Here is a 57,671-nt window from a genome sequence, read left to right on the forward strand (position 1 = left end):
TGCTGTTCCATTCGCAGGTGCTGGCGCGCTTCAACTACCAGGTGATCGGCCCGAGCGGCTGGGCGCCCCAGGTGCTGGGCCGCGAGTGGCCCGAGCTGGCCTACCTGCCGTGGGTGCTGGCACCGCCGACCTCGTCGCATTCGCGGCTGCTGGCGCCGGTGCTGCAGGCCCACAAGCTCGTGCTCAAGAAGGCCGCGCAGGCCGACCAGGAGATGTCGATGCTGGCGCTGGTGCGCGCTGGCGTGGGCATTTCACTGGCGCGCGATGCGCTGGCGCTGCAGGCCAGCCAGCGCGACGGCCTGGTCATTGCCGACCGCGTGAGCATCGGCTGCGACCTGCGCTTTGTCTGCCTGGCCGGCGCGCTCAAGCGGCCGGAGGTGGACTGCGCGTGGCAGGCCTTGTCGCGCGTCTGGCGACAGGCCTTCTGAAACCGACTAGGCGCGCGCCCGGCCGTCGCGCACGGCCGCCGGTGCCGCCGCCGCCCCGCTCTTCTTCGCCACACGCCAGCCCTTCGGCATGAGCGCCAGCATCAGTGCAGCCAGCAACGCCGCACTGCCCAGCGTGTACAGCCCCGCGGCCGAACCGCCGTGGTTCTGCTCCACGTAGGTCCGCAAGTTGGGCGCCACGAAGCCGCCCAGGTTGCCGATGGAGTTGACCAGCGCGATGCCGGTGGCAATGCCCAGCCCCGACAGCCGCTCCGACAGGAAGGCATAGAAGATCGGCGTGCCCGACAGGTAGGTCGACGCACCGATCGACAGCGCCGCGATCGCGAAGACCGGCGAGCCGTGCGCCGACAGGCACACGCACACACCGAAGATCGTGTACAGCGTGGCCACGGTGACGCGGCGACGGTCATGGTGACGGTCGGACCAGCGCGTGACGAAGTACACGACGAACAGCGCCAGCAGCCACGGAATGCTGGTGACGAAGCCGACCAGGAGGCCGATCTTCTGGCCCAGGATCTGCGCGACCTGGGTCGGGAGATAGAAGATGAGGCCGTAGGCGGCGATCTGCACGATGAAGAAGTTCAGCGCGAAGAACATGACCCGCGGATTGCACAGGGTCTGCCACACGGTCTGCGGGCTGTCGGCTGACTTTTCCGCCGCTTCCTGGTCGAGCACGGCCTGCAGCGCGTTCTGCTGCGCGGTCGTGAGCCAGGGCGCGTTGTGCGGCCGGTCGACGATGACGAAGAAGGCCACGATGCCCACCACCACGGCCATCAGGCCCTCGATGAGGAACATCCACTCCCAGCCCTTGAGGCCGCCGATGCCGTTCATGTCGAGCAGCGCGCCGGAGATCGGCCCGCCGATGACAAGCGCGCCCGCAAAGCCGAACAGCAAAATGCCGTTGGCCTGCGCGCGCACCTTCGCCGGGAACCAGTAGGTCAGCGTGAGCAGCACGCCGGGGTAGAAGCCTGCCTCCGCAATGCCGAGCAGGAAGCGCAGCACGTAGAACGAGGTCTCGCTGGTCGCGAACATCATGGCCGACGCCACGAGCCCCCAGGTGACCATGATCCGGCACAGCCAGATGCGCGGGCCGACGCGCGACAAAATCACGTTGCTCGGCACTTCGAAGATCGCGTAGCTCACGAAGAAGATGCCGGCGCCGAGCGCGAAGGCGCTGTTGCTCAGGCCGGTGTCGATCTGCAGCGCCTGCTTGGCGAAGCCGACGTTCACGCGGTCAAGAATCGACATGATGTACATGACGATCAGCATGGGCAGCAGGCGCCAGCGCGCCTTGTGAATGGCGCCTGTGACCAGCTCGCCGTAGGGACTCGTGGTTGTCATTGTTGTTGTCTCCTGAATAGGTATGTCTGTCTGGAAGCTACCGAGACTAGCCGCGTGCGACCGCGCCGTGGACCGGATTGGTCACCGCGCCGAGCCCGTCGATCTCGACCGAGACCACGTCGCCGCGCTTCAGGAAGCGTGGCGGCTTGAGGCCCAGGCCGACGCCGGCGGGCGTTCCGGTGAGGATCAGGTCGCCGGGTTCGAGCGTGATGGCGCGCGAGAGGTACGCGACGAGGAACGCGACCGAGAAGATCATTTCGCTCGTGTTGGACGACTGCACGGCCTCGCCGTTGACGAGGCAGCGAATGCCCAGCGATTGCACGTCGGCCACTTCGTCGCGCGTGACGACGGTGGGCGCGAGCGGGCAGAAGCCGTCGAGCGACTTGCCGCGCACCCATTGGGCCTCGCCCAGTTGCACGTCGCGCGCGCTCACGTCGTTGGCGGCGACGTAGCCGAACACATGCGAGAGCGCATCCGCTTCGCTCACGCCCTGCGCGCGTTTGCCGATGACAACGCCGAGTTCGGCTTCCCAGTCGACCTTCTCGGTGAAGCCTTCGGGCCAGGTGATCGCGTCGCCATCGGCCGCCAGCGTGTTGGTGAACTTGGCGAAGACGACGGGCTTCTCGGGGATGGCCAGGCCGGTTTCGATGCAATGGTCGCGGTAGTTGGCGCCGATGCAGATGATGTTTCTCGGTGCGAACGGCAGCGTGGGTTTGATGTCGGCGAGGGGGATCGGATTGCCTGCATCGTTCCAGGCTTTCCCTTCGACGATGTCCTGCATGTGGGCCGCATCGACGGGCTGCAATGCGCCGTCCTTGATGTAGCCCACGCGGGGGCCCTGCGGCGTTTGAACGCTCATCCACTTCATGTCTGACTCCTTCTTTTGATTTGAAAAAATTCTTTTGGCCGTGGTCGTTCAGGGCGTGTGCTCAGGCCACCGGGTACTTCCCTCCGCGAATGTCCCCCGGGCTTCGCCCTCCTCCTTGATTTCGCTGCGGGAAGCACCCAGTGCCCTGAGCACACTGGGCGCTGTCGTTGTGCTGGCCCGATCAACGACCGCGCTGATGACGCTCACGTCGATGGGGTGCCTTGCGCAGCGAAATCAAGGAGGAGGGGCGCAGCCCCGGGGGACATTCGCGGAGCAAGGCTCCCCGTCGGCGGGAGCGTCGCCATGAACAACAGCAGTCCTCAGTGATTCCGACGCGGAATCCCGGCGGTCTGCGCCACCCGCTGGTACTTGGTCGCCGGCTTCAGCACCATGCCTTCGGACAGCGTGTCCACCATCGCGCGCTGGATTTCCTGCCACGGCGTCTGGCTCGCGGGAATCGGGTAGCCGCCCTTCGCCTCGAGGTCGCGGGCGCGGGTCTGCAGCACCTCGTCGTCGACGAGCATGTTGACGGTGCGTTCCTTCAGATCCACGCGCACCTTGTCGCCGGTCTGCAGCAATGCCAGGCCCGTGCCTGCGGCGGCTTCGGGCGAGGCGTTGAGGATCGACGGCGAGCCCGAGGTGCCCGACTGGCGGCCGTCGCCGATGCAGGGCAAGGCCGACACGCCGCTCTTGAGCAGGTGCGACGGCGCGCGCATGTTGACCACCTCCGACGAGCCCGGGTGCCCGATGGGGCCGACGCCGCGCATGAACAGGATGCAGCTCGCGTCGATGTCCAGCGACGGGTCTTCGATGCGGGCTTCGAAATCTTCCGGGCCGTCGAACACGATGGCGCGGCCCACGAAGGCGTCGAGGTCGCCGGCCTTGCTCAGGTAGCGCGCGCGGAACTCGTCGGAGATGACGCTGGTCTTCATGATCGCGCTGTCGAACAGGTTGCCCGACATCACGAGGAAGCCGGCGTTCTCGCGCAACGGCTGTTCGAAGGGACGGATGACGTCGGCGTCTTTCACGGGCACGTCGGCGCAGTTGACGGCCAGCGTGTGGCCGTTGACGGTGCGCGCGTCGGTGCGAATCAGGCCGTGGCGATGCAGTTCGGCCACCACCGCGGGCACGCCGCCCGCGCGGTAGAACTCTTCGCCGAGGTACTTGCCGGCGGGCTGCATGTCGAGCAGCAGCGGCACCTCGAGGCCGACCGTTTCCCAGTCCTGGATGTTCAGCTCGACACCCGCATGCTTGGCGATGGCGATGAGGTGGATCGGTGCGTTGGTCGAACCGCCGATGGCCGAGTTGACGACGATCGCGTTCTCGAAGGCCGAGCGCGTGAGGATGTCCGAGGGCTTGAGGTCTTCGCGCACCATGTCGACGATGCGGCGGCCCGTTTCGTAGGCCATCTGGCCGCGCTCGCGGTACGGCGCGGGAATGGCCGCGCAGCCGGGCAGGCTCATGCCCAGCGCTTCGGCCAGCGCGTTCATCGTCGAGGCGGTGCCCATCACGTTGCAGTGGCCGGCCGAGGGCACGGTGGAGCCCACGAGGTCGATGTAGCCGGGGAAGTCGATGCTGCCCTTGGCGAACAGCTCGCGCGCCTTGAACAGCGTGGTGCCGGTGCCGGTGCGCTGGCCTTCGTGCCAGCCGTTGAGCATCGGGCCGCCCGACAGCACGATGGCGGGGATGTTGGCGGTGGCCGCGGCCATCAGCGCGGCGGGCGTGGTCTTGTCGCAGCCGGTGGTCAGCACCACGCCGTCGATCGGGTAGCCGGTGAGGATCTCGACGAGCCCCAGGTAGGCCAGGTTGCGGTCGAGCGCAGCGGTCGGGCGGCGGCCGTTCTCCTGGATCGGGTGCATCGGAAATTCCATCGCGATGCCGCCCATCTCGCGGATGCCTTCGCGCACCCGCAGCGACAGCTCGCGGTGGTGGCGGTTGCAGGGCGTGAGGTCGGAGCCGCTTTGCGCGATGCCGATGATCGGCTTGCCCGATTGCAGCTCTTCGCGGGTGAGGCCGTAGTTCAGGAACCAGGCCAGGTGCAGGACCGAGAGTTCGCTGTGTTCCGGGTTGTTGAACCAGGCGGCGGAGCGCAGGGGGCGGGGTGTCGTCATGGCGTCGGCTTTCAGGGGGTCGGCGAACGCGCGCGGCGGCCCCCTGCGCGGCATGGCGGCGTGCCATGGCGGTGTCCTGGGTGTCTCCGGTGCGTTCTTGTTTGTGGTGCGAATACGTTGGCGAGAGGGAGCTTAGGTTTTCGCCTTCGCCAAAGCCAATGAGATCGGTTGAGGATCGGTATAAGCGCGCCAAATACACCGCCCGGACACCCCGATACCCTGGGAATCGCCCGGTCTGCGCCCCGCTTTTAGAATGTTTCCGGTGAGTGCCCTCCCCTCCTCCCTCCCCCCCGCCGAACGCCGCCCGATCCGTGAACTCCCCGACGAGCTGATCAGCCAGATCGCCGCCGGTGAAATGGTCGAGCGCCCCGCCTCGGTGGTGCGCGAACTGCTCGACAACGCGCTGGACGCCGGCGCGCGCCAGATCACCGTGCGGCTGGCCTCGGGCGGCGTGCGGCTGATCTCGGTCGAAGACGACGGCGGGGGCATTCCGCGCGAAGAACTCACGGTGGCGCTGCGCCGCCACGCCACCAGCAAGATCGCGAGCCTGAGCGACCTCGAAACAGTCGGCACCATGGGCTTTCGCGGCGAGGCGCTCGCGGCCATCAACGCGATTGCCGAGCTCAGCATCCTCTCGCGCTTCACCGGCGCCGACAGCGCCTTCGTGCTCGACGGCGGCACCGGCGAACTGCGGCCTGTTGCCCGTTCCGTGGGCACCACGGTCGAGGTGCGCGAGCTGTTCTTTGCCACGCCCGCGCGGCGCAAATTCTTGAAGACCGACGCCACCGAGCTGGCCCACTGCATAGAGGCCGTGCGCCGCCATGCGCTGGCGCGGCCCGAGGTGGGCTTTTCGGTCTGGCACGACGGCAAGCTGATCGAACAGTGGCGCGCCGCCGCCACGCCCGAGCAGCGGCTGGCCGATGCGCTGAGCGACGACTTCGTGTCGCAGAGCGTCTCTGTGCTGCGCGAAGGCGGCCCGGTGCGCGTGGTCGGCCGTGCCGGCATTCCCGATGCGGCGCGCTCGCGCAACGACCAGCAGTTCTTCTACGTCAACGGCCGCTTCGTGCGCGACAAGGTGCTGTCGCACGCCGTGCGCAGCGCCTACGAAGACGTGCTGCACGGCCAGCGCCAGCCGGTGTATGTGCTGTACCTGGAGATCGATCCCGCGCGCGTCGACGTCAACGTGCACCCGACCAAGATCGAGGTGCGCTTCCGCGACGGGCGCGAGGTGCACCAGGCGGTGCGCCATGCCATCGAGGACGCACTGGCCGCGCCGCGCGCCGGCGACGCCCTGGCACCGGCCGACGCACCGCCGCAGCCTTTCTTCAAGCAGACGCCGCTGCCGCCGAGCGCAAGCTGGTCGCAGCCCGCGATCCCGTTCCAGGCACGCGAGCGCGGCACCGGCGACTTCGAGGCCATGTGGCCGCGACGCACCGAGGAACAGGGACACGCGCTGGTCACGGGCGCGTCGCAGTGGCAGACCGAAGCCCCGGCGATGTCGTTCCGCGCACCGGTCGGGCTGCCGGACAGCGAAGCGCCCGCGCCTGCCCCCGTCATGAACCAGGACGCCTGGCCGCTCGGCCGCGCCCTGGCCCAGCTGCAGGGCATCTACATCCTGGCCGAGAACAGCCAGGGCCTCGTGATCGTCGACATGCACGCGGCGCACGAGCGCATCGTCTACGAACGGCTCAAGACCCAGCTCGACGGCGCGGCCATCACGAGCCAGCCGCTGCTGATTCCGGCCACTTTCGCCGCCACGCCGCAGGAAGTGGCCACGGCCGAAGCCTGCGCCGAGGTGCTGCCCACGCTGGGGCTGGAGATCACGCCCTTCTCGGCCCGCACGCTGGCGGTGCGCGCCGTGCCCGGCACGCTGGCCGACGGCGACCCGGTGGAGCTGGCGCGCAGCGTGCTCGCCGAGCTGGGCCAGCACGACGCGAGCACCGTGGTGCAGCGCGCGCAGAACGAGCTGCTGTCGACCATGGCCTGCCATGGCGCGGTGCGCGCCAACCGCAAACTGACCATCGACGAGATGAACGGCCTGCTGCGCCAGATGGAAGCCACCGAGCGCTCCGACCAGTGCAACCACGGCCGGCCGACCTGGCGCCAGCTGTCGATCCGCGAGCTCGATTCGCTGTTCATGCGCGGGCGGTAGGCCTCAGCTTTTCGTTTCGTCGGCGGCTGCGCCGACATGCCGCAGCGTGACGGCGGCCAGCACCGCCAGGACCGCAATGCTGACGGCGCTGGTGGCTGCGGCTGCATTCAGTCCCGCGAGGAAGGCGGCTTGCGCCTGTTCCAGCACGCCGGCAGGCAGTTCGTGCGCCACCGACGTGGCGCCGGCCAGGCTGTCCGATGCCGCGCGTTGAAGGGCCACGCTCATGCCGTCGATCGGCTCGCCCATCCGCGAGCGATACACCGCCGTCGTCAGGCTGCCCAGCGTGGCGATGCCCACGGCGAGGCCCAGCTCCTGCACCGTTTCGGACAGGGCCGAGGCCGACCCGGCCTTCTCGGGCGGCGCGGCGCCCACCACCAGGTCGGTCCCCAGCGCGGCGATGGTGCCCAGGCCGAGGTACACGAGCGAGAACGAGGCCGTCACCAGCGCAATGCCATGCGGCGTGCGATCGAGCTGACTCAGCATCAGATACCCCACGACCGACAGCCCCAGCGCGCCCGCCATCACATGGCCCGGCCGGATGCGTCGCGCCAGCAGCGGCGCCGTGATGCCGGCCGCCACCATGGCAAGCGCCGGCGGCCCCATCCACAGCCCGGCCGCGAGCGGTGACAGCCCTGCCACCAATTGCAGGTACTGGGTCACCAGCAGCATCGTGCCGCCGACACCGACCAGCCCGACCAGGAGCACCACCAGCGCAACGCTGAAAGCCCGGCTGGCGAACAGGTCGAGGTCGATCAGCGGATGGCGCAGCCGACGTTGTCGCCGCACGAACAGCAGCGCGAAAACCAGCCCACCGACGAGCGCCAGCACGGCCCCCACGCCGAGCCCGTCCTTGGCGACCTGCTTGATGCCGTAGACCACCGGCAGCAAGGCGAGCAGCGACAGCGCGACGCTGGGCAGATCGAGCCGCCCCTGTTGCGGCGCGCGGTACTCCGGCAGCAGGAACGGCGCAGCCACCAGCAGCAGCCCGATGACCGGCAGCGCGACGAGAAAGGCCGCGCCCCAGCCGTGGTGCGCCAGCAGCACGCCGCCCACCACGGGCCCGGCCGCCATGCCGAGCGCGAACATGGTCGCCCACAGCCCGATGGCCAGCGCGCGCTGGTGCGGGTGCAGGAACATGTTGCTGATCAGCGCCAGCGTCGACGGCATCAGCGTCGCGCCCGCCACGCCGAGCACGGCACGTGCGGCGATCAGCTGGTTGGCGCTGGTCGAAGAGGCCGCGATCACCGACGCCACGCCGAACGCCGCCGCGCCGACCATGAGCAGCTTGCGCCGCCCGATGCGGTCGCCCAGCGTGCCCATCGTGACGAGGAAGCCGGCAATCATGAAACCGTAGGCGTCGACGATCCACAGCGCCTGCGCGCTCGTGGGGCGCAGGTCCAGGGCCAGCGCGGGCAATGCGAGGTGCAGCAGCGTGAGGTCGAGGCCGAGCAGGAAGGTCGGCAGCGCCAGCAGCGCCAGCCCGGTCCATTCGCGGGCGCCAGCTCGGCCTTCGCGCCTCGTGGTCGGAAGGCCTTCAGAAAGGGAAAGTGAATCGCAAGGTGCTGTCAAAAGGGGCCTCCGGGCGCGCGTTCGGGTTGCGGAAGCCCCATCTTCAGGACAAGATCATCACATTACAATTTAAGCATTTATCCTATTACTGGAAGCAACACCCTTGATCGAGCGCAGCCTCAGCCGCACCAAAAACGAGCTGTCGGAGTTCCTGACCCGGCACCGCCGGAAGCTGTCGCCCGCCGACGTCGGCCTGCCCTCCCAGGGGCGGCGCCGCACGCCCGGCCTGCGGCGCGAAGAAGTCGCGGTGATGGCCGGCGTGGGGCTCACCTGGTACACGTGGTTCGAGCAGGGGCGCGAGATCCAGGTGTCGCAGAAATTCCTGCTCGGCGTGGCGCATGCCTTGAAGCTCGACGACGCCGAATGCAGCCACCTGTTCCTGCTGGCCCACAAGCGCCCGCCGCCGCCGGAGGCCTATCAGCCGGTGTCGGTCACGCCCCAGATCCAGCAGCTGATGGACGACCTGCCGACCCGCCCTGCCTACGTGTGCAACCTGCGCTGGGACGTCGTGGCCTGGAACGCCGCGGCCGAGGCGCTCTTCGGCTTCAGCGCGCGCGAACCCGAAGTGCGCAACCTGCTTCGCATGGTGTTCGCCGACCCTGAATTGCGGCGGCGCCTGCCCGCCTGGCGCGACGATGCGCCCCGGCTGCTGGCGCAATTCCGATACGACTTCGCCATTGCACCGGACGATCCGGCCATGCTGGGCCTGGTTGCGGACCTGAAAGAACTCTCGCCCGACTTCCGCCGCTGGTGGGACACGCCCGACAGCGCGACCGCCCGGCGCGGCCTCGGATGCGTACGGATGGCCGACAGGACCGACACCGGACCGTTGGAGTTTCACCACGAAACGCTGGTGGTCGACACACACCGCCACCTGCGGATGGTGGTGTATTTCGTGCAGCCGGCACCCGGCTGAACCACGCTGCCTGCGGGGCAGATCACCGCTGTCAGCGTCGTTTTTGAGGGTTTTCGAGCGTTTTGCGGCGTCATCCACGGTGCGGGCACGCACGTTGCATGGTCTCGTGCCAGGCGCCGGCGAGCGCTGCACAGGGGGGATATGACTCGCGATGCCGACGCGTTTCAGAAAGCAAGCAGATGAACTTTCGGCCGACTTTCGCTGTCCCTCCACGCAATGATCAAACGCTGGCCCCTCCTCGCGTCCATCTTTTCGCTCTGTGCCCTCCTGGCCGCCGGCTGTTCGACCCTCGACGAACGCCAGCGTGAATGGATCTTTCAGCCCAGCGACCGCAGCTGGGGCAACTCGGCCCAGATGACCGAAGGCATGCAGGACGTGTGGATCGACTTTCAATCGTCCATCACCGGTGAGCCCGCACGCCTGCACGGCCTGTGGCTCGGCGGCGCCCCCGAAACCACCGAGACCCCCGTGCTGCTGTACCTGCATGGTGCGCGCTACAACGTGGCCGGCTCGGCGCCGCGCATCCAGCGCATGCACGAGCTGGGCTTCTCGGTGCTGGCCATCGACTACCGCGGCTTCGGCAAGAGCTCCAAGGGCCTGCCCTCGGAAGCCTCGGCCCGCGAAGACGCCCGCGCCGCCTGGACCTGGCTCGCCGCGCGCCATCCGCGCCAGCACCGTTACATCTTCGGCCACTCGCTGGGCGGCGCCATCGGCATCGACCTGGCGGCCACGGTGAACGACGAGAGCGGCACCATCGTCGAGAGCACCTTCACCTCCATCGCCGACGTGGCCAGCAGCTTCAAGTGGGGCTGGCTGCCCTTCGGCCCCTTCATCACGCAGCGCTTCGAGGCGATCAACACCGTCAAGGACATCGGCGCGCCGCTGCTGGTGGTGCACGGCACCGCCGACAGCCTGATCAACCCGACGCTCGGGCGCAAGCTGTACGACGCGGCCACGGTGCCCAAGATGTTCGTGCTGGTCGAAGGCGGCTCACACCACAACACCAACTCGGTGGGCGCGACGCAGTACCGCGCGGCACTGTCGCAGCTGTTCCGCATGAAGCCCGAGGGCAGCAGCACCGTGGCGGACAACCGGCCGCAGCCGCGGCTGGTGTCGCCGCAGCCTTCGCTGCCTTCTTCACTGCCCTCCGCCGCGCTGTCGCCGCAAGAGGTGCGGGGCGAGGCGCACACGCCGCCCGCCCCCGCCGCCATCTAGGTTTCTTCAGCCACTCACGCCAGGTCGAACGGCAGCTGGCGCAAGGGCTTGCCCGTCAACCGCGCGACGGCGTTGGCGAACGCAGGCGCCAGCGGCGGCAGGCCCGGTTCTCCCATGCCCTTGGGCGCATCGGCACTCGGCACGATGTGCACATCGAACTCCGGCATCTGCGTGATGCGCGCCACCGTGAAGTCGCCGAAGTTGCCCTGCTGCACGACGCCGTCCTTCAACGTGATGGCACTCCCCTGCAGGCAGGTCGACAGCCCCATCACCGCCGCGCCCTGCACCTGCGCTTCCACGCTGCGCGGGTTCACCGCCAGGTTGCAGTGCACGCCCGAAGTCACGCGGTGCAGCACGGGCTGGCCGTCCTTCACCGACGCTTCGACCACATAGGCCACCACCGACTCGAAGGACTCGTGCACCGCCACGCCCCAGGCGCGGCCATCCGCGAGCTTCTTCTTGCCGTAGCCGCTCTTGTCGACCGCCAGCTGCAGCGCGGCACGGTGGCGCGGGTGCTTGTCGCCGAAGAGGTTCATGCGGTAGGCCACCGGGTCTTGCTTGGTGCTGCGGGCGATCTCGTCGATGAGCGTTTCCATCACGAAGGCCGTGTGCGTGGAACCCACGCTGCGCCACCACAGCACCGGCACGTTGACCTGCGGGTGATGCACCGTGAGGCGCATCGGCACGGGGTACGGATCGCGCATGCCTTCGACGGCCGTGGCGTCGATGCCGTCCTTCACCATGGAGCCGGCGAACACCGTGCCACCGGTGATCGACTGGCCCACGATCACGTGGTCCCACGCGAGGATCTTGCCGCGCTCGTCGAAACCGACGCGTGCGCGATGCAGGTGCATGGGACGGTAGTAGCCGCCCTTGATGTCGTCCTCGCGGCTCCACAGCAGGCGCACGGGGGCGTCTTTCAGGCCCGCGGTGCGCACGGCCTTGGCGATCTCGCAGGCCTCGACCACGAAGTCGCTCGAGCCCACGAAGCGCCGGCCGAAACCGCCGCCCGCCATCTGCACGTTCACCTTCACCTGCGCCGGATCGAGCTTCAGCGTGCGCGCCGCGGCCTGGCCGTCGAGGTCGGCCGACTGCGTGCCGACCCACAACTCGGCGCGACCGTCCGTCAGCTTCACGGTGCAGTTCAGCGGCTCCATGGGCGCGTGGGCCAGGTAGGGAAACACGAACTCGGCATCGAGCTTGTGCGGTGCATTGGCCAGCGGCGCCATGTCGGCGTCGAACTTGCGGTTGCCAGGGCGGCCGGCCAGTTGACGGTATTGCGCCAGTTGCTTCTCGCTGTCGACCTTCTCGACGGCGGCGGTGTCCCACTGCAGCTTGAGCGCGTCGCGGCCGAGCTTGGCCGGCCAGTAGCCGTCGGCCACCACGGCCACACCCTCGGCACCGCGGTCCAAGGGAATGCGCAGCACGGCCTTCACGCCCTTGACGGCGCGCGCGGCGCTGTCGTCCACCGAGGCCAGGCGGGCGCCGAACACCGGCGGATGCGCCACCACGGCCGTGAGCAGGCCGGGCTGCTTCACGTCGATGCCGAAGTCTTGCCGTCCGCTGCTCTTGGCGCGCGCGTCCAGGCGCGTGGTCGGGCGGCCGATGATGCGGAAGTCCTTCGGGTTCTTCAGCGTGACCTTCTCGGGCACCGGCAGCGCCATGGCCGCTTCGGCCAGCTCGCCGTAGCCCGCCTTGCGGCCGCCCGGGCCGATGACCGTGCCGGCCTGCGTGCGCAGCGTGGCCACGTCGACCTTCCAGCGCTGCGCCGCTGCCGACAGCAGCATGGCCCGCGCACGCGCGCCCAGTTCGCGGTACTGCGTGTAGCTGTTCTTGATCGAGTTGGAACCGCCGGTCAGGTGCATGCCGAACAGCGGGTCGGCGTAGGCCGCATCGTTGGTGCCGCTGCGGCTGCGCACCAGGGCCCAGTCGGCATCGAGCTCTTCGGCCAGGATCATCGGCAGGCCGGTCTGCACGCCCTGGCCGAACTCGAGGCGGTTGATGGTCACCGTGACCTCGCCGTTGGGCGCGATCTGCACGAAGGCCGAGGGCTGTTGCGTCGGCTTGAGCGCGCCGCCGGCCTTGGCCGGGCCGTCGGCCTGCGCCATGGCCATGTGGGGGAAGGCGCCGAGTACGAGCCCCCCGGCGCCGGCCATCTTCAGGAAGCTGCGACGCGGCAGCGTGGCGACCTCGTCGGCTTCATCGGTCGCAGGCTGGGCCATCAGGCGCTGCAGCGCGCGCGGCAGTTCGTTGTAGTCGATGTTTGGCAGCATGTCGGCTCCTTCAGGCGAGGGTCTTGGCCGCATCGGCCACGGCGGCGCGGATGCGGGCGTAGGTGCCGCAGCGGCAGATGTTGCCGGCCATGGCCGAGTCGATCTCGTCCGTGCTGGGCTGCTTGCCCTTGGGCAGCGACTGCAGGAAGGCGGTCGCACTCATGATCTGGCCGCTCTGACAGTAGCCGCACTGCGCGACGTCATGCTTGACCCACGCGGCATGCACCGCCGCACCGACGCGGTCGCTGCCGCCGGTCACGGCTTCGATGGTGGTGATCTTCTTGCCCTCGGCCGCCGCGATGGGCGTGATGCACGAGCGGATGGCCTGGCCGTCCATGTGCACGGTGCAGGCGCCGCACAGCGCCGCGCCGCACCCGAACTTGGTGCCGGTCATGCCCAGCGTGTCGCGCAGGGCCCAGAGGATGGGGGTGCCGGGGTCGGCGTCGACCATGTGGTCACGGCCGTTGACGTGGAGCGCGCTCATGTTGTTGTTCTCCGTGGGTTGAGTTGAAGGATTCGATTCACTTGGCGCCGTCGAGCACCCATTGCGCGAGCGCCTGCAGGTCGGCCTCGGGCACCTGGGGTTGCGCGGGCATGGGCATCGCGCCCCACTTGCCCGAGCTGCCGCCCTTGATGCTGGCCACCAGCTGCGCGGCCGTGCCCTTGCCGTCGCCGTAGCGCGCGCCGATCTCTTTCCAGGAAGGGCCCACCACCTTCACGGCGGGCTGATGGCAGGCCACGCACGCGTACTTCTGCGCCAGCGCGGTGCTGGCGACGGCGGGTGCGGGCCAGGCGATGCTCACGCCGACAGCCAGTGCGGCCACGAGCGAGGCGGTGATGCGGCGGTCGATGCCGCGAAGCGGGTTTCGTTCGTCGTGGGTCATTTCTTTTTTCATCATCGTGGAGGGGAAGCACGGTCCTCGCGCCGCGCGCGGCAGGACTTCACGGCGGCCAGTGTCCGACGAAGCGTCCACGGCCACTTGCCCAATCCGCGCGCGTTCTTGCCTGAAACAACGAGACTGCGCCGGAAACGCCAGTCGCATGAGATGCGCCCGCTAGACTTTGCGCAAGCGCCCGAAAGGATTCAGATGGAAGTGCTACAGCCGACGCAGCCAGACGATTCGGCCGTCCTCGGTGCCCTGGCCACGGCCGTCGGGCGCATTGCCCGAAACGACGGCGACCACGCCACCGCCATTCCCGAACTCTCGCTGCACCGCCGCAGCGCCGCGACCGAACCCGTGCATTGCATCTACGGCTTCGGCCTGGGCATCACCGTCGGCGGACAGAAGCGCGCGGCGCTCGGCGACGAGATCTATGAATACGCCGCGGGGCAGTCGCTGCTCATCACGGCCGACCTTCCCGTGGTCGCGCACGTCACCCGCGCCAGTGCGGCACAGCCCTTTCTGGGCCTCATGATCAGGCTCGATCCGCGCGCCATCGTGCAGGTGGCGACCGAGATGGCGTTGCCGCCACCGTCGAAAGAGCCCCACAACCACCGCGCCCTGTCGCTGGGCGCGCTCGACCCGACGCTGCTGGGCACGGTGACGCGGCTCGTCGAGCTGCTGGCCGAGCCCCAACTCGTGCCCCAGCTTGCGCCGTTGCTGCAGAAGGAGATCGTCGTGCGCCTGCTCGCCGGGCGCCACGGCCCGCAGCTGCAGCGCCTCGTGACCGTCGGCTCGCCGAGCCAGCAGGTGGCACAGAGCCTGGCGTGGCTCAAGATGAACTTCACCAAGCCAGTGCTGGCCGACGAGCTGGCCGCGTCCGCGCACATGAGCCCGTCGACCTTCCGCCAGCACTTCCGCGCCGTGACCGGCATGAGCCCGATGCAGTACCTGAAGCAGCTGCGCCTGCAGGAAGCGCGGCAGCTGATGCTGAACCAGAACATCGATGCGGGCACGGCCGGCGTGCGCGTGGGCTACGAAAGCGCCTCGCAGTTCAGCCGCGAGTACGCGCGCCTGTTCGGTGCGCCACCGCTGCGCGACATCCGCCGGATGCGGGACGCGACCGCCGTCGCCTGACGTACTGCGTCGCAGGCAAGCAAGCCCCGCGCTGCCGCCCGGCACGCGCCATTTGCTACCCTCGACGCATGCCCCCCGCTTCCCCTGTTCCCCCGCGCTACATCGCGCTCGCCGGCCCCACCGCGTCCGGCAAGACCGCCGTGGCCCTGGCCGTCGCGCAACTGCAGCCGGTCGAGATCGTCAGCGTCGATTCGGCGCTGGTCTACCGCGGCATGGACATCGGCACCGCCAAGCCCACCGCCGCCGAGCAGGCGGCTGTGCCGCACCACCTGATCGACATCCTCGATGCGCGCGACAGCTACAGCGCCGCCGCCTTCGTGGCCGACGCCACGCGGCTCATCGACGCCATCCGCGCGCGAGGCGCGCTGCCGCTGCTCGTGGGCGGCACCATGCTGTACTTCAAGGCGCTGTTCGACGGCATCGACGCCATGCCCGCGGCCGACCCCGCCGTGCGCGCGCGCCTCGACGCCGAAGCCGCCGCGCTCGGCTGGCCCGCGATGCATGCGCGGCTCGCGCAGGTCGATCCCATCACGGCCGCACGGCTCGCGCCGCAAGACAGCCAGCGTATCCAGCGCGCGCTCGAGGTGTGGGAAAGCAGCGGCCAGCCGCTGTCGAGCTTCCATGCCAGCGACACCAAGGCCGCCAAGGCCGTCGACGGCGGCGTGCTCGTGTCGCTCGAACCCGAAGACCGCGCCTGGCTGCACGGCCGCATCGCCGAACGCTTCGACGCCATGCTCGCAGAGGGCTTTCTCGACGAGGTGAAGGCGCTGCGCGCGCGCGGCGACCTGTCGCCCGACCTGCCCTCGATGCGCTGCGTGGGCTACCGCCAGGCCTGGGACATGTTCGACGCCTGCGGCGACGCACCGCCCGATGCCAAGGCCCTGAACGCGTTGCGCGAGCGCGGTATCGCCGCCACGCGCCAGCTCGCCAAGCGGCAGATCACCTGGCTGCGCAGCATGCCGCAGCGCACCGTGATCGCGTGCGATGCGCCCGACGCGGTGCAGACCGCCGTGCAGCACATCGCACAGATCGCCCACATCGCACGCGGGGCGACGCCCGCATGACCCTGCACCTCTCCAACCTCGGCAAGCACTACGGCGACGCGCCTGTCTTCGAACACGTGAGCCTGCAGGTCGCGCCCGGCGAGTTCGTCGCCATCGTGGGCGAATCGGGCGTGGGCAAGTCGACCCTGCTCAACTGCATGGCCGGCCTCGACAGCTGGGACGAAGGCAGCGTGTCGCACGACGGCACCGACATCGGCGCGCTCGACGGCGAAGCCCGCGCGCTCTGGCGGCGCCAGCATGTGGGCTTCGTGTTCCAGGCCTTCCACGTGCTGCCGCACCTCGACGTGGCGCAGAACGTGTCGCTGCCACTGATGCTGCTGGGCCGCCCGCGCGAAGACGCGCGCGTCGCCCACATGCTCGAAGCCGTCGGCCTGCCCGGCATGGGCGCGCGGCTGCCGCAGACGCTGTCGGGTGGTCAGCTGCAGCGCGTGGCGATCGCGCGTGCGCTCGTGCACCGGCCCGCGCTGCTGCTGGCCGACGAGCCCACCGGCAACCTCGACCCCTCCACCGCTGCGAAGGTGATGGACCTGCTGATCGGCCAGACGCGCGAGCATGGCGCCTCGCTGGTGCTGGTGACGCACTCGGAGAGCGCGGCGGCGCGGGCGGACCGGTTGCTGCACCTGACGGTGAGCGGCATCCGGGCCTGACGGGTGAAGCGCCCATCGACACCCGTTCCGGGCGCGTTGGTGATGATCGCCGTGCTCTACCTGGCCACCGAGCTGTGGCAACTCGCCACACGCCCCACGCTCATGGTCGGCGTGCGCATCGTGGTCTATGCGTTCGTGTTCCGTGCGGCGCTGCGTGGCAGCCCGTGGGCGGCCGGGCTGTGGGGCGTTGCGAGCGCGGTGGCCACGGCCGCGTGCGGCTACGCCCTGTGGGTCATTGCCCGGCACGGTGCCGTAGGTGTCTCGGCATCCAGGCTCGCCTACCTTTCCCTCATGACGGCCTTCTTCGCCGCAGGCACGCTCTACATCGTCCGCAGCCAGAACCTGAAGGCCTTCCAGCGATCGCGCCGCGTCGGCGGACCACCCGATGGCGCACGCGTGACGCTGCGCCACGGCCACCTCACGCTGATTCGCTACAGACGCCCTGAGGTGCGCGTCGCGCTGGACGCCATCGATCGGATCGCGGTGCGCTCGCACACGAAGGTCGACAACCTGCCGCACGTGTGGATCGAGCTGTGGACCGACAGCGACCGCGACGACCTCTCCGCCGAAGTGGGCACGCTTGCCGACAACTTCAGGCAATTCGAGGACTGGCTGCTGGCGCTGCCGGACTTCGATGCAGCCGACTACCGTCAGCTGCTCGACTGCGGCGAAAACGCGCGCCGCGTCGTGTGGCAGCGCGTGACCTGAGGCTCAGGCCGTGCCGCTCAACAACGCGGCGTAGCGCGACAAGTCAACGTTCCCGCCGCTGATCACGATGCCCACGCGCTGGCCCTCGATGGCCTTCGCAGCCGCGATGGCACCCGCGAACGCGAGGCAGCCCGTCGGCTCCACCACCATCTTCATGCGCTCCGCGAAGAAGCGCATCGCCTCGACGAGCTGCTCGTCGGTGACGGTGAAGATGTCGTCGACGTCGCGCTGGATGATGCCGAAGGTGTACGCGCCCAGGTGCTGCGTCTGCGCACCATCGGCGATGGTCTTGGGCGTTTCGATGTGCACGATCTTGCCGGTGCGCAGCGACTGCTGGCCGTCGTTGCCGGCCTCGGGCTCCACGCCGTAGACCTTGCACTCGGGCGCCAGTGCGCGCGCCGACAGCGCCGAGCCCGACAGCAGCCCGCCGCCGCCGAGGCACACGAACAGGTGGTCGAGCGGACCCGTCTCTTCGATGAGTTCCTTCACCGCCGTGCCCTGCCCCGTCAGCACATCGGGGTGGTCGTAGGGCGGGATCATCGTCATGCCGCGTTCCTGCGCGAGCCGCTTCGTCAGCGCCTCGCGGTCTTCGGTGAAGCGGTCGTACATCACCACTTCGGCGCCGTAGCCCTTCGTGGCCGCGACCTTGGCGGCGGGCGCGTCCTTGGGCATGACGATCACGGCCGGCATCGACAGCAGCCGCGCCGACAGCGCGATGGCCTGCGCGTGGTTGCCCGACGAGAAGGCGATCACGCCGCCCTTGCGCTGCGCTGCGTCGAACTTCGACAGCGCATTGAACGCACCGCGAAACTTGAATGCGCCCATGCGCTGGAAGTTCTCGCACTTGAAGAAGAACTGCGCGCCCCAGCGCTCATTGGCGGTGGTCGATTGCAGCACCGGCGTGCGGTGCGCATGGCCTTCGAGCCGCGCGGCCGCGGCGATGACGTCGTCGTAGGTAGGGAGTTGCATGGGTCGAGCTTAGCGGCGGCTCGCCATTCTTTGCAGCCCCGATGGGTAAAAACCCGGGGATGCGTGCCGCCCCGGAAGTCCGTACTCTGTATACAGAGTTCAGAAAAGGCCCTGCCATGCCCGCCCAGTTGCTCAGCATCGAAGTCGCTCCCGACCTCGTCGATCAGGTCTACCGCGCCCTGCTCGGCGCCATCAGCAGCGGCGCGCTCGCGCCGGGCGAACGGCTCACGCAGGAGGACATCGCGGCCCGGCTCGCGGTGTCGCGCCAGCCGGTGCTGCAGGCGCTGCGGCTGCTCAAGAAAGACGGCTTCGTGCAGGACGCGCCCGGCCGCGGCGTGCTGGTGGCGCCGCTGGAGGCCGAGGCGATGCGCAAGGTCTACCAGGTGCGCGGCGCGCTCGACGTGCTGGCCGCGCGGCTGGCGGCGCAGCAGCGCTTTCGCATCGACCCGAAGCTCATCGAACGCGGCCGGCGCGCGGCGCGCGGGCGCAACGTCGAAGCCATGATCGATGCCGACGTGGCCTTTCACCAGGCCATCTACGCCGCCTCGGGCAACCCGCTGATCGGCCAGAGCGCCGACCCGCACTGGCGCCATCTGCGCCGCGCGATGGGCGCGGTGCTGCAGGCCGAGCCGCAGCGCGAATCGCTGTGGGACGAGCACGAAGCGATTGCCGACGCCATTGCCGCCGGCGACGTCGAGCGCGCCGCGCGCCTGAGCGACGCGCACGTCTCGCGCGCCAGCGACGCGCTGGCCGAGCGGCTCACGCAACAGCTGGCACGCACCGCTGCATCCGCATCTGCAATCCCCACCAAAAAAGGAGACAAGGCATGAAGCTGACCCCCGAGCAACGCGCGCAGTTCGAGCGCGAGGGCTACCTGTTCTTCCCCGGCCACTTCTCACCCGAAGAGACGAAGGTGCTGACCGAGGCGGTGCCCGACCTGTACAGCAAGCGCGCGGCCTTCAACGTGCGCGAAAAAGGCTCCGACGCCGTGCGCACGAACTTCGCCGCGCACCTCATCAGCGAGCCCTTCGCGCGGCTGGCGCGGCACCCGCGCATGGTCGGGCCGGTGATGGACCTGTTCGACGAAGCGGTCTACATGCACCAGTTCAAGATCAACGGCAAGATGGCCTTCGAAGGCGACGTGTGGCAGTGGCACCAGGACTACGGCACCTGGCTCAACGACGACCTGATGCCCACCGAGCGCGCAATGAACGTGGCCATCTTTCTCGATGAAGTGACCGAGCACAACGGCCCGCTGATGTTCATTCCGGGCAGCCACCGCAAGGGCGTGGTCGATGCAAAGCACGACCTCACGACCACCAGCTACCCGCTGTGGACGGTCGACAACGACCTGATCCGCCAACTCGTCGACCGCGCGGGTGGCACGCAGGGCGGCATCGTCTCGCCCAAGGGACCGGCCGGTTCGATGATCCTGTTCCACAGCTGCCTGGTGCACGCCTCGGGCAGCAACCTGTCGCCCTTCAATCGCGTGGCCGTGTACCTGAGCCTGTGCGCGGTCAGCAACCACATCCGCCGCCACAAGCGGCCCGAGTACATCGCGCATCGCGACTTCACGCCGATCGAGATGCTGCCCGACGACTGCCTGCGCCAGCCCTACCCCGTCGACGTGCCGTGGAAAGACGGCCTGCCCGAGAGCGCGCTGCGCACCTCGCTCGACGTCATCGATTCCGTGGAAGCCTGAACACCATGAGCCTGCACACCCGCCTGCAACAACGCGCCGCCGAAGGCCGCCCCATCCGCATCGGCCTGATCGGCGCCGGCAAGTTCGGCGCCATGTACCTGGCGCAGATTCCACGCACGCCCGGCGTGCAACTGGTCGCCATTGCCGACCTCTCGCCCGCCGCCGCGCGCGTCAACCTCGAGCGCGTGGGCTGGCTGGCCGAGCGCAGCAATGCCGGCTCGGTGCAAGAGGCACTGAAGACCGGCGCCACCTGGATCACCGACGACTGGCAGGCCGTGACGCGCGAGCCGTCCATCGACATCGTGGTCGAGTGCACGGGCAACCCGATTGCCGCGGTCGACCATTGCCTGGATGCCTTTGCGCACGGCAAGCACGTGGTCAACGTGACCGTCGAGGCCGACGCCTTCTGCGGCCCGCTGCTCGCGCACAAGGCGCAGCAGGCCGGCGTGGTGTATTCGCTGGCCTTCGGCGACCAGCCCGCGCTGATCTGCGACCTGGTCGACTGGGCGCGCACCTGCGGCTTTCCGGTGGTGGCGGCCGGGCGCGGCCACAAGTGGCTGCCGCACTTCACCGAATCGACGCCCGAAACGGTGTGGGGCAACTACGGCCTCACGCCCGAGCAGGCGAAACGCGGCGGGCTCAACCCGAAGATGTTCAACAGCTTCCTCGACGGCTCCAAGCCGTCGATCGAAAGCTCGGCCGTGGCCAACGCCACCGGCCTGGGCGTGCCCTGGGACGGCCTGCTCTACCCGCCCGCGAGCGTGGAAGACATTCCCTTCGTCACCCGTCCGAAGAGCGAAGGCGGCGTGCTGGAACGCAAGGGCATGGTCGAGGTGATCTCGTCGCTCGAAGCCGACGGCCGCAAGATCCCGTACGACATCCGCATGGGCGTGTGGGTCACGGTCGAGGCCGAGACCGACTACATCAAGAACTGTTTCGAGGAATACAACGCCCACACCGACCCGAGCGGGCGCTACTTCACGCTGTACAAGCGCTGGCACCTGATCGGGCTCGAAGTCGGCATGTCGGTCGCCAGCGTGGCGCTGCGCGGCGAGCCCACCGGCGTGGCCACCGGCTGGAACGCCGACGTGGTCGCCACCGCCAAGCGCGACCTGGCGGCGGGCGAGATGCTCGACGGCGAAGGCGGCTACACCGTCTGGGGCAAGCTGCTGCCGGCCGAGCGCTCGCTGCGCCTGGGCGGCCTGCCGCTCGGGCTGGCGCACAACGTCAAGCTCGTGCGCCCCGTGAAAAAGGGCCAGAACCTGAGCTGGGCCGACGTGGCGATGGACACCAGCACGGCCGCCTACCGGCTGCGCCAGGAAATGGAAGCGCTGTTCACGCCCGCGGTGCGCGCCCGCGCCGCCTGAGCGCGACCTGAACGGGCCCCGCAGTAGAGGGGCCTCTCGTTGCGCCAAAGGGCGAACGGATCAAGAATCTTCTGCTCGGCACCCGTCCGGTGTCGAAATGACCGGTGGCGGGCCGTCATTGTGGTGAGCGCTCTTGCTCGGCAAGTTTTCCCTTCCAGGAGAAACACCATGCAGTACATGTTGATGTTCTACCAACCCGCCGCCGAATTCGAACAACGTGACGACCCCTCTTCGCAGGCCTACCGCGCGAGTTGGGTCGCGTACGCCGACGCGGTGCGCCAGTCGGGCGTTGCGCTCGGCGGCCATGGCCTGTTGCCGCCCATGACCGGCACCACGCTGCGCGTGCGCGGCGACAAGCGCCAGGTGCAGGACGGCCCCTTCGCCGACACCAAGGAGCAGCTCGGCGGCTACTTCGTGGTCGACGTGCCCGACCTCGACGCCGCGCTCGAATGGGCCGCGCGCGCGCCCTGCGCCGCCAGCGGCGGGGTCGAAGTGCGGCCGGTCTTCACCGCCACCGCAGCGGCGGGTACGAGCCAGACGTGACCACTCCGGCGGCACACCACGCCGCCGAACAGGCGGCACGCGATTCAGCCGAACGGGCGGCCCACAATTCAGCCGAACGCGCGGCACGCGCGTCGTACGGGCGGCTGCTCGCCATCCTGTCCGCGCGCACGCACGACATCGCGGCCTCCGAAGACGCCCTGGCCGACGCCTTCGCCCGCGCGCTCGAGCGCTGGCCCGCCGACGGCGTGCCGGTGCAGCCCGACGCCTGGCTGCTGAGCGTCGCGCGGCACCGCAAGCTCGACGCCTGGCGCCACAGCCGCGTGCAGGACGACGCCACGCAGACGCTGCTGCTGCTCGCGGGCGAGATGGACGAGGCCGGCCATGACGCCGATGCTGCCGCCACCGTGCCCGACGAGCGGCTGCGCCTGCTCTTCGTCTGCGCGCACCCGGCCATCGACGCCGCCGCGCGCGCGCCGCTCATGCTGCAGACCGTGCTCGGCCTCGATGCGGCGCGCATGGCCGGCGCGTTCCTCACCTCGCCCTCCGCGCTGGGCCAGCGGCTGGTGCGCGCCAAGGCCCGCATCCGCGCGGCCGGCATCTCGTTCGAATATCCGCAGGCGCGCGACCTGCCGCACCGGCTGCGCGACGTGCTCGACGGCATCTATGCCGCGTACGGCACCGGCTGGGACGACGTCGACGGCGCCGACGCCCTGCCCCGCGGCCTCACGACCGAGGCCATCGACCTGGGCCGCATCCTGTGCCGCCTGATGCCAGCCGAACCCGAGCCGCTGGGCCTGCTCGCGCTGATGCTGTTCTGCGAGGCACGCACCGCCGCGCGCCGCACCGAAGCCGGTGCCTACGTGCCGCTCGACCAGCAGGAGATCACGCGCTGGGACCACGCGCTGCTGGCCGAGGCCGAGCACCATCTGCGCATCGCATCGGCCATGCAGTCGCTCGGGCCGTACCAGCTCGAAGCCGCGATCCAGTCGGCCCACTGCGAGCGCCGCGCCGGCGCACCGGTGCCGCCCGAGGTGCTGGTGTCGCTGTACGAAGGCCTGCTCGCGCTGCGGCCCAGCATCGGCGCGCAGGTCAGCCTGGCGTGTGCGCTGGCGAATGCGCGCGGACCCGAAACCGGGCTGCGCGCGCTCGATGCGATTCCGTCGGACGAGGTGGCGAGCTACCAGCCGTTCTGGGCGGCACGTGCGCACCTGCTCGCGGCCGGTGGTGCGCGCGTGGCGGCGCGGCAAGCGTATGACCGGGCGATCGGGTTGAGCAGCAATGGCGCGGTGCGGGCGTACCTGCACGCGATGTCGGAACGGGCTTGAAGCGCTCAGTCCTGTAGCACCGCAGCAGCGCCAACGCGCCGCCCTTCAAGCCGGCTGCCACCCTGCGTCAGCGTGACCCCATTCACCTCACCACCATCGCCCCGCCGAAACACGAACTGCGCACCGATGGCCGTCACCGCAAAACGATCAGGCCCGGTGGGCGTGAGCCCGTTGTAGCCCTTGCCCGATTCACGTGCCAGCAAACGCCCGTCGCGCACGGTGAAGCCCAGCACCTGCGCCTTGCCGACGCGGAACTCGCCCGCGTAGTCGGCCAGGCGCTTCGGATCGATCGGCACTTCCGCCGTCGGCACCGGGTAGCGGCTCTTGCCGATGGCGAGCATCACGGGCTGCAGCGGGGCGCGCTGGTTGCTGGCGAGCACGATGAGCGCTTCGCCGGTGTCGGGCGCCAGCAGCCAGAGCGTGCGGTAGCCCTCGGTGACGCCCGCGTGGTAGTAGGTGCGCCGGCCGGTCTCGGGGCCGCGCACCATCACGGCATAGCCGATCTCGGCGCCCTCGTAGCGCGCGAGCGGCGTGAGCAGGCGCGTGGCGGCCGGGCCCAGCGGGCCGTGGGCGCCGGCAAGAACCGCGCGGCTGAAGGCCAGCATGTCGGCGGCGGTCGAGCGCAAAGCGCTGGCCGGCGCGTAGGCCAGCATGTCGAAGCGCCGCTGGCGCTGGTCGCCCGCGAACGGCGGCGCCATGCGCGAGGCCTTGTCGCCGAGCGGGATCACGGTGTCGTTCATGCCCAGCGGCTCGGTGATGCGCGCGCGCACCAGCTCGCCCCACGAGGTGCCGTAGCGCAACGCCAGCAATTGCCCGAGCAGCGCCATGCCGAAGTTGCTGTAGCGCGCCTCGCACGGCGCCGCAACGCCCGTGAGGCGGATGCGCGCGAGCGCGGCCCAGAACATCGGCAGGTCGAAGCTGCGGAACTGCTCGGCCAGCGCGGCGCCACCGGTGACGCCGTCGGCCATCACGGGCAGGCAGCCGGTGTGCGTGACGAGCTGCCTCAGTGTGATCGCGGCCACGGCGGGCGGCACGCCCTCGGCATGGCCGGCCAGCAGCTTGCCCACGCTGTCGTCGAGCGCCACGTCGCCGCGCTCCACGGCCTGTGCCAGCAGCAGGCCGGTGAAGACCTTGGTGACCGAGCCGATCTCGAACATCGGCTGCTCCGCGCTGGCGGGCGCAACGGCGCGCGCCACCAGCGGCTCGGGGTTGTGGGCGATGCCGTAGCCGGCCTTGTCGCCGCGCAGCACGCCGACCACCAGCGTGCCGCGTTCGGCGCCGAGCGCGGTGCGGGCCAGCACGGCCGGGTCGCTGGCGAGCGAGAGCGGTGCAGAGGGTGCGGACGGCGGTACGAGCTGCGCGCTCGCCGCGCCCGCCAGCCAGGGCGCGAGAAGCCAGGGTGCCAGCCAGCGGCGGCACCAGGCGGAGGGCAGAAGCCGCATCGTCGGAATCCTCGGGCGTGAAGTCGTCATCGTCGAACAGCCGCCATCCTGCCACGGCGGCCACAATGACCCCATGCGTGCATTGCTTTCGACTTTCTCCTGGCAGGAACTGCGCCACCACCCCTGGCGCAACGCGGCGGCCGTGCTGGCCGTGATGCTGGGCGTGGCGCTGGCGTTTTCGGTGCAGCTCATCAACGCTTCGGCGCTCGACGAATTCTCCAGCGCCGTGCGCTCGGTGAACGGCCAGCCCGACCTCGAAGTGCGCGCGGCGCAGGGCAGCTTCGACGAGGGCGTGTTCGGCCGGCTCGCGCGCCGGCCCGAGGTGGCGCTGGCGAGCCCGGTGCTCGAGTTCCAGGGCCTCGCTTTGGGCGGCGACGGGCACCAGCTGCCGTTGCGCGTGATCGGCGTCGATGCGCTCGCGCTGCCCACCATCGCGCCCGCGCTGATGCCGCAGTCGGTGGCCGATGCCGACCGCTTCGCGCTGTTCGCGCCCGGCCATGTGTTCCTCAACGCGGCGGCGCGCCAGGCGCTGCAGTTGCCGCTGCAACCCGTACCCGGCGAAAGCCTGCAGCTGCGCAGCGGCGCCGCGTGGCAGCGTCTCGCGGTGTCGGGCCACGTGACGGCCGGCGGCGCGGCGCTGGCGGTGATGGACATCGCGGCTGCGCAAGAGCTGTTCGGCCAGCTCGGCCAGCTGAGCCGCATCGACCTGCGACTCGCGCCGGGCACCGACCGCGCGGCCTTCGTGGCCGCACTTGAAAAGTCGCCCGACTGGCCCGCGGGCCTGAAGTTCGCCGAGCCGGGCGATGCGGCCGAGCGCGTGAGCAACCTGTCGCGCGCCTACCGCGTCAACCTCACGGTGCTGGCGCTGGTGGCGCTGTTCACGGGCGCATTCCTGGTGTTCTCGGTGCTCGCGCTCAGCGTGGCCAAGCGCGCGCAGCAGTTCGCACTGCTCGGCGTGCTGGGCCTCACGCCGCGCGAACGGCTGCGGCTGGTGCTGGCCGAATCGCTGGTGCTCGGGCTGATCGGCAGCGCGGCCGGCCTGGCGCTCGGCACCGCGCTCGCGGCCTTGGCGCTGCGCGTGCTGGGCGGTGACCTCGGCGGTGGCTACTTCGAAGGCGTGGCGCCGCGGCTGCACTGGAGCGGCGCCGCTGCGCTGTTGTACGGCGGGCTCGGCGTGGTCGCTGCGCTCGTGGGCGGCTGGTGGCCCGCGCGCGCCGCGCAGGCATTGCCCGAAGCGCAGACGCTCAAGGGCCTGGGCGCCGCACCCGCGCAGGGCCGTCACCACTGGCTGGCGCTCGGGCTCATCGGTGCGGGTGCGGCGCTGGCCAACCTGCCGGCGATCGGCGGTATTCCGGTGGCGGCGTACCTGTCGGTGGCCTGCCTGCTGGTGGGCGGCATCACCGCCCTGCCCTGGCTCATCGCGCTGCTGTACGACCGCGTGGCGCCGGCGTTTGCACGGCGCGTGCTGCCGATGCTCGCCGTCGAGCGCGCGCGCCGCATGCGCGGCACGGCGGCTGTGGCGGTGAGCGGCGTGGTCGCGAGCCTGAGCTTGGCGGTCGCGCTCACGGTGATGGTCGCGAGCTTCCGCGAATCGGTCACGCACTGGCTCGACGTGGTGCTGCCGGCCGACCTGTACGTGCGCGCCACCTCGGGCGGGCGCGGCAGCAGCAACAGCGGCGGCACCAGCAGCACCGACACCGCGACCTTCGCGCCGGCCTTCGTGCAGGCGCTGGCGCAGCTGCCCGGCGTGGCGCGCACCGGCACGCTGCGCACGCAGTCGCTGCAGCTCGACCCCGCGCAGCCCGCCGTGACGCTGATTGCGCGCAGCCTCGAAGGCGGTGTGGCACGCGGGCTGCCGCTGGTCGGCGAGGCGCTGCCCGTGCCACCCGGACAGACCGGCATCTACGTGAGCGAACCGATGGTCGAGCTGTACGGCGCGAAGCCGGGCTCCGCGTTCGCGCCGCTGTCCGATGCAATGCGCGCGTCAACGCCGCAGGTGTTCTTCGTGGCCGGCGTGTGGCGCGACTACGCGCGGCAGTTCGGTGCGATCGCGATGGACGCGCGCGACTTCGAGCGCATCACCGGCGAGCACGACGTGAGCGACGTGGCCCTGTGGCTCGCGCCCGGTGCGTCGGAAGCAGAAGTGCAAGCGGCCGTGCGCGAACTCGCATCGCGAACATTGCGCGACGGCGCAGTCGAGCTCGCCTCGGTCGGCCAGATCCGCGCGACCTCGCTGCGCATCTTCGATCGCAGCTTTGCCGTCACCTACTGGCTGCAGGCCGTGGCCATCGCCATCGGCCTGTTCGGCATTGCCGCCAGCTTCAGCGCGCAGGTGCTGGCGCGGCGCAAGGAGTTCGGCCTGCTCGCGCACCTGGGCTTCACGCGGCGGCAGGTGCTGGCCGTGGTGGCCGGCGAAGGCGCGGCCTGGACCGCCATCGGCGCGGTGGCCGGGCTGCTGCTCGGGCTGGCCGTGTCAGTGGTGCTGGTGAAGGTGGTGAACCCGCAGAGCTTCCACTGGAGCATGGACCTGCTGGTGCCCTGGGTGCGGCTGCTGGCGCTGTGCGCGGCCGTGGTGGCGGCCGGGACGTTCACGGCGTGGATGGCGGGGCGCGCCGCGGCAGGGCGCGATGTGGTGCTGGCGGTGAAAGAGGACTGGTAGCGCCGCCCGCAGGCGGGATTTCATTTCTCCGGGCGTGGCGCGCTGGCACGCATCGGGGCGACGACTTTCTCCTGCCATCGTCGGGAAAGACCGCGTCGGGACGAAGCGCCTTCCGCCCTCACGGTGTGACCGGACGCATGCGCGCAGTAGTCCAGGGCCTGGCGAAGTGCCGTGTCCACTCTGCGCAAGGAGATGCGATGCCGGTCTGCCACGTCCTGGCGGGTCATCTCCTCGATTTGCAGTGCAACGAGTACCGAGCGATGCCGATGCGAAAGCCGCTGCATCGCCTGTTCGACGGCCTCCACGGCCGAACGCGCCTCGGCGATGGCATCGGGGCCGGGCGCCTGATCGGCCAGGAGATCGAGTGCCGTATCCCATTCGCCCACGTACTGCCAGGACCGATCGCTGCGCAGGCGATCCATGGCCAGGTTGCGCGCCGTTCGATAGACATAGGCCCCGGGACTGCGCACGGGCTCCGATGCCGTCATATCGCCCAGACGCAGCCAGGCGTCGTGCAAGCATTCGCTGGCCTGATCGGAACAGCCGAGATCGCGGGCCAACCGGCGATGCAGGTACGTGTAGTTCGCCGTCAGGAACGCCCGCAGCGCGACGCCGGCGGGCTCACCGTGACCCGCGAATGGCCCTTGAAAACAAGGACCGAGATCGAACCCAGCCGCGGACATCGTCTTACTTGCCGGCATGACGCAACCTGGTCTTCTCGGCGTCGGTCAGCAACGACATCACCGACGCGTCGAACTGGTTGCCGTGTCCAAGGACCTGCACGGGGTTGGCCGGGTCGTAGCGAAGCGAAGCGCCCGCTTGCGCGCCGGGGCGTGGCGGCGACGATGTACCCGCACCTGCCGGCGACAGGCTTTCGTTGCCGAAGCCCAGCACCCGCACCGTGAAAACCGAGGGCAGGTTCTGCCGTGCCGCGGCCCGCTCCTGTCGCATGGACTCCTGCGCCGCCATGGCCGCCGCCGACGCCGCCGCGCTGGCGGTGGTCAGTGCCCCGATGTTCACCGCCGCCACCACCGGCAGCCCGGTCGTTTCGCCCTTGACCTGGATGTTGTCGGCATTGCGCACCTGCAGCGCGGCAATGTTGAGGTTGCTGGCGACCCGGATGCCGGCATCGCCTGCATCGATGGTGCCCTTCGGCGCGACCAGGTCCACGTCGCCTTCGCCCACGGTTCCGATGCCGGCGCCGCTCATGTCGCGCTTTTCCTGCACGGTGATGTTGCCGTCTGCGTCCGCGGTGACTTCCGGCGCCTGCGGGATGCGCACCGTCTTGGCGCCGCGGCCGGCATCGATGTCGCCCTGGGTGGACCACAACACCTGGTCGCTGCCCAGGGGCTCGGCCTGCGAGACGAAGGACAGGATGCGCGAACGGTTCACGGTGATGTCCCGGTCGGCGAACACGTTGACCTGCCCCGGCGAGGCCAGCGTCACCAGGCCGTATCCGTCCGGCACCACCGCGCCCAGCGCCGCCACCTGCAGGCCGCCGCCGGGGGTGAAGACGTTGATGTCACCCCCCTGGTGGGTGCGCGCCGCCATCCGGGTCGCGGCGATGCTGCCCACGCCGGACCAGCTGCTGCGCCAGTTGTCCGGCAGGTCCGCGGCGTAGCGAACGGGCGGGTCTGCGGCCGTCGCACCACGGAACAGCGTGTCGATGGCCGCGGAGCCGCGGCGATAGCCGCCGTTGAGCGGACCGTTCTGCCCATCGCCCCCGTTCTGGTCGCGCCCTCCTTCGCGCAGTTCATAGACAAAGACCTGGCGCAGGAACTGCTCGCGCACCAGGGGCGGCAGTTGCCGGTATTGCTCCCACGCCTGCTGCGGGCTCAGCTTGCCGTCCGCGTTGCCGCTCAGGCTGGCGACCTTGTCGGAACCGAGCACGCCTTCCACGAAGGACACCAGGCCCCGGCGCGTGAGCTTGGGCAGATCGCCGCGGTTGTCCACGCCGTCGGTGAGGTACAGCGGCGCCACTGTCCCGTCGGCCAGGGTGGTCTTCAGGTACTGCGGCATGGCGGCCACGTTGGCCGGGTTCAGGTAGGCCGACTCGAAGGCGTCGTAGCTGGCGGCCTTGTTCATGCCGGCCATCAGGGTGATGTCGGCGCCCTCGACGGGCAGGGCCTTGATGATGTTCGGCTCCTCGCCGCGCGGCGTTGCCGACACGTAGTCCCAATAGCGATTGCCGTTGGTGTACAGCGAAAAGTTGTTGCCCTGGATGTCGCGCCCGGCCAGCAGCAGCAGCTCCCCCGGCCCTTGCAGGGCGGTGCGGCTGCCCCTGTCGTAGTAGTACGACGCCGCGTCTCCGCTGTTTCTCGCATAGGGATGCGACAGGAACCGGTTGGCGACAGCCAGGATGTCGTTGCCCGCCGCCAGCACCGTGCTGTCGGTGGCGCGCAGGTTTCGCGCACTCAGCTCGAAGTTGCGGATGTCGGTGCCGGCCTGCACGCGCACCGATTCCGACGCGATCAGGTTCAGGTCGCTGATGGAACCGGCGGCCGCGTAGAGGCGGCTGGGCACGAAGTCGTGCGCCTGCATCGGCAGCGTGTCCGGGTTGTCGAACAGCTCCGCACCGTTCTGGCTGTTCGTCAGGAAGGTGTTCGTCACCAAGAAGCCGCCATAGACCGACTTCAGCGGCGCGCCAAACGCCGACGCACCGCCCAGCATGGTCGTGAGACCTGTCCATGGGCGAAAGATCGAGGGCCACTTGTCCAGTGTGGTCTGGGTCATCACGATGGCCCCCGTGTTCAGCAGGCTGCTGCCGCGCAGGAAGCGCAGGTCTTTCGCGGCCAGCAGCGAGAGGTCGCTGGTGTTCGCCGGCGCCATCGCCAGCAGGCCCGCGACGTCGATGCTTCCGCTCAGGGCCGACACGCTCAGCTTGGCGGGGTACAGGCCCACCATGTCCGTCTGGAGCTTGGGGTCCGTCATGCCGTTCACCAGCTTGGTGGTGTTGCCCGTCTCGTTGCCTGCCACGTATTCCGACTGGTTTTCCAGACGCACGTTGCCACCGGTGGACACCAGCGTGACGGCGCTGCGCTCGGTCTGGCTGCTCATGAACATCGCATGGCTGGCCCCGCCACTGGTGTCCCTGTCGGCCTGATCGATGTAGGCACGGCGTATCTGCATGGGGTCGATCACGGTCTGCAAGACCAGGTCGCCCAGCGTCTGCAGCTTGAGCGTGGCGTCCGACAGCGCCAGCACGGGCGCGATGTCGTAGGCATAGGTGGCGCCGGACCCGTTGCTCGATGTGCCGGTCATGACATAGCCGGCGGCGCTGGTGCCTGCGTCGATCTCGCCGGCGCCGCGGCCCACGTAGTACTGGCCGGCCTTCAAGGCGCCGCCTGCGCTCACCTGCAGCTGCCCACCATTGCGCGTCACGAGGGAGGCCGTGGCATCGCCGGCGAAACGCCCGCCCGTCACGCGCATGGTGCTGGGCAAGGCCACCACCAGGTTCACCAGGTCGCCGCCCGCCGACAGCTTCACGTTGCCGCCCCCCAGCGCGCCCAGGCCCTGCTGGAAGCTGGCGTGATTCACCCACCAGCTCGGTTGCTGGCCCCGGGCGGACATGACCGGCGCCCAGGTGTCGCCCATGTTGTACGCGTCGTAGTAGCCGGTGGGACTGCTGAACTCGCCCCCGTAGCGTCCCTGGCGGAACAGCCATTCGGTCAGGATCTGGTCCGAACGCGCGCCCTGCCGGGTCGGCGCGCGCACGCTGCCCTGGACCGCGACGTCCAGGTGACCGCCTGCGGTGCCGTACTGGGCATCGACGCTGGCGGTGTCGAAGCCGCCACCCAAGGTGGGATCGGCCTCGGCCCGGCCTGCTGTGTACAGCGCGGACTCCTTGTGGGCGAGCACCAGGTCGCGCCCGGCGCGTACCGTCAGGTCACCGCTGCCGGTGCGCACCAGCTTGCCGGCGCCCGACTCGGCACCGGCCGTGCCCACCCGGATCGTGCCGGCATCGGTCGCGAGCGCACCCGGCGCCCGCGTGGCCAGTGCGTCGACCGAATTCAGGTCCGCGCCCGCCACCAGGCGCAGGTTCCACGACGCGGCCTGCTGCAGCCTCGCCGCCCGGCCCGCGCCGTTGTCGCGGCCCGCCACGTCGAAGCCGTCGCTCAGATGGCCTTCGATGTTCAGGTTGCCGCCGGCGCGCAGCGTCAGCGTGCCTTCGCGGTGCGCCGCACCGAAGCTGTCGAACAGATTCCAGTCGCGGCCCAGCGTCAGGTCGCCCGGGCTGGTGATCTCGATGCCCGCCGCCAACGTGTAGGCGGCGGCGTTGCCGCCCAGCCTCGCCAGGATGCCGGTGTGGCCTGCAAAGGCATTGGCCTCGGCGATCGCCTGCGGGGCCACGGATTCCACCGTGCCGTCCGTGCTGGCATGGCGGCGCACGCCTTCGAGCACCGCGGAGCGCGCGCCCTGCACGGCGGCGTTCAGCGCCGTGACGTTCAGGCCGTCGTTGCCTGCGGTGCGCTGCGCCCGCAGCCGCAGCTTGCCGCCTTCGCCGCCGCTCAGGTCCAGCGTGCCGCCGGCCAGGTGCAGCTGGCCGTCGACCGCTTCCAGGTCGATGCGGCTGCTGCCCAAGCCATCGATGGCGTCGGTGGCATGGGCCGCCAGCACCGCGCCGGCCTGCATCGTCAGCCCCGCCCCGCCGACCAGGCGGATGCTGCCGCCGTAGGCCGCGTTGGCCTCGACGCGCGCCGTGCCGTCGACAGAGATCACGCCGCGGTCGGTGATGACTTCGAAGTCGGCCACCCGCGTGGTGCCCGCGATAGTCAGGTCGCCCTGGCGAACGCGGAACTGCCGCGAGCGGCTGAAACCCGAATCGTTGAGCGTTCGCGCCAGCGCGCCGAAATCGTCCAGCCGATCGATGGCCAGCGCAAAGTTGCCACCGTTGCCGCCCGAACCGGCCTGCGCTTGCAGGGTGCCACCGAAGTGGACCCGTCCGCCTGCCGATGCGTCCACGCTCAGGCGGCCGGCATCGCCGCCGCGCGGATGGGCGGACAGGTCCAGCAGGCTGCCTGGGGCCAGGTCGATCAGGCCGCCTCGCGTCGCCAGGCTGATCTGGCCGGCATCCACGTACCGGGCCGCGTCGAAGAAGACTTTTTCCAGGCCCCCCGCGTGCAGGCGGCCCGACTCTGCAAGCGTCAGGTTGCCCGTGCCGGCATCGACCGCAATGCTGCCGCCCAGCGCCAGCACCGGCAGCGCCACGGTCACGCCCTGGCCCGACAGGCTCAGGCGTGCGCCCAGACTGGCGCGGCCCAGTGACGCCATCTCCTGCGCATCCAGCTGCGCGTCCTGCTGCAACACCAGTTGCCCCTGCGTTCGCAGTGCCTGGTCGGCGCCGGACACCCCTTGCAGCACCGGCGTGCGCAGCGTCAACGCCGACGTACCGGCATCCAGGCTCCCGGTGCCTACGCCGGCGATGCGCCGGCTGGCCGACAGCAGCACCTGGTCGAAGCCGGACATCGTCTTGTCGCCCACGCCCAGCACCAGTTCGTCCGCCGACAGCGCCAGGCGACCGCTGCCTGTTGCCGCGCCGCTGAGCGACGCGCCCGTGTTTTGCAGCGTCAGGTGGGAGGCCTGCACCTGCACGGCATCGGCGCCATGACCCCGCAAGGCTGCGGCGTCGAACACCACCTGCGCCAGGCCGCGCATGTCCAGCGAGCGATAGAAGTCCAGGCTGCCGTAGCTGTGCAGCGTCAATGCCTGCGCGCGCGACAACTGCGCCAGGGCGTCGGTGTCCAGCACCAGGCCGCCGGTGCCGCCGCCGATGCCGATGCGGCTCGCCGCAACCGACAGGGCCTTGCCCGACAACTGCGCGCCGGCGGCCATCTCCGTGTTGTTGGTGGCGTCGAGCAGCAGCGCCTCGCCGCCCTGCAGCAGCGCACCGGCGCCGATGCGCACCTGGCCGCCGACGGTGGTGTCCACGTTCTCGCGCAGCGCCCGCACGGCCTGGCCGCTGCTCACTCGCACCAGCGCGCCCCAGTCTCTGGAGGGCGTGACGATGTGGTCGTCGCTGGTGTCGTTCGGCGTGTTGTTGTCGCTCCACACGGCCGCCACCTGCGGCTTGAGCACCAGGTTCGCCTCGTCGCCCGACGCCCGGCCGTCCGCGCGCAGCACGCTGCCCGACTCGACCGACACGGCATTCGCCGCGGCCAGGATCACTTCCGGGCCGCTCAACGCGGTGCCTGCCGTGTTGCGCAGCACCACATCACTGGCGGCCACGTCCACTTGCAGGCCGCGCACATTGCCTGTGCGCGTGCCGCCCACCAGCAGGCTGCCCGCGCCGAACCGCGTCAGGCTGCCGGCATCCACGACCAGGTAGCCATCGGCGCGCAGGTCGCTGCTGTCCTGCCCCGCGCCGACGATGGCGATCTTGGCGGCAGCAATGTCCACCAGGCTGCCGCGCCCGCCCGCATCGGGTTGCGCGCGCAGTTCGCCGTCCAGCGTCAAGGCGCGGTCGGCCTTGAACACCACCGCGCCGCCATCGCGGGCCAGACGCGGGGTCACGACGTCCTGCCCTGTCAGGCGGTATTGCGTCAGCTTGAACGCATCCGAAGAGAAGAAGGCGTTGCCCCGCGCTTCGTTGTATTCACTGACCTTGCGCACCAGGCTGGCGGGCAGCACGCGCCAGCCCGAGGCCGTGGCATCGCGCGCGCCACTGATCGTGTTCTGTTCCCGCCCGGCCACGATCGTCGAGCCGTCACGCAGGCTCACCACTTCGCCACGGGAGGCGGCCCACGCCGGCAAGGCCTGGCCCGTGCTCTGCACCGCAAAGGCGCCGGGCAGCAGCGCATAGCGTGCCGGCAGGAGCGTGTACCAGCCGGCCCCCAGGCCGCCGCCGGCCAGCCAGACCTTCTGGCCCGCCGCACCGCCCGCCACGGGCGACAGGCCCTGGTAGCCCGGCAGCACGGCGTACATGCCGGGCAGCGTCAGCACGTCGTGCGAGCCGCCCGAGCCGGGCACGTGCTCCCATGCATGCAGGTCGCCGCCGCCCGCGATGTCCACCACCGCGCCCGCGGCCATGGCCACATCCGGCGCTTGCAGGAGCACGCGCTTTTCCGGCAGGGACGACAGGTAGCGGTTTTCGTCCAGCGAACTGGCATCGCCGGCATTGGCGCGATTGCGGCCCTGCGGGTTGGCCGGGTCCAGCCAGTATTCGGCGTTGCGCAAGCTGCCGTAGAGCACGTCCAGGCCCGCACCGGACACCGAGGTCAGGCTGTTCGTGCCCAGCGTCAGGCGCTCGCCGGCATTCAGCGCGATCTGCCCGAAGGGCGCGCGCAGCACGCCGTCCTGCTCGATGACGGGCGCGTTCAGCGTCAGGCTGCCGCCGGCCGACAGAGGCGCCGCGACGCTCCCGTTGCCGCGCACGGTGATGGAATGGTCCGAGTTGATTCGCGCCGTGACGGCGGTGGCCGGGTAGACCTGCGCGGCCTTGATCTCCAGCGCGCCACCCACGTCCAGCGTGGCCCTGAGCTGGGGGTCGTCGTAGTCGGTGCCGCCTTCGCTGTAGGCCCCCGCCACGAAGCGCAGGTCGCCGGTGTCCAGCACCGTGCGTTCGAAGCCGCGCAGCTTGACGTCGACGGGCGACGCAGACTCGCCCTTCACACCCCTGCCTGCAATGTCGATGGCCTGGCTGGCCGACAGGATCAGTTCGCCCGCATTGCGGGGCGTGGCGCCGACCGCACCGACCGCGCCCGCCGCACCTGTCAGTGGGTTCAGTTGCAGATGGTGGGCATGCAAGCGCACCACGCCGCCCAGCCCGTCGCTCTGGATGACCGGGGCGGTGATGCCCAGGCGACCGGCGATGCTCAGGTCGACGCCGCCGGCCAGCTGCACGCCCACTTGCGTGGAACGCAGATCGACCGCCGAGAAGCCTGTGTCCTGCAGCGCCTTCGCCGACACGTGCAGGGTGCCATCCGAGGTGGCGATGTTGCCGATGTTGATCTTGTGGCTCAGTGCCGTTCCGGTGCCGCTCCAGAAATACTTGTTGAGCAGTTCCACCACCCGCTTGTCGATGCTCGCGTCGTGCTCCCACGGCGCCCTGTCGGCGCCCGGTCCCGCGGCAAGCGCCGCACCCGCGTCGAGGACGAGCCCCTTGCTGCTGGACACCGACGTTGGCAGCGTGGTGTTGATCGCGGTGCGCATGGCGCTGTTCATCTTGACGTCGCCGGCGTACGCGTCGTGCACGTCGAGGTTCCCGCTGGTGCCGATGATCCGCGCGTACCTTTCGCCGTTGAAGGTGTACGTTCCGGTGGGGCTCTTGTAGTAGAGGAAGGAGCCGATGTCCGGCGCCACCAGGTCCCCGGACGAACTCCCGGCCGCGCTGGTGTCCGTGATGGACAAGGACCCACCCGCCGCCTGGGCATTGCCGCCGTGGGCGCGAAGCCTGGCATTCATGGCGCCGCCGGCCGCGGCCACCATCACGACCGCGCCGCCATCGCTGCCCAGTTCCTGTTCCACGCGCCGCAGGGCGCCGAGCGCCCCCGTGCCGCGATCCCAATACGCCACCGTGCCCCGCGCGCCCGACACGTCGATCAGCGCACCCGCCTGCGCATCCAGCGTCCCGGCGTTCAGCGTGACCGTGCCGCCCGGCAGGACCTGGCCCTGGGGCAAGCGCATGACCGGGTCGTGGAAGATCTGCGCCACCCCGGGCAGCAGCAACTCGGCCCCGTCGGCCAGCGTCAAGGTGTTCTTCGCGCGGATGTTCAGCGTCCCGGCCGGCGCCTGAAGGCGGCCCGCCACCACCACGGAAGCCTGCCCGGACCCGTCCGCGTCCAGCGAAATCGAGCCGCCGGTTTCTGTCTGGATGCTGGCGTTCGCGCCGATGCGGATACCGCCGCCGGACGCACCGGTCGCCAGCGACAGGCCACCCGGCACGCGCGCGGCGCGGCGCTGTTCGCTCAGTTCGTCCAGCGCCCTGGGGGCCAGCACATCGCCCAATGCGCCGCCGCTGGGCAGCGTGCGCAGCGTCGATACCGCAGCGGGCATGTCCCAGCTCGCGGGTTGGATGTGCACCCGTGCGCCTTCCGCGACCACGACGTCCCCGCCGAGCGAACGGATGCCGATCGTGCCGAAGCCGCGCTCGGCGTACAGGGTCTGCGGCAGGTGCAGCGGCCTGGCTGCGCTCGACGTCTTCCCGTCCGTGGCCCCGCCCGCGGGTGCGGCGCCGCCCACCTGCACGTCGCCGATCGCCGTGATCGTGAGCCGGGACGCGTCGCCCCCCGACCAGCCGCGCAGGTCCAGCGTGTCGAGCGCCGTGTGGTCGAACGCCGTCAGGCTGATGGCCCCGCCGTTGCCCGCCTGCACCTTGCCGGCCTTGCCGCCTGACGTGGCACCGGACAGCCAGCCGCCGCCGGACACGTCCAGCGCCGCGCCGGCGGCCACCTCCACGTTGCCGTACACCGTGCCGAGACCCTCTTTCATCGGGGTCCCCAGTGCAATCGAGCCCCCGTGGATGGCGCGGCCCAGCGTGACGCCGCTGCCGGTGTCGTTGACCCACTGGCCCGCGACGCTCAGCAGGCTGTTCGCACCCAGGCGCAGCACACTGTCCGCCTGGCCGCCGGCGCTCAGGGCAATGGCGCCACCCGGGGCGATGAGCTTGCCCTGGATGTCGAAGTTTCCGGGGATGCCCTGGCCGTCGTAGACCGCGGCCGTGAAGCGCGCCCCCGGCTGGAGATTCACCACCGCGCTGTCTTCCAGCACGAACCCGGTGTTGAGGTTCAACTCGATGGCGCCCAGGCCTGAATGGCTCAGCCCCGCGGCGGACAGCCAGGTGGTGCGACCCACACCCGCGCCGGCGCCGGGGGATTGCCCTTCCGGCTCGGTCAGGAAGGCGTCCTTGCCCAGCGGACTGTCGATGCTGAAACCCGCCGGCAGCAAGGCGGGCTTGTCGCTGATGATGACCTGGCCCAGGGTCCACATGCCCTCTTGCGCCCTGTTGGAACCCACCGTCAGGCGGCCGGCCCGAGGCAGCTCGGACGCTTCCTGCACCCGGTCGCCGGGCTGCACCGAGCCCCTGAACTCACCCTCCAGAATGAAGGCGCTGCCGGCACGGATGTCGATCGAACCGGCATTGCGGCCTTCCTCGTAGCCCGGCTCCCAGCGCCGCCCCGACAGCATCGGATTGACATAGGTCTGCGTGACACCCCAGCGCGCATGCGCGTGCTGGTACTGGCCCGCGATGCCCGTGTAGGTCATGTCCGCCGGAGCGGACGACATGGTGTAGGTGCGCCCGTCCGCGCCGCGCAGCCGGGTTTCCGTGTTCCAGCCGTCGCTGTAGCGCACCGAGCCGCCGGACACATCCAGGATGGCGCCCGGCCGCGTGATCACCGAACCATTGGACTGGATGGTGATGTCGCCGCCTCGCGCCGCCAGCTCGGACAGGCCGACCAGGCCGTTGCCCACCCAGCCCGTCACGTCCGCCAGCGGGGTGCCGACCCAGACGCCCTTGAGCGCCTTGCCGGACTCGTCGGTGACCCATTCGACGCCCGCCATCAGCCCCTTGAAGGTGCCCGTCCTGCGTCGATCCACGATGACCTTCCTGCCGTACAGCCAGGTGTTCGCTTGCAGGTGGGAGTCGCGCAGTTCGTTGATGCGCAGTTCGGCCTCGACGAAGTTGCTGGCCATGTCCACCGGCATCTGCATCAGTCCCGCGGTACTGACCGTGGCGTGTTCGCCGATGAGGATGCGGCTGCCGTCGCCCACCTGGGTGTTGCGCTGCAGGGCCGCAGGGTTGGCCTGGGCCTGGATGTCGATGTTGCCCGCAGCGGCGGTGACCTGGGCACGGGTCTGCACGTCGATCGTCTTGCCGTAGAGCTCGATGCGGCCAGGCTGGTAGCGGTTGGCCAGCGAGCCGCTTTCGATCCGGGTGGTGTCCTGCCAGTCGTTGACGACCTGGGTGATGCTGTCCGGCCCCAGGGTCAGCGTGCCGCCCGACCAGGCCGCCAGGCGCGGGACATCGGCCGCAAGATTGATGTCGATGTTGTGCACGCCCTGGCCCCAGGCGCGCAGGCGGATGGAGCCCGTGCGGTTGTTCAGCGCGGTGCTGGCTTGCAGGATGCCGCCCTGGTTGATGTCGCGCGACACCATGGTGATGTCGCCGTGATCGGCCTGGATGATGCCGGTGTTGTGCACGCTGTAGCCGACCTGGGCCGCGCGCTGTTCCATCAGCGGCAGGATGTCGGACACGATGCGCCCGATGAGATAGGGCTGGAAGGCGGGCGCTGTCTGTGGATTGATCAGGAACTTGGCCGGAAAGACCCAGGGCCGCACCGACGAGGTGACGGCATCGAAGCCGCGCACGGTGGGGCTGATTTCCTTGGCCTCCAGCCACACGTTTTCGCCGGCGCCCAGCAGCGTCTGGCCGCTCGGCGTGCGGATGCTGCCCGCATTGCCGACCTTGGGCGCGAACATCAGCACGTGGCCCCCCTGGCCCGTGATCTGCGCGCCGGCCAGCACCTTGACGTCGCCCGGCGGCTTGCCCGGATCGAAGGCCGGGCCCATGTCGGCGAACTGCACGTTCGAATCGGTCGGCATCTGCGGGGAGTTCTCGCCGAAGGTGGGAATGCCGACGCCCACTTCGAGGCCGCTCCAGTAACCGGGGTCGCCTGCCTTCGTGCCCAGGCGCGTGTTGAGACCGGCCTTGAACTGTTCGTCGCTGAGCTTCAGGCTGGAGGCGACCAGGTTGCGCACGTTGACCTGGCTGCTGCCGGTGAACAGGATGCCGTTGCGATTGATGAGGTAGACGCTGCCCTCGGCCTCTATGCGGCCGGCGATCTGGCTGGGTCGGCCGCTGGGGTCGTTGATGCGGTTGAGCGCGATCCACTCGTTGGCGCCGGTCTTGGCGTGGGTGCCGGCACGCTGGTCGAACTTCACCGTCGTGTGCTTGCCGACGTTGAAGGTCTCCCAGTTCAGGATGGCCTTGTCGGCGGTCTGCTCGATGGTGACCGTGGTCCTGCCGTTCGCTGCGGTCTGAACGGGATCCTTGGCGTTGAGCCAGCCGGCTGTCAGCGAATTCGTGTCGACCTTCAGGCCGCCTTCGGCCAGGCCGTCCGGCGCGGATTCGCCGCTGGCCAGCGCCTCGGCCCGCTTCTGTGTCTGCAGCGCTTGCTGTGCAGCGATGGCGCGCGCGGCCAGGTTCAGGTTGGTGATGGACGTCTGCAACTGCTGGCTCGCCGCTGACGAGGGCTGCGTCGGGTGGATCAGGCTGGACGCCGGGGCGCCGTTCGGCAGCTTGCCCGTTGCGATCGCGCCCGCCTGCGCCGCGCCCTTGTCGGCGAACCACGCCGGACTGAACGCCCGCTGCGCGTGCGCGCTGCCGAGGACCCCACCGGCAGCCAGCGCCACCGCGATGGCCCGCGCGAGGGGAGCCATCCTGAAAACCTGCTGCGCCGCGCGCGCCGGTCGATTCTTTTCGTTGCACCCACTGATGGTCATTTCTCGTTCCCGCCGAAGTAAAGACTGTGCCGAAGGGGCTGCGCGCGTCGCGCAGGCCAGCCCCATTCAAGAAGCCCCTGCGATGGCGATCGAAAAAAGCCAACGCGACAAGAGCCGTCAGTTCCTTGACGGGACGGAAACGTCGAATTCCAGAAGAATATTTGTGGACTCGTTGCGGGCGCGCGCTTGCTGCTGCGGCCTCGATCCGGAAAGTCCTTGCAGATCAACGGCGGGAACGCGCTGCACCCCGGCAAAGTCACGAAAGCTTCACAGTGGCTGCGCACGCCAACCATGGGAAGCCGCGACCTCGAGACAGGATCACCACCCAATCCCGAGGTCCACCTCTAGCTCAGGACCAGCACGCCGGCGGGGAGCGACCGGGCGTTCAAACCGAAGGAACGCTGCATCTGGAGCAATGCCAGATCGAGACGGTCGAGCTTGAAGGTCGCGGTGACCGTTTTCCCCCGCAGCGAATCCACCATCAGGACCACACGCCCGGGGCGGTAGCGATTGATCTCGTCCAGCACCACCGACAAGGGCGCCTGCTTGAACACGAGTTCACCGCGCCGCCAGGCAGAAGCCACCTCGGGGTCTGCGGCCGCGATGCCGCTGATGGAATGATCGCGGTAGACCGCTTGCTGGCGTGCCAGCAGCAGGCGGTCGCCGGCCGGGTGCTCGATGCGCACGCGCCCCGCCAGGCAGGTCACGCACACCCGCCCTTCCAGGCGGCTGATCTCGAAGCGCGCCGACTCGCCAATGCTGCGGCCAGCGCCGGCCACGACGCTGAAGTGGCGCGTACCCGGCAGCATCTCGATCGCCGCTTCGCCGTTCAGCAATTCCAGCCCCTCGGCCTGGTCGTCCGAGGCCACCCGGCGGATGCTGGTGCGGGTGTTCAAGGTCACGCCGATCTGGTCGGACCACGTGATCGCACGCTGCTCGCCGGCGGCTGTGCGCCAGTCCGCACGCCATTCATTGGCCGCGGGCCACAACCCCAAGGGCGAATAGACCGCCATCCCCGCGACACCCGCCGCGGCGGCTGCGCCCGCCACGCCCAGGAAGGCCCGGCGGCCCGCCTCGGGCTTGCGCAGGGTCTCGCGGTGAAGGTTCGCCGCTTCGGCGTCGGTGCGTACCAGCCGGTTCAGCGCGGGTTGAAGCACGCGCCACTGCTGCCGGGCCTCGATGAACGCCGCCTGGTGCAAGGGACTTGCGTCACGCCAGCGCCGGAACGCCTGCGCCTCCCACTGCGTTGCGGCGCCCGAATGCAGCTTGCGCACCCACGCGCGCGCGTCTTCGCGCAGCGTCTCGGGAAGCGTCTCGGGAAGCGTCGGTGGTGGAGGGTGCGTCGTCATGTAGGTCTCAGGGGTCCCGTACTTTGTAGACGGTTGCCGACGCCGCAATCCTCAAACTATTTCTTCGTGCCGTCATGAAGACCTGCCAGGGCGCGGCTCCAGTCGCGAGAACAGAAGATCCTGTGCGGCCTTCAGTTCGTACTCGACGGTCCGTACAGGAATGCCAAGCCGCGTGGCCACGTCCCGCTGGGACCAGCCCTCCAGTCGAACCAGCAGCAGGATTTCGCGGCGGCGCGGCGGCAGGCGCGACAGAAGGCCATCCAGCGCCTCCAGTTGCGAACGGGCTTCGGCGACCTCGGCGGGACCGGGCGCCGGGTCCGGCAGCTCATTCATCAGCATGTCGATGTCGTCGGACAGCAGGACCTGGCTCTGTGCGCGCCGGACGTCGATGGCCAGGTTGACCGCCATGCGCAGCAGGTACGCCTGCGGCGTGGCAATGGGGCCCGCCATGGGCTGGCTGCGCTCCAGCTTCAGCCAGGTTTCGTGCAAGGCGTCTTCCGCCAGTTCGCGATTCCCCAGCCGCACGGCCAGGCGTTGCCTGAGCTGCTCGTAGCGTTGCACCAGGAAGCTGCGCAGCAGCGGGATGACGTTCTCCGTCATGCGTCAGTGCACCGTGGCACAGCGGGGCCCGGGCAACACATCGTGCGGGAGGATGGCCAGCGTGAGCGGCAGCGCCAGGTCCGCCGGCGGGGGGCGATCCATCTTCAGAGGGGCCAATGCCGCGAGCATGGCGGCGTCCCGCCCGGGATCTCCCGAAGACGACACCAGGCTGGCCTGGCCGATGCGGCCCGACGCGGCCACCTGCAGCTGCAGGATCGCGCGGTAGTGGCCGGGGGCCGTACGAAGATCGGCGCACAACGCGTCCCAGACACGGGCCTGGACCAAGGCGTCGTACCCGCGTTGCGAACCGCCGGCCGATGCCACCCCCGGCGCCGCTGCGACGCGCTTCAGGATGAAAGCACCGGAAAGCTGCGTGTCCACGTCATCCGCAGTGAAACCTGCGCCGGCCAGCAAGGCCCGCAAGGCGGCATGCGGCGTATAGCGCCCGCGCACCGGGGCCGACGTTCGCCCCGCCACCCACTCGTCGATGAACATCACCGATCGCCCCGACACCGCAGCGTATTGCGCCAGGGCGGCCGCCAATGGCTGCGCCGGCACATCGAAGTCCAGCATCTGCGATTCGGGCGACGCACGGGTGGCGGGATCTGCCGACTGCACGTCGGTGCCTGCGGCCGCGGCCTTCGCTGTCGATATCCAGGCGATGCAGACGCACACGGCGGTGCACGTCAGGCCAGAGACAAAGGCTCGCACGAGCCTGTCGTCCCTGCCCCGGCCCGAGCCCCGTACAACCACTCGCCCACGACCACCATGCGCTGAAGTCGACAAGGAAGAAGAGGATCGTGTCAGCAAGCTTGTGGGCAGTATTTCAACTCCTGCAAGCATCACATCGGCGAATGACGACCTCGTGACGACCGGCATGGCCGGGCGCGCCGCCGCGGGGCTGGCGGTGACAGAGGACGGGCAGTGCCCTCTTCCGTTGCCGCTCCTGCTAGCGCCCCGGCGTCAGCTGGATCCGCTCCACCGTCTCTTTCTCGACCGCCCCGCGGCTGTAGACCAGCGGCACGTACTTGCCTTCGAGCCACAGCGGCGCCAGATCGCGGTAGTTCGGGCTGTCGGGGTTGCCCGACTGGCCCGGCGTGTTGATGACACGCGACGCGTCCCAGTTGCCCACGTCGAGCACCATGCGGAACGACGCGCCCGAGGTCAGCTTGTAGTCGTTCGCGCGGTAGGTGGCGGCCATCGGCGTGAACGACGAGCCGGACATCGGCCAGTCGCCCACCTCGAGCTTCTTGCGCGTGGCCGCATCGACCACGCCGCCCAGCGGATGCCGGAACTCGGCGCGGTGCAAGGCGCCCCACTTCCAGGCCGCCGGGTCGGGCCCGAGCTTGGTGGACAGCTCCTGCATGGCGGCAGGCAAGGTCGTCAGCAGCAAGGCATCGCGCTGCGCGTTGCTGACCCAGCCGGACGGGTTCTCCAGCAGCAGCACCATGCGCGTGTTGTCGCCCGGCGCAGCCAGCGCGGCAGCGGCATCGCCCGCCCCCGCCTTGAGCACGGCCTGGCGCAGGAACTTGCTGCTCCACACCTCGTACAGCGCGGCGGCCGCGCTGTCGCGGTCCATGGCGCCGTTCCAGCCTTGCAGCAGGCGCAGTGCTGCGGCGGTCTGTGCGTCGTCGCTGCGCTGGCCGGCGAGCAGCTTCAGCAGCCGTTGCGCCGGGGTCGCGACGATGTCGTTCTGCATGCGCTCCGAGTCCTCGATGGTGAAGCGCGAACCTGCTGCCACCTTGGCCGCGAACAGCTCCTTGAGCCGGCGCGCGCGGGCCGCATCGCTCCACTCGTAGCCCACGCCCTTCTTGGCGGCCGGATGGTCGGGCGGGATGTTGTTCTCGTTGGCCGTGACCACGTAGCCGCGCGCGGGGTTGAACTCCGACGGCAGCTCGTCGCCGTTGCGGAAGCCCGACCATTCATAACGGCCGTCGCCCGGCACGGGCATGAGGCCGTCCCAGTTCGGGCGGATGGGCGTGAGGCCGCCCGGAATCCAGCCGACGTTGCCGCTGCTGTCGGCATACACCTGGTTTTCGCCCGGCGCGCCCCAGCGGTTCATGGCCGCGCGGAACTGGTCCCAGTTGCGTGCGCGCATGTAGTCCATCGAACCGAAGTACGGCGCCATGCCGGGCTCCAGCCACGCGGCGCGCAGGGCGAACGCGCGGCGCTTGCCGGGCTCTGCCACCAGCACGGGGCCGTGGCGCGTGAAGGTGTTGACCACCTCGCGCGGCGCGCTCTCGCCCTTGACCGCGATGCGCTCGGTGACGCGCGTCATCGGCTCCCAGCGGCCCTGGTAGCGGTACTCCTCGGGGTTGCTGGGGTTGAGCTCGTACACGTACAGGTCTTCCTGGTCCATGTAGAAGCGCGTGAGGCCGAAGGCGATGGTGCCGTTGTGGCCGATCGACAGGCCCGGCAGGAAGGGCTCGCCCGCGCCGATGGCGTCCATGCCGGGCGCGCTCAGGTGCGTCATGTAGCGCAGGCTCGGCGCGCCGTGCGAGCGGTGCGGGTCGTTGGCCAGAATCGGCCGGCCCGTGGACGTGAGCTTGGGCGCGATGACCCAGTTGTTGCTGCCGTAGGCGGCCGTGGGGTCGCCTTGCGACGCGCGTTGCTCCGCTTCGTCCTGTTCGGCCTTCGCGGCCATCGACTCGGCACTGCCGGGCAGCAGCGCGACCGGCGTGGAAGACGCGCCGGCGTTCATGCCCACGCGCGTGTTCTCCTTGGTGAAGCGCGGCGAATCGGTGGCGCGAAGGTAGGCCGTGCGCAGTTCTGCCGCGGGAATGGTGCACGGGTCGAACCCCTCTGGCACCTTCGGCGTGACCGGCGGATCGAGTTCGCGGCGCAGCCAGTCGGCCTTGACGCCCGGCGCGCCGGCGCAGAAGGCGCGTGCGCGGTCGACCTCGGACGTGAAGTTGAGCGTGAGCCCGTGGTGCCGGATGCGCACCACGTCCTCGGGCGACCACGCGGCCGGCTGGTAGCCCAGCAGCGCGAACTCGGTCGGCAGCAGCGCGGGCTGCGCACGCACCTGCGCCACATAGGCATTGACGCCGGCCGTGAAGGCCTCGGCCACGCGCTTGGCGTCGGAGCCGTAGGCCAGCCATTCGCGGTACATGTCGCCGCGGTAGAGCACGGCGCGCGCGGCGCGGTCGCTCTCGACCCAGGCGGGGCCGAAGTCTTTGGCCATTTCGCCGAGGCCGCGCTTGCGCCACAGGTCCATCTGCCAGAGCCGGTCGCGCGCGGCGATGAAGCCCTGCGCCACGAAGGCGTCGTAGAGCGTGCCGGCGTACAGGTGCGGCACGCCCCAGCGGTCGACCAGCACTTCGGCGGGCTTCTCGAGGCCGGGCACGGTGAAGGATGAGGCGGGGCGCGTGGGCGTGTCGATGCCGGGGGAAGTGGACGCACAGCCTGCGAGTGCCAGCACCGCCAGCGACACGGCGCCCAGGGAAAGCCGATGGCTCGTTCTCTTCATGTCTCTCGTCTCCTGTCTTGTTGTGGATTGGCAGCGCACAGTATCCCGATTTCCGCCGCCCGCCGGGTGACAGGGCATGACTTGTAGACTGGCGCGCTATGCAGCCCACCCCTTCATCCTCCTCCTGCGGCGACTGGCTCTCCGGCGCGATCCGCCGCATCGAAGCCGACTACCAGCGCAGTGCCGACACGCACCTCATTCCGCTTCCGCTGCCCGCGCTCGCCGCGCACGGCATCGACCTGTACCTGAAGGACGAATCGACGCACCCCACCGGCAGCCTCAAGCACCGGCTCGCGCGTTCGCTGTTTCTCTATGCGCTGTGCAACGGCTGGGTGCGCGAAGGCACGACCATCGTCGAAGCGTCGAGCGGTTCCACCGCCGTGAGCGAGGCCTACTTCGCACGGCTGCTGGGCCTGCCCTTCATCGCGGTGATGCCGCGCAGCACCTCGCCCGAGAAGGTCGCGCAGATCGCCTTCTACGGCGCGAGCTGCCACTTCGTCGACCACGCGGCGCAGGTGTACGACGAGGCCCGCGCGCTGGCCGAGCGCAGCGGCGGCCACTACATGGACCAGTTCACCTACGCCGAGCGCGCGACCGACTGGCGCGGCAACAACAACATCGCCGAAAGCATGTTCCAGCAGATGGCGCACGAGCGGCACCCGGTGCCCGCGTGGATCGTGGTGGGCGCCGGCACCGGCGGCACCAGCGCGACCATCGGGCGCTACGTGCGCTTTCGCTGCCACGACACACAGGTGTGCGTGGCCGACCCCGAAGGCTCGGTGTTCTCGGCCTACCACCGCAGCGGCGACACGACGCTGACCGCGCCCGGTTCGCGCATCGAAGGCATCGGCCGCCCGCGCGTGGAGCCCAGCTTCGTGCGCACGCTGGTCGACCGCATGCTCGAAGTGCCCAACCTCGATTCGGTGGCCGCCATGCATGCGCTGTCGGCGCTGCTGGGCCGCAAGGTCGGCCCGTCGACCGGCACCAACTTCGTCGGCATGCTGGCCGTCGCGCACGAGATGCGCGCGGCCGGCCAGCAGGGCTCGATTCTTTCGCTGCTGTGCGACGCAGGCGAACGCTACCTGCCGAGTTACCACGACGCCGACTGGGTGCGCAACGCCTTCGGCGACATCGCGCCGGCGCAGCAACGCATCGACGCGCTGGTGGCAGGTTGACGATGTCCACGCGCGCACCCGGCGGCCTCATCGCGCGGCGGCAGCTGTTGCTGCTGGCCGCGCTGGCTGCCTCGGGCGCGCCGCATGCCGGCTGGGCCTTGCCCACGAAGGCGCTGCAGTTTCCGCGCGACTTCGGCAGCCACCCCGAGCTGCGCACCGAGTGGTGGTACATCACCGGCCACGGGCAGACGGCTGCGGGCCGCGCGTTCGGCTTCCAGGTGACCTTCTTCCGCTCGCGCGTCGATGCCACGCAGGCCATGCGCTCGGCCTTCGCCGCCAAGCAGCTGGTGTTCGCGCATGCGGCCGTCACCGACCTCGAAGGCCGCGTGCTGCGGCACGACCAACGCATCGCACGCGCGGGCTTCGACGTGGCGTCGGCCAGCGAAACCGACACCGAGCTGCGGTTGCGCGACTGGTCGCTGGTGCGCGATGCCGGCAGCGGCGTTTACACCGCGCGCATCCCGGCCGGCGAGTTCACGCTCGACCTGCGCTTTGCGCCGTCGCAGCCGGTGCTGCTGCAGGGCCGCGAAGGCCTGTCGCGCAAGGGCCCCGACCCCGAGCAGGCGAGCTACTACTACAGCGAACCGCAGCTGCAGGCGCAAGGCCGCCTCACGCTGCAGGGCCAGGCCCCGTTCGAGATCACCGGCACCGCGTGGCTCGACCACGAATGGAGCGAGGCGCTGATGCACCCCGAGGCCGTGGGCTGGGACTGGATCGGCATGAACCTCGACGACGGCAGCGCGCTCACCGCCTTCCACCTGCGCCGCCGCGATGGCAGCGCGTTGTGGTCGGGCGGCTCGTTCCGCCCGCGCGGTGGCGCGGCGCGCATCTTCGGCCCCGGCGAAGTGCGCTTCGACGCCCTGCGCAGCTGGACCAGCCCGCGCACGCGCGCGAGCTACCCCACGCACTGGCGCATCGACACGCCCGCAGGCCGCTTCGAGGTGCAGGCGCTGCTCGACGACCAGGAACTGGACAGCCGCGGCTCCACGGGCGGCGTGTACTGGGAAGGCTTGAGCGAACTGCGCGACGCGCAGCAAGGCAAGCGCGTGGGGCGCGGGTACCTCGAGATGACGGGGTATGCGGCGCCGCTGCGGTTGTGAGCCGAAGCACAGCGCGAGGGGCTACTTCACGCCCTGGCTCAGCGCTTGCGCCGTGTTGCGCGACAGCGCGCGAACGTAGCCGTCGATCGCCGAAGCGACCGGCGCGAGCTCGGTGCTGCTCAATCGCTTGAGGTCGCGTGGTTCCTGGAAATCCTTGAGCTGCTGCACCCGTTGCCGCTGCTGGGAGCGCATCGGCTCGTAGGCCGCGAGGTTCAGCGGCGGGTCCATGACGAAGACCTTGGCTTCGATCGCGGGCACCGCGAAGTACCGCGTCGACGCCAGCATGCCGCGCGTGAAGAGGCCCGAGTTCTGCATGAAGCTCTCGCCACAGGGGCCCCCGGTGCACTCCATGCGCGCCTGCGTTCGCGTCGCCTCGACGAGGACCACCGCGGAGATCTGATCGTCCTTCAGCTTGCGTGCCGCCCACGCCTGCGCAGGATTCGCGATCCAGTGATCGTGCTGGAAGACGGCCAGCGCGTTGACGGAGGTCGTGGCGAAGCTCGTCAACCGAACCACCTGGAAGCCCGCCTTCTCCAGCTCCGCAGTGAAGGCTTCATAGACCTTGGCCGTGGGGTTCCAGGGGAACGGGTACGGGGTCGAGAAGTTGTTGAAGACGGTCGTGCCCACGTGCATGTGTTCCGCAGATGCGGGCATCCGGACGAGCAGGCCGACCTTGGCGCCCTTCGCGAGCTTGCCGCCATCCGGCGGCAGCGGCGTCGGGGTCATGCACCCCGTCAGCGCGAGCGCCATGAAAAGTGCGAGCAGCCGTCTGCGCATGGGGGTCTCCTCCATCTTCTTGTCGGTGTAGGCCTGTGCGGCCGGGTGCGGATGATTGTGACGAGCGCCGCATGCGGCGTCGCCACCGGAACCGGTGGTTTTGGATAGAGTCGGGCTCACGTCATGCCAAGCACCCCACAGTCCATGAACGCCACACGTCATCAGAAGCTTCGCTCGGCGCTCATCGCGATCGCCGTGTTCGCGGGGATCGCCATCGCAGGCGCGCTGTTCGGCTTCAGCCGGAGTGGCAATTCGACGGGCGTCGCAGGCCGCGAGATCTGCCGCACCACGTGCATCGCACGCGGCTGGAAAGACGGCACGATGGAACCGCCCTCGCACGCAACGACCGGCTCCACGCAAGGCCCGAAGACTTGCCAGTGCCGATGACGACCGTGCATCACGCGGAAACCGTCACCCCATTGCGCTCCAGCACCGCCAGCAGCTTCGGAATGTCCGGCGCCGGCCCGACCGGAATCTCGCGATCGATCGCCGCGAACATCTGCGCAGCCATCGCGTCCTTGCCGGTGATCTCGAGCATCTGCCCGCCGCCCTTGCCGTAGTGAAAGCCATGCACCGTGCCGCGCGGCACGTGCACCAGCGTGCCGGGCTGGCACAAGTGGGCCTGGCCGTCGCAGTGGAACTCGACCTCGCCGCCGAGCACGTAGAACGACTCGTCCCAGTCATGGCTGTGCGGGGGTGGGCCCGTGCCTTCGTCACCTCGCTGGAAGGTGACGCCGTAGCTCTGCGTCGCGGCATTCGACGCCAGCACCGTCACCTGCGTGCCGAGCACGTTCAGCGGCGTTTCGCGCCGATCGGGTGTGAGGACAAAGTACGGAAGCGCCATGGCCGGCTCCTCGAAGTGGGAGCCAAATTCTGCGCCCCGCGCACAGGGGGCACAAGCGGTGGCACCGCAGGGAGGGTAACCACCTCGCTGTGACGCCCCGACGGTGCAGACGATGCATGCTGGTATCGTCTGCCGCCGTCACGGCCTTTGCATCACTGCTTCGTGCGGCGCCGATCGATGAAGGCGATGATCTCGCCCATGATGCCCTTGCGGAAGGCCAGCACGCAGATCACGAAGATCAGGCCCGTGACCATGGTCACCGACTCGCCCAGCGTGTTGAACCAGTCGATGGTCGTGATGCGCGCCAGGAAGCTGCCGAGTTCGCCGATCTTGTTCTCGAGCAGCACGACCACGGCCGAGCCCACCAGCGGACCCGACAGCGTGCCCAGGCCGCCCACCAGCGTCATCAGGATGACCTGGCCCGAAGCGGTCCAGTGCACGTCGGACAGCGTGGCAAAGCCCAGCACCAGCGTCTTGAGCGAACCGGCCAGGCCCGAGAGCGCGGCCGAGATCACGAAGGCCAGCAGCTTGAAGCGGCCCACGTCGTAGCCCAGCGAAAGCGCGCGCGGCTCGTTTTCCTTGATGCCCTTGAGCACCTGCCCGAACGGCGAGTGGATGGTGCGCACGATCAGCAGGAAGGCCAGCACGACCACGACCAGCGCCACGTAGTACATGGTGAGGTCGTTCGACAGGTCGATGACGCCGAAGAGCTTGCCGCGCGGCACGCCCTGCAGGCCGTCTTCGCCGCCCGTGAACTTGGCCTGCAGCGCGACGAAGAACATCATCTGCGCGAGCGCCAGCGTGATCATCGCGAAGTAGATGCCCTGGCGCCGGATGGCCAGCACGCCGAACAGCCAGCCCAGCAAGGCGCCAGTGAGCGTGCCCGCAATGAGGCCCAGCTCGGGCGTGAGGCCCCAGACCTTGATCGCATGGCCCGCCACATACGCCGAGCCGCCCAGGAAGGCCGCATGGCCGAAGGACAGCAGGCCGGTGTAGCCCAAGAGCAGGTTGAAGGCCGCGGCGAACAGCGCGAAGCACATGAGCTTCATCACGAACACCGGGTAGGCACCGAAGAACGGCGCCAGCACCAGCGCAACCAGCAGCAAGGCGTAGACGACTGTGGAGATTTTTTTCATGTTCATGCCGTTCGCCTTACTTCTCTTTGCCGAACAGGCCGGCGGGGCGAATCAACAGCACGATGACCATGATCACGAACACAACCGTCGAGGAAGCCTCGGGATAGAAAACCTTGGTGAGCCCTTCGATCACGCCCAGGCCCAGGCCCGTGAGAATGGCGCCCATGATGGAGCCCATGCCGCCGATCACGACCACCGCGAACACCACGATGATGAGGTTCTGCCCCATCAACGGCGACACCTGCATCACCGGTGCCGCCAGCACGCCGGCGAAGGCAGCGAGCGCACAGCCGAAGGCGTAGGTCAGCGTGATCATCAGCGGCACGTTGACGCCGAAGGCTTCCACGAGCCGCGGGTTCTCGGTGCCGGCGCGCAGGTAGGCGCCCAGGCGGGTCTTCTCGATCACGTACCAGGTGGCGAAGCAGATCACCAGCGAGGCCACGACCACCCAGGCGCGGTAGTTCGGCAGCACCATGAAGCCCAGGTCGGTGGCGCTCGACAACGCGTCGGGCGCGTCGTAGGGCAGCCCCGACACGCCGTAGGCCGAACGGAACACGCCTTCGATCAGCAGCGTGAGGCCCAGCGTGAGCAGCAGGCCGTAGAGGTGATCGAGCTTGTAGATCCAGCGCAGCAGCAATCGTTCGATGACCACGCCGAACAGGCCGATGAGGATCGGCGCGGCGATCAGCATCACCCAGTAGTTGACGCCCAGGTACTCCATGGCCATCCACGTGAGGACGGCCCCGAGCATGAACAGCGCGCCGTGCGCGAAGTTGATGACGTTGAGCAAACCGAAGATCACCGCCAGCCCGAGGCTCAGGATGGCGTAGAACGAGCCGTTGACCAGCCCCAGAAGGAGCTGGCTCAACAAGGCGGGAAGGGAAATGTTCATAAGCGTTTCAACGAACCCGGGCGCTGCAGGGGCGCCCGCGGGAGGTCACTTCCAGAGGGCGCAGCGGCTCTCAGCCTTGGTCGTGAAGACTTCTTCGCCCTTGAGCTTCTGGACCACCTTGTAGTAGTCCCACGGCTGCTTGGACTCGGCCGGCGACTTGACCTGCATCAGGTACATGTCGTGCACGTAGCGGCCGTCGGGGCGGATGACGCCCTTGCCGTAGAAGTCGTCGATCGGCGTGGACTTGAGCGTGGCCATGACCTTGTCGGCATCGACCGTCTTGGAAGCCTGCACGGCCTTCAGGTAGGTCATGGTGGCCGAGTAGTCGGCGGCCTGGATGTCGGTGGGCATGCGCTTGGTCTTCTCGAAGAAGCGCTTGCCGAAGGCGCGCGTCTTGTCGTCGAGGTTCCAGTCCCAGCTGGTGGTGAGCAGCAGGCCTTCGGTGTTCTTCAGGCCCAGGCTGTGCACGTCGGTCACGAACACCAGCAGGCCGACCATCTTCATGCTCTTGTTGATGCCGAATTCCTTGGCCGCCTTGATGGCGTTGATGGTGTCGCCGCCCGCGTTGGCCAGCGCCAGCACCTGCGCCTTGGAGTTCTGCGCCTGCAGCAGGAACGACGAGAAGTCGGAGGTGTTGAGCGGATGCTTCACGCTGCCCACCACCGTGCCGCCCTTCTCTTTCACGACCTTGGAGGCGTCGGCTTCCAGCGCCTGGCCGAAGGCGTAGTCGGCGGTCAGGAAGAACCAGCTCTTGTCGCCGCGCGCGATGACCGCGCTGCCGGTGCCCTTGGCCAGTGCCACGGTGTCGTAGGCGTAGTGCACGGTGTAGGGCGAGCACTGTTCATTGGTGAGCGCCGAGCTGCCCGCGCCGTTCACGATGAACACGCGCTTCTTCTCCTGCGCCACCTTGGCCATGGCCAGGCCGGTGCCCGAGCTGGTGCCGCCGAACAGCATGGTCAGGCCCTGCGTGTCGATCCACTCACGCGCCTTGGAGGCGGCGATGTCGGCCTTGTTCTGGTGGTCGGCCTGCAGCAGCTCGATGGGCATGCCGTTGACCTTGCCGCCGAAGTCGTCGATGGCCATCTGGATGGCCAGCGCGCCGTTCTTGCCTTCGACGTCGGCGTACAGGCTCGACATGTCGGTGATGAAGCCGATCTTGACCTTGTCCTGCGCCTGGGCGGCACCGGCGGCCAGCGCGGCGGCGGCGAAAACGGCGGAGAGAGCGAATGTGGTGGTCTTCATGGATGTTGTTCCTGTGGGGTGTTCGGTGGTGTCACTTCCAGAGCGTGCACTTGGACTCGGCCTTGGTGGTGAACACGGTGTCGCCGGGGAGCTTCTTCACGAGCTTGTAGTAGTCCCACGGCGTCTTCGATTCGGCGGGCGACTTGACCTGCATCAGGTACATGTCGTGCACGTAGCGGCCGTCGGGACGGATCTGGCCGGTGCCGAAGAAGTCGTTGATCTTCATCTTCTTGAGCTCGGCCATGACCTTGTCGGCATCGTCGGTCTTGGCGGCGTCCACGGCCTTGAGGTAGGTCATGGTGGCCGAGTAGTCGGCGGCCTGGATTTCGGTGGGCATGCGCTTGGTCTTGTCGAAGAAGCGCTTGGCGAACTTGCGGGTTTCGTCGTTCAGGTCCCAGTACCAGCTGGTGGTGAACTGCAGGCCTTCGGTGTTCTTCAGGCCCAGGCTGTGCACGTCGCTCAGAAAGATCAGCAGGCCGGCCAGCTTCATGGTCTTGCCGATGCCGAATTCCTTGGCGGCCTTGATGCTGTTGACGGTGTCGCCGCCCGCATTGGCCAGACCGAGGATCTGCGCCTTGGAGTTCTGCGCCTGGAGCAGGAACGAGGAGAAGTCGGACGCATTGAGCGGGTGACGCACCGCGCCGACGATCGTGCCGCCCTTGGCCTTCACGACGGTGGAGGTGTCGGCTTCGAGTGCATGGCCGAAGGCGTAGTCGGCCGTCAGGAAGAACCAGGTCTTGCCGCCGCCGTCGACCACTGCGGCGCCGGTGCCCTTGGCGAGCGCGACGGTGTCGTAGGCGTAGTGCACGGTGTAGGGCGAGCACTGTTCATTGGTGAGCACCGACGAGGCCGCGCCGTTGTTGAAGTACACGCGCTTCTTCTCGGCCGCGACCTTGGCCAGCGCCAGGCCGACACCCGAGTTGGTGCCGCCGAAGACCATGCTCAAGCCTTGCGTGTCGATCCACTCGCGCGCCTTCGAGGCGGCGATGTCGGGCTTGTTCTGGTGGTCGACGGTGAGCAGCTCGACCGGCTTGCCGGCGGCCTTGCCGCCGAAGTCGTCGATGGCCATCTGGATCGCCAGCGCGCCGTTCTTGCCTTCGAGGTCGGCGTACAGGCTCGACATGTCGGTGATGAAGCCGATCTTGACCTTGTCCTGGCCTTGCGCCTGGGCGGACGCTGCGAGCGCCAGTGCGCTGAAAGCCAGGGCGAAAGCGGTGAGCTGATTTTTCATGGGTGTCTCCGGCAGTAGCAAGAAGGGGTGAAAGTACTCAGACGCCGAGCAGCTCGGTCAGCACGGGCATCTTGGCTTCGAGCTCGGCGGCGCCGAACTTCTCGACGATGCGGCCGTGCTCCATCACGTAGAAGCGGTCGGCCAGCGGCGCGGCGAAGCGGAAGTTCTGCTCCACCATGACGATGGTGTAACCCTTGGCGCGCAGCGTGGTGATCATGCGGGCCAGCGCCTGCACGATGACAGGCGCAAGGCCTTCTGAAATCTCGTCGAGCAGCAGCAGCTTGGCGCCGGTGCGCAGGATGCGCGCCACGGCCAGCATCTGTTGCTCGCCGCCCGACAGGCGCGTGCCCTGGCTGTGGCGGCGCTCCGCGAGGTTGGGGAACATGGCGTAGATCTCGTCGACCGACATGCCCGGCCCCGCGCCTTTCAGCTCGGGCGGCAGCATCAGGTTTTCTTCGCACGAGAGGCTGGCGAAGATGCCGCGCTCTTCGGGGCAATAGCCGATGCCCAGGTGCGCGATGCGGTGCGTCGCCATCGAGATGGTCTCGACGCCGTTGACCTTGATGCTGCCCTTGCGGGCGCCGGTGAGTCCCATCACGGCGCGCATGGTCGTCGTGCGGCCCGCGCCATTGCGACCCAGCAAGGTGACGACCTCGCCCGGCTGCACGACCATGTCGACGCCGTGCAGCACGTGCGATTCGCCGTACCAGGCTTGCAGGCCCTTGATTTCGAGTGCAGCGGTCATGGGGCCTCCTGCCGGGCCGCCCCAAAGGAGGCCCGCGCCCCCTCGGGGGGCAGCGAATACACGAAGTGAGAAGCGTGGGGGCTCATATCAGTGCGCCCCCTGCATCTGGCCGTCGGTGGTGCCCATGTAGGCCTCCATCACCTGCGGGTTCTTCGAGACTTCGGCGTACGGGCCTTCGGCCAGCACGGCGCCGCGCTGCAGCACCGTGATGGTGTCGGCAATGGTCGAGACCACGCTCATGTTGTGTTCGACCATCAGGATGGTGCGTCCGGCCGACACGCGCTTGATGAGCTCGGCCACGCGGTGCACGTCTTCGTGGCCCATGCCCTGCGTGGGTTCGTCGAGCAGCATCAGTTCGGGTTCCATGGCCAGCGTGGTGGCGATCTCGAGTGCGCGCTTGCGGCCGTAGGGCAGGTTCACTGTCTGTTCGTCGGCCAGGTCTTCGAGGCCCACCTCGGCCAGCAGTTCACGGGCGCGCGCATCGAGCGGCTTGAGCGACTTCTCGCTCTTCCAGAAGTGGTACGAGGTGCCGAGCTTGCGCTGCAGGCCCAGGCGCACGTTCTCGAGCAGCGTGAGGTGCGGGAACACGGCGGAGATCTGGAACGAGCGGATCACGCCGCGTCGCGCGATCTGCGCCGGGCGTTCGCCCGTGATGTCGTGCCCGTTGAACAGGATCGTGCCGGCGGTCGGCTCGAGGAACTTCGTGAGCAGGTTGAAGCAGGTCGTCTTGCCGGCACCGTTGGGGCCGATGAGCGCGTGGATCGAGCCGCGCTTCACCGAGAGGTCAACCTTGCTGACCGCGGTGAATCCCTTGAATTCCTTGGTGAGCTGGCGTGTTTCAAGAATGACGTCGCTCATCTCGCGGCGTCGTCCGTGTGCGGAAAAAAGAAATCGGTCATGCGGTCCATCTCAATGCGTGCGCCACCAGCGAGCGCGGACCGATTGTTGGGGGCTGCTATGCAATTGCATACTGGGGCAAATGCCTATGCTGCACTGCAACCATTCACAGAGCGCGCACCCTCTGTGCAAGCGACTGTCGTCCCAACGACATTGCGCAGTGCAGCACGCACACCTGCGAACGCGCGATGCATGCATGCGCACAGTCATGAGGCGGTCGCACACGTGTGCACGCTTCGTGAAAAGCTTGCGCGCCCGCTGCACTGCAACGATGCTCTTTCACCCGGATTGAATCCACCACTGCCATGCCGACCCTGCCGAACTTCCGCTCGCCCGAATTCCTCGCCGGCCACATCGCGCACACGCTGGCGTTCTACGCGCCGCGCAGCCGCGATGCCTCGGGCGGCTTCTTCCACTTCTTCAAGGACGACGGCACGGTGTACGACCGGCGCACGCGCCACCTCGTCAGCAGCACGCGCTTCGTGTTCAACCACGCGATGGCGTGGCGCCGCTTCGGCCAGCCCGACGACCTCGCGGCGGTGCGGCACGGCCTCGCGTTTTTGCAGACCGCGCATGCGCAGCCGAATGGTGGCTATGCATGGCAGATCGACTGGGATGGCCATCAAGCCACCGTGCAGGACGGCACGCAGCATTGCTACGGCATGGCCTTCGTGCTGCTGGCGCACGCGCATGCGCTGATGGCCGGCGTCGAGGAAGCACGCGCCGGCCTCGCGCGCACCCGCGACCTGATGGAACAGCATTTCTGGGAGCCCGCGCACCAGCTGTACGCCGACGAGGCCACGCCAAGCTGGCAGGTCGGCCCCTACCGCGGCCAGAACGCCAACATGCACGCCTGCGAGGCGATGCTCGCGGCCTACGACGCCACGCGCGAGCCCTTCTACCTCGAGCGCGCGCGCACGCTGGCCGAGAGCATCACGGGCCGGCAGGCCGCGCTCGCCGACGGGCTGGTGTGGGAGCACTACCGCGCAGACTGGTCGGTCGACTGGGACTACAACCGCGGCGACAAGACCAACATCTTTCGGCCCTGGGGCTTCCAGACCGGCCACCTCACCGAGTGGACCAAGCTGTTATTGCAGCTCGACAGCCACCTGGGCCCCGACGCGCCCGGCACCGAATGGATCGTGCCGCGCGCGCGCCACTTCTTCGACACCGCGATGCAGCGCGGCTGGGACGCCACGCACGGCGGGCTGGTCTACGGCTTCGGGCCCGATGGTGCGGTGTGCGACGGCGACAAGTACTTCTGGGTGCAGGCCGAAAGCTTCGCCGCCGCCGCCCTGCTCGCGGTGCGCACGGGCGACGCCGGCTACTGGGACTGGTACGACCGCATCTGGGCCTACAGCTGGGACCACTTCGTCGACCACGCGCACGGTGCGTGGTACCGCATCCTCACGCCGCAGAACGCGAAGATCAGCGACGAGAAGAGCCCGGCCGGCAAGACCGATTACCACACGATGGGCGCGTGCCATGACGTGCTGAAGGTGCTGGGCGCATAAAAAAAGACCCCAGGGTCCCGAAGGAGCCTGGGGTGGTGAGGAGGCCTGTTGTCAGTGCGCGCCGGCGGCCGCGTCGCCGCCCGCCCCGCCCTTTTGCGGCCGCGCCAGCCACACCAGCGGGATCAGCAGCAGGAACAACACGGCCGAGGCATAAAAGATGTCGTTCGTTGCGAGCATGAACGACTGCTGGTCGACGAGGCGGTTGATCTGCCCGAGCACCTGCTCGGTGCTCAAGCCGCTGCCCGTCAGCCCCGCGATGGCACTGGTGGCCGCGCTGTTGCCCGGGTTCACCGACTCCACGAGTTGCGCGTGGTGCAGGGCTGCGCGGCTGTCCCACAGCGTGGTGGCGATCGAGGTGCCCATGGCGCCCGCGGTGATCCGCAGGAAGTTCGACAGCCCCGACGCGGCCGGGATGCGGTCGGGCGTGAGGCCCGACAGCGTGATGGTCACGAGCGGGATGAAGAAGAACGCCATCGCGATGCCCTGGATGATCGTCGGGATGATGATCGTCACGAAGTCGGCCTGCGTGTTGAAGTTCGAACGCATCCACAGCACCAGCGCAAACACGAGGAACGAGAAGGTTGCGTAGCGGCGCGGGTCGATCTTGGCCACCGTGAGGCCCACCACGGGCGAGAAGAAGATCGCCAGCATGCCCACGGGCGCCATGATCATTCCCGCCTGCGTGGCGGTGTAGCCCATCCACTGCTGCAGCCACAGCGGCAGCAGCACCACGTTGCCGAAGAACAGGCCGTAGGCGATGGCCGTGGCCACCGCACCCGACCAGAAGTTGCGGCGCTTGAACAGCGACAGGTCGACCACCGGGTGCTTGTCGGTCAGCTCCCAGACCAGGAAGAACGCGAAGCCGACCACGGCCACCACGGCCATCGTGACGATCTCGGCGGAGTGGAACCAGTCGAGTTCCTTGCCCTTGTCGAGCATGAGCTGCATCGAGCCCACCCACAGCAC

General features: G+C 69.2%; 42 protein-coding genes (2 of these 42 cut by a window edge). 18 read left to right on the forward strand and 24 right to left on the reverse strand.

Going from position 1 to position 57,671, the window contains the following annotated elements:
* Window positions 1–428, forward strand: the 3' end of a protein-coding gene (locus CLU95_RS04820; RefSeq protein WP_099790919.1) for a LysR family transcriptional regulator. The gene continues 514 nt to the left of window position 1, outside the view; 428 of the gene's 942 nt are visible here — the last part of the coding sequence; its start codon lies beyond the left edge, outside the window; its stop codon occupies window positions 426–428.
* 6 nt (window positions 429–434) lie between these two features.
* Here CLU95_RS04820 and CLU95_RS04825 read toward each other — a convergent pair whose 3' ends face one another.
* The 3 genes from CLU95_RS04825 to CLU95_RS04835 form a co-directional block, all read right to left on the reverse strand.
* Complete coding sequence (locus CLU95_RS04825; protein WP_099790921.1) at window positions 435–1,787, reverse strand: MFS transporter; 1,353 nt, start codon at window positions 1,785–1,787, stop codon at window positions 435–437.
* Window positions 1,788–1,833: 46 nt separating this feature from the next.
* Window positions 1,834–2,655: a fumarylacetoacetate hydrolase family protein gene (locus CLU95_RS04830; RefSeq protein WP_099790923.1), complete on the reverse strand. Its 822-nt coding sequence runs from the start codon at window positions 2,653–2,655 to the stop codon at window positions 1,834–1,836.
* Window positions 2,656–2,975: 320 nt separating this feature from the next.
* Window positions 2,976–4,766 (reverse strand): IlvD/Edd family dehydratase, encoded by a 1,791-nt coding sequence (locus tag CLU95_RS04835; protein ID WP_099797118.1) that lies wholly within the window; start codon window positions 4,764–4,766, stop codon window positions 2,976–2,978.
* Window positions 4,767–5,028: 262 nt separating this feature from the next.
* On the opposite strand from CLU95_RS04835, the gene mutL reads away from it, so the two are divergent.
* Window positions 5,029–6,918: a DNA mismatch repair endonuclease MutL gene (gene mutL, locus CLU95_RS04840; protein ID WP_099797119.1), complete on the forward strand. Its 1,890-nt coding sequence runs from the start codon at window positions 5,029–5,031 to the stop codon at window positions 6,916–6,918.
* 3 nt (window positions 6,919–6,921) lie between these two features.
* Here the strand turns inward: mutL and CLU95_RS04845 are convergent, their stop codons facing one another.
* The gene (locus CLU95_RS04845; RefSeq protein WP_099790925.1) at window positions 6,922–8,487 is read right to left on the reverse strand and encodes an MFS transporter; all 1,566 of its coding nucleotides are present in this window, start codon (window positions 8,485–8,487) and stop codon (window positions 6,922–6,924) included.
* Window positions 8,488–8,590: 103 nt separating this feature from the next.
* Here CLU95_RS04845 and CLU95_RS04850 point away from each other — a divergent pair, with 103 nt between their 5' ends.
* Both CLU95_RS04850 and CLU95_RS04855 read left to right on the forward strand, forming a co-directional pair.
* Window positions 8,591–9,403 carry a helix-turn-helix transcriptional regulator gene (locus CLU95_RS04850; protein ID WP_099790927.1) on the forward strand — a complete coding sequence of 271 codons (813 nt, stop codon included), beginning with the start codon at window positions 8,591–8,593 and terminating at the stop codon, window positions 9,401–9,403.
* Window positions 9,404–9,619: 216 nt separating this feature from the next.
* Window positions 9,620–10,618: an alpha/beta hydrolase gene (locus CLU95_RS04855; RefSeq protein WP_180288543.1), complete on the forward strand. Its 999-nt coding sequence runs from the start codon at window positions 9,620–9,622 to the stop codon at window positions 10,616–10,618.
* Window positions 10,619–10,632: 14 nt separating this feature from the next.
* On the opposite strand, the gene CLU95_RS04860 is transcribed toward CLU95_RS04855, so the two are convergent.
* The 3 genes from CLU95_RS04860 to CLU95_RS04870 are packed head-to-tail and all read right to left on the reverse strand — an operon-like array spanning window position 10,633 to window position 13,775.
* Window positions 10,633–12,891 carry a xanthine dehydrogenase family protein molybdopterin-binding subunit gene (locus tag CLU95_RS04860; RefSeq protein ID WP_099790929.1) on the reverse strand — a complete coding sequence of 753 codons (2,259 nt, stop codon included), beginning with the start codon at window positions 12,889–12,891 and terminating at the stop codon, window positions 10,633–10,635.
* Between the two features lie 10 nt (window positions 12,892–12,901).
* Window positions 12,902–13,375 carry a (2Fe-2S)-binding protein gene (locus CLU95_RS04865; protein WP_099790931.1) on the reverse strand — a complete coding sequence of 158 codons (474 nt, stop codon included), beginning with the start codon at window positions 13,373–13,375 and terminating at the stop codon, window positions 12,902–12,904.
* A 37-nt stretch (window positions 13,376–13,412) separates the two neighbouring features.
* Window positions 13,413–13,775, reverse strand: coding sequence for a c-type cytochrome (locus CLU95_RS04870; RefSeq protein ID WP_099790933.1), 363 nt, complete (start codon window positions 13,773–13,775; stop codon window positions 13,413–13,415).
* Between the two features lie 204 nt (window positions 13,776–13,979).
* Here CLU95_RS04870 and CLU95_RS04875 point away from each other — a divergent pair, with 204 nt between their 5' ends.
* The 4 genes from CLU95_RS04875 (at window position 13,980) to CLU95_RS04890 (ending at window position 17,328) form a co-directional block, all read left to right on the forward strand.
* Window positions 13,980–14,909: an AraC family transcriptional regulator gene (locus CLU95_RS04875; RefSeq protein ID WP_099790935.1), complete on the forward strand. Its 930-nt coding sequence runs from the start codon at window positions 13,980–13,982 to the stop codon at window positions 14,907–14,909.
* A 68-nt stretch (window positions 14,910–14,977) separates the two neighbouring features.
* Window positions 14,978–15,973: a tRNA (adenosine(37)-N6)-dimethylallyltransferase MiaA gene (gene miaA / locus CLU95_RS04880; protein WP_099790937.1), complete on the forward strand. Its 996-nt coding sequence runs from the start codon at window positions 14,978–14,980 to the stop codon at window positions 15,971–15,973.
* Complete coding sequence (locus CLU95_RS04885; RefSeq protein ID WP_099790939.1) at window positions 15,970–16,620, forward strand: ABC transporter ATP-binding protein; 651 nt, start codon at window positions 15,970–15,972, stop codon at window positions 16,618–16,620. Before miaA ends, CLU95_RS04885 begins: the two co-directional genes overlap by 4 nt.
* Before the next feature lie 42 nt (window positions 16,621–16,662).
* Window positions 16,663–17,328: a hypothetical protein gene (locus tag CLU95_RS04890; protein ID WP_099790941.1), complete on the forward strand. Its 666-nt coding sequence runs from the start codon at window positions 16,663–16,665 to the stop codon at window positions 17,326–17,328.
* 3 nt (window positions 17,329–17,331) lie between these two features.
* Here CLU95_RS04890 and CLU95_RS04895 read toward each other — a convergent pair whose 3' ends face one another.
* A complete protein-coding gene (locus CLU95_RS04895; RefSeq protein ID WP_099790943.1) occupies window positions 17,332–18,297 on the reverse strand; it encodes a threo-3-hydroxy-L-aspartate ammonia-lyase in 966 nt (321 codons plus the stop codon).
* Between the two features lie 116 nt (window positions 18,298–18,413).
* On the opposite strand from CLU95_RS04895, the gene CLU95_RS04900 reads away from it, so the two are divergent.
* From CLU95_RS04900 to CLU95_RS04920, 5 genes are all read left to right on the forward strand, one after another.
* Complete coding sequence (locus tag CLU95_RS04900; RefSeq protein WP_099790945.1) at window positions 18,414–19,127, forward strand: GntR family transcriptional regulator; 714 nt, start codon at window positions 18,414–18,416, stop codon at window positions 19,125–19,127.
* On the forward strand, window positions 19,124–19,999 hold the full coding sequence (locus tag CLU95_RS04905) for a phytanoyl-CoA dioxygenase family protein (RefSeq protein WP_099790947.1): 876 nt from the start codon (window positions 19,124–19,126) through the stop codon (window positions 19,997–19,999). The genes CLU95_RS04900 and CLU95_RS04905 overlap by 4 nt, the downstream gene beginning before the upstream one ends.
* Window positions 20,000–20,004: 5 nt before the next feature.
* Window positions 20,005–21,366, forward strand: coding sequence for an NAD(P)H-dependent oxidoreductase (locus tag CLU95_RS04910; protein ID WP_099790949.1), 1,362 nt, complete (start codon window positions 20,005–20,007; stop codon window positions 21,364–21,366).
* A 168-nt stretch (window positions 21,367–21,534) separates the two neighbouring features.
* Complete coding sequence (locus CLU95_RS04915; RefSeq protein WP_099790951.1) at window positions 21,535–21,909, forward strand: YciI family protein; 375 nt, start codon at window positions 21,535–21,537, stop codon at window positions 21,907–21,909.
* Window positions 21,906–23,195, forward strand: coding sequence for an RNA polymerase sigma factor (locus CLU95_RS04920; RefSeq protein ID WP_257214538.1), 1,290 nt, complete (start codon window positions 21,906–21,908; stop codon window positions 23,193–23,195). Before CLU95_RS04915 ends, CLU95_RS04920 begins: the two co-directional genes overlap by 4 nt.
* Window positions 23,196–23,200: 5 nt before the next feature.
* On the opposite strand, the gene CLU95_RS04925 is transcribed toward CLU95_RS04920, so the two are convergent.
* On the reverse strand, window positions 23,201–24,637 hold the full coding sequence (locus CLU95_RS04925; protein WP_099797121.1) for a serine hydrolase domain-containing protein: 1,437 nt from the start codon (window positions 24,635–24,637) through the stop codon (window positions 23,201–23,203).
* Window positions 24,638–24,710: 73 nt separating this feature from the next.
* On the opposite strand from CLU95_RS04925, the gene CLU95_RS04930 reads away from it, so the two are divergent.
* Window positions 24,711–27,296 carry an FtsX-like permease family protein gene (locus tag CLU95_RS04930; protein ID WP_180288544.1) on the forward strand — a complete coding sequence of 862 codons (2,586 nt, stop codon included), beginning with the start codon at window positions 24,711–24,713 and terminating at the stop codon, window positions 27,294–27,296.
* Window positions 27,297–27,316: 20 nt separating this feature from the next.
* On the opposite strand, the gene CLU95_RS04935 is transcribed toward CLU95_RS04930, so the two are convergent.
* From CLU95_RS04935 to CLU95_RS04960, 6 genes are all read right to left on the reverse strand, one after another.
* Window positions 27,317–27,997 carry an RNA polymerase sigma factor gene (locus CLU95_RS04935; RefSeq protein WP_099790956.1) on the reverse strand — a complete coding sequence of 227 codons (681 nt, stop codon included), beginning with the start codon at window positions 27,995–27,997 and terminating at the stop codon, window positions 27,317–27,319.
* Window positions 27,984–39,671, reverse strand: coding sequence for a filamentous haemagglutinin family protein (locus tag CLU95_RS04940; protein WP_180288545.1), 11,688 nt, complete (start codon window positions 39,669–39,671; stop codon window positions 27,984–27,986). Before CLU95_RS04940 ends, CLU95_RS04935 begins: the two co-directional genes overlap by 14 nt.
* A gap of 407 nt (window positions 39,672–40,078) precedes the next feature.
* Entirely contained in the window at window positions 40,079–41,083 is a 1,005-nt protein-coding gene (locus CLU95_RS04945; protein ID WP_099790961.1) for a FecR family protein, read from the reverse strand.
* Between the two features lie 72 nt (window positions 41,084–41,155).
* Window positions 41,156–41,683, reverse strand: a complete 528-nt coding sequence (locus CLU95_RS04950; protein WP_062474055.1) for an RNA polymerase sigma factor — start codon at window positions 41,681–41,683, stop codon at window positions 41,156–41,158.
* A gap of 3 nt (window positions 41,684–41,686) precedes the next feature.
* A complete protein-coding gene (locus tag CLU95_RS04955) occupies window positions 41,687–42,394 on the reverse strand; it encodes a TonB C-terminal domain-containing protein (protein ID WP_180288546.1) in 708 nt (235 codons plus the stop codon).
* Between the two features lie 238 nt (window positions 42,395–42,632).
* The gene (locus CLU95_RS04960) at window positions 42,633–45,152 is read right to left on the reverse strand and encodes a penicillin acylase family protein (protein ID WP_099790965.1); all 2,520 of its coding nucleotides are present in this window, start codon (window positions 45,150–45,152) and stop codon (window positions 42,633–42,635) included.
* 98 nt (window positions 45,153–45,250) lie between these two features.
* Between CLU95_RS04960 and CLU95_RS04965 the strand changes: the two genes are divergently transcribed.
* Both CLU95_RS04965 and CLU95_RS04970 read left to right on the forward strand, forming a co-directional pair.
* A complete protein-coding gene (locus CLU95_RS04965; RefSeq protein ID WP_099790967.1) occupies window positions 45,251–46,327 on the forward strand; it encodes a PLP-dependent cysteine synthase family protein in 1,077 nt (358 codons plus the stop codon).
* Window positions 46,328–46,329: 2 nt separating this feature from the next.
* Window positions 46,330–47,427 carry a lipocalin-like domain-containing protein gene (locus tag CLU95_RS04970; protein WP_099790969.1) on the forward strand — a complete coding sequence of 366 codons (1,098 nt, stop codon included), beginning with the start codon at window positions 46,330–46,332 and terminating at the stop codon, window positions 47,425–47,427.
* 21 nt (window positions 47,428–47,448) lie between these two features.
* On the opposite strand, the gene CLU95_RS04975 is transcribed toward CLU95_RS04970, so the two are convergent.
* Window positions 47,449–48,204 (reverse strand): hypothetical protein, encoded by a 756-nt coding sequence (locus CLU95_RS04975; RefSeq protein WP_099790971.1) that lies wholly within the window; start codon window positions 48,202–48,204, stop codon window positions 47,449–47,451.
* Window positions 48,205–48,348: 144 nt separating this feature from the next.
* On the opposite strand from CLU95_RS04975, the gene CLU95_RS04980 reads away from it, so the two are divergent.
* Complete coding sequence (locus CLU95_RS04980; protein ID WP_099790973.1) at window positions 48,349–48,591, forward strand: hypothetical protein; 243 nt, start codon at window positions 48,349–48,351, stop codon at window positions 48,589–48,591.
* A gap of 10 nt (window positions 48,592–48,601) precedes the next feature.
* Here CLU95_RS04980 and CLU95_RS04985 read toward each other — a convergent pair whose 3' ends face one another.
* The 7 genes from CLU95_RS04985 to CLU95_RS05015 form a co-directional block, all read right to left on the reverse strand.
* Window positions 48,602–49,048, reverse strand: a complete 447-nt coding sequence (locus CLU95_RS04985) for a cupin domain-containing protein (RefSeq protein ID WP_099790975.1) — start codon at window positions 49,046–49,048, stop codon at window positions 48,602–48,604.
* Between the two features lie 152 nt (window positions 49,049–49,200).
* Entirely contained in the window at window positions 49,201–50,190 is a 990-nt protein-coding gene (locus CLU95_RS04990) for a branched-chain amino acid ABC transporter permease (protein ID WP_180288547.1), read from the reverse strand.
* 10 nt (window positions 50,191–50,200) lie between these two features.
* Complete coding sequence (locus CLU95_RS04995; protein WP_099790977.1) at window positions 50,201–51,076, reverse strand: branched-chain amino acid ABC transporter permease; 876 nt, start codon at window positions 51,074–51,076, stop codon at window positions 50,201–50,203.
* Between the two features lie 45 nt (window positions 51,077–51,121).
* A complete protein-coding gene (locus CLU95_RS05000) occupies window positions 51,122–52,318 on the reverse strand; it encodes an ABC transporter substrate-binding protein (RefSeq protein ID WP_099790979.1) in 1,197 nt (398 codons plus the stop codon).
* Between the two features lie 31 nt (window positions 52,319–52,349).
* A complete protein-coding gene (locus CLU95_RS05005; RefSeq protein WP_099790981.1) occupies window positions 52,350–53,549 on the reverse strand; it encodes an ABC transporter substrate-binding protein in 1,200 nt (399 codons plus the stop codon).
* Between the two features lie 37 nt (window positions 53,550–53,586).
* Window positions 53,587–54,294: an ABC transporter ATP-binding protein gene (locus CLU95_RS05010; protein ID WP_099790983.1), complete on the reverse strand. Its 708-nt coding sequence runs from the start codon at window positions 54,292–54,294 to the stop codon at window positions 53,587–53,589.
* Window positions 54,295–54,381: 87 nt separating this feature from the next.
* Entirely contained in the window at window positions 54,382–55,152 is a 771-nt protein-coding gene (locus CLU95_RS05015; RefSeq protein ID WP_099790985.1) for an ABC transporter ATP-binding protein, read from the reverse strand.
* Between the two features lie 344 nt (window positions 55,153–55,496).
* On the opposite strand from CLU95_RS05015, the gene CLU95_RS05020 reads away from it, so the two are divergent.
* On the forward strand, window positions 55,497–56,705 hold the full coding sequence (locus tag CLU95_RS05020) for an AGE family epimerase/isomerase (protein ID WP_099790987.1): 1,209 nt from the start codon (window positions 55,497–55,499) through the stop codon (window positions 56,703–56,705).
* Between the two features lie 51 nt (window positions 56,706–56,756).
* Here the strand turns inward: CLU95_RS05020 and CLU95_RS05025 are convergent, their stop codons facing one another.
* Window positions 56,757–57,671, reverse strand: partial view of a DHA2 family efflux MFS transporter permease subunit gene (locus tag CLU95_RS05025; protein WP_099790989.1) — the 3' portion only. It continues 648 nt past the right edge of the window; the window shows 915 of its 1,563 coding nt (coding positions 649–1,563); its start codon lies beyond the right edge, outside the window — the gene reads right to left on this strand; its stop codon occupies window positions 56,757–56,759.

This window comes from Variovorax sp. 54 (assembly GCF_002754375.1).
GTDB lineage: Bacteria > Pseudomonadota > Gammaproteobacteria > Burkholderiales > Burkholderiaceae_C > Variovorax.

What these genes read in the sequence shown, in the direction of transcription:
- CLU95_RS04825 (WP_099790921.1), bottom strand. Translation starts at nt 1,787, where the DNA reads ATGACAACCACGAGTCCCTACGGCGAGCTGGTCACAGGCGCCATTCAC.
- CLU95_RS04830 (WP_099790923.1), bottom strand. Translation starts at nt 2,655, where the DNA reads ATGAAGTGGATGAGCGTTCAAACGCCGCAGGGCCCCCGCGTGGGCTAC.
- CLU95_RS04835 (WP_099797118.1), bottom strand. Translation starts at nt 4,766, where the DNA reads ATGACGACACCCCGCCCCCTGCGCTCCGCCGCCTGGTTCAACAACCCG.
- CLU95_RS04855 (WP_180288543.1), top strand. Translation starts at nt 9,620, where the DNA reads ATGATCAAACGCTGGCCCCTCCTCGCGTCCATCTTTTCGCTCTGTGCC.
- CLU95_RS04860 (WP_099790929.1), bottom strand. Translation starts at nt 12,891, where the DNA reads ATGCTGCCAAACATCGACTACAACGAACTGCCGCGCGCGCTGCAGCGC.
- CLU95_RS04865 (WP_099790931.1), bottom strand. Translation starts at nt 13,375, where the DNA reads ATGAGCGCGCTCCACGTCAACGGCCGTGACCACATGGTCGACGCCGAC.
- CLU95_RS04870 (WP_099790933.1), bottom strand. Translation starts at nt 13,775, where the DNA reads ATGACCCACGACGAACGAAACCCGCTTCGCGGCATCGACCGCCGCATC.
- CLU95_RS04875 (WP_099790935.1), top strand. Translation starts at nt 13,980, where the DNA reads ATGGAAGTGCTACAGCCGACGCAGCCAGACGATTCGGCCGTCCTCGGT.
- miaA (WP_099790937.1), top strand. Translation starts at nt 14,978, where the DNA reads ATGCCCCCCGCTTCCCCTGTTCCCCCGCGCTACATCGCGCTCGCCGGC.
- CLU95_RS04885 (WP_099790939.1), top strand. Translation starts at nt 15,970, where the DNA reads ATGACCCTGCACCTCTCCAACCTCGGCAAGCACTACGGCGACGCGCCT.
- CLU95_RS04890 (WP_099790941.1), top strand. Translation starts at nt 16,663, where the DNA reads ATGATCGCCGTGCTCTACCTGGCCACCGAGCTGTGGCAACTCGCCACA.
- CLU95_RS04895 (WP_099790943.1), bottom strand. Translation starts at nt 18,297, where the DNA reads ATGCAACTCCCTACCTACGACGACGTCATCGCCGCGGCCGCGCGGCTC.
- CLU95_RS04900 (WP_099790945.1), top strand. Translation starts at nt 18,414, where the DNA reads ATGCCCGCCCAGTTGCTCAGCATCGAAGTCGCTCCCGACCTCGTCGAT.
- CLU95_RS04905 (WP_099790947.1), top strand. Translation starts at nt 19,124, where the DNA reads ATGAAGCTGACCCCCGAGCAACGCGCGCAGTTCGAGCGCGAGGGCTAC.
- CLU95_RS04910 (WP_099790949.1), top strand. Translation starts at nt 20,005, where the DNA reads ATGAGCCTGCACACCCGCCTGCAACAACGCGCCGCCGAAGGCCGCCCC.
- CLU95_RS04915 (WP_099790951.1), top strand. Translation starts at nt 21,535, where the DNA reads ATGCAGTACATGTTGATGTTCTACCAACCCGCCGCCGAATTCGAACAA.
- CLU95_RS04925 (WP_099797121.1), bottom strand. Translation starts at nt 24,637, where the DNA reads ATGCGGCTTCTGCCCTCCGCCTGGTGCCGCCGCTGGCTGGCACCCTGG.
- CLU95_RS04930 (WP_180288544.1), top strand. Translation starts at nt 24,711, where the DNA reads ATGCGTGCATTGCTTTCGACTTTCTCCTGGCAGGAACTGCGCCACCAC.
- CLU95_RS04935 (WP_099790956.1), bottom strand. Translation starts at nt 27,997, where the DNA reads ATGCCGGCAAGTAAGACGATGTCCGCGGCTGGGTTCGATCTCGGTCCT.
- CLU95_RS04940 (WP_180288545.1), bottom strand. Translation starts at nt 39,671, where the DNA reads ATGGCTCCCCTCGCGCGGGCCATCGCGGTGGCGCTGGCTGCCGGTGGG.
- CLU95_RS04945 (WP_099790961.1), bottom strand. Translation starts at nt 41,083, where the DNA reads ATGACGACGCACCCTCCACCACCGACGCTTCCCGAGACGCTTCCCGAG.
- CLU95_RS04950 (WP_062474055.1), bottom strand. Translation starts at nt 41,683, where the DNA reads ATGACGGAGAACGTCATCCCGCTGCTGCGCAGCTTCCTGGTGCAACGC.
- CLU95_RS04960 (WP_099790965.1), bottom strand. Translation starts at nt 45,152, where the DNA reads ATGAAGAGAACGAGCCATCGGCTTTCCCTGGGCGCCGTGTCGCTGGCG.
- CLU95_RS04965 (WP_099790967.1), top strand. Translation starts at nt 45,251, where the DNA reads ATGCAGCCCACCCCTTCATCCTCCTCCTGCGGCGACTGGCTCTCCGGC.
- CLU95_RS04970 (WP_099790969.1), top strand. Translation starts at nt 46,330, where the DNA reads ATGTCCACGCGCGCACCCGGCGGCCTCATCGCGCGGCGGCAGCTGTTG.
- CLU95_RS04975 (WP_099790971.1), bottom strand. Translation starts at nt 48,204, where the DNA reads ATGCGCAGACGGCTGCTCGCACTTTTCATGGCGCTCGCGCTGACGGGG.
- CLU95_RS04980 (WP_099790973.1), top strand. Translation starts at nt 48,349, where the DNA reads ATGAACGCCACACGTCATCAGAAGCTTCGCTCGGCGCTCATCGCGATC.
- CLU95_RS04985 (WP_099790975.1), bottom strand. Translation starts at nt 49,048, where the DNA reads ATGGCGCTTCCGTACTTTGTCCTCACACCCGATCGGCGCGAAACGCCG.
- CLU95_RS04990 (WP_180288547.1), bottom strand. Translation starts at nt 50,190, where the DNA reads ATGAACATGAAAAAAATCTCCACAGTCGTCTACGCCTTGCTGCTGGTT.
- CLU95_RS04995 (WP_099790977.1), bottom strand. Translation starts at nt 51,076, where the DNA reads ATGAACATTTCCCTTCCCGCCTTGTTGAGCCAGCTCCTTCTGGGGCTG.
- CLU95_RS05000 (WP_099790979.1), bottom strand. Translation starts at nt 52,318, where the DNA reads ATGAAGACCACCACATTCGCTCTCTCCGCCGTTTTCGCCGCCGCCGCG.
- CLU95_RS05005 (WP_099790981.1), bottom strand. Translation starts at nt 53,549, where the DNA reads ATGAAAAATCAGCTCACCGCTTTCGCCCTGGCTTTCAGCGCACTGGCG.
- CLU95_RS05010 (WP_099790983.1), bottom strand. Translation starts at nt 54,294, where the DNA reads ATGACCGCTGCACTCGAAATCAAGGGCCTGCAAGCCTGGTACGGCGAA.
- CLU95_RS05015 (WP_099790985.1), bottom strand. Translation starts at nt 55,152, where the DNA reads ATGAGCGACGTCATTCTTGAAACACGCCAGCTCACCAAGGAATTCAAG.
- CLU95_RS05020 (WP_099790987.1), top strand. Translation starts at nt 55,497, where the DNA reads ATGCCGACCCTGCCGAACTTCCGCTCGCCCGAATTCCTCGCCGGCCAC.